Raw genomic sequence first — 53,593 nt, 5'->3', positions numbered from 1 at the left:
CCGTCGGTGGATCAAGGCTAAGAGGCTCTCAGGCGTCTGAGGGGCTGTTGACCATGGACAGCGCAGCGCGCTCCATGTAATCCCACAGCGTGCCTTCGTAGAGCGGCGCCAGTTCCAGGGCGTCCACTGCCGTCCGCATGTGGTGCAGCCACCGGTCCTTGGCCTCGGGGGTGACCCGGAACGGCATGTGCCGCATCCGCAACCGGGGATGGCCGCGTTCTTCTCCGTACGTGGTGGGACCGCCCCAGTACTGCTCGAGGAACATCAGGAAACGCCTCTTGGCCGGTCCGAGGTCCTCTTCCGGGTACATCGGCCGGAGCAGCGGGTCTGTGGCCACGCCGTCGTAAAAGACATCGATTAGCTTCACGAAAGTCTCGTGGCCGCCCACGGCGTCGTAGAAGTTGTCCGTGTAGCCGGGCTGGGTGAAGGGATCGTTCTGCATCAGCATCTTCGGTTGGCTCTGGTCAGGGGTTGGCGTGCTCATGGTTACTCTCCGGCCTTCTGCTGGGGTGCTGAATCGGGGTCGGGGACGTCCGCGGACTCGTCCACGGGGGCCACGTAGTTGCCCTGGGAACGGTTGCCCACCCGCAGGATCTCGCCGTTTCGCAGGTACCAGATGGCACCGTCCTCCGACCGGACGCGGGTGATGCGGAGGCCCATGGACTCCACTGTTCCCACCACCTCGCTGGTCTCAATGACATCGCCGATGCCGTACTGGTCCTCGATCGTGATGAAGATGCCGGCAAGGAAGTCGCGGATGAGCTGCTGGGCGCCGAAGCCGATGGCGACACCCAGGATACCGACGCTGGTCAGCAGAGGTGCGATGTCCACATCCAGGTTCTTCAGGACGTACATGATGGTGATGACGGCGATGAGGACGCTGGCCACGCTGTTCAGCAGTGAGCCGATGGTCTTCGCCCGCTGGACGCGGCGCTCGTGGTCCAGGGCGCGGAGGGCCGGGGCAACCCACCGGAAGTGGGGCTTTTTGAAGAATGTGGTGCCGGCGGCAACGCTCTTGGTGATTCCGACAATCACGAAGGTGGCCGCGAGCCACACTCCAACGCCTACCCCGATGCTGATCACGATTCCGGCTGCGTTTATTCCGGAAATGTCCGGAGTGGCTGGTGGGGTGATCGACAACATGCTGTACATCGGCAGGGGTGCTCCTTACTGCTGACCGGCGTCTGCCGGAGGTGGCCCGGCGTTCGCCGGGCGCATAACACTCTGTTCACCTTCAACACTAGCGCCGTAGCGTGGCCACATGCGCATCCTGATCCTTGGCGGTACCGCCTTCCTGTCCGCTGAAATTGCCCGGCAGGCGGTTTCCGCCGGGCACGCCGTGACCTGCCTTGCGCGCGGTCTGGCGGCCGCTCCGCCGGCGGGAACGGCCTGGCTGCAGGCCGACCGTACCCAAGGGAAGCAGGCGTATGGAGAGGCGGCCGGGGACTGGGACGCCGTCATTGACGTGACCCGTGATCCGGAACAGGCCAGGGACGCGCTCGAATTCCTGGCCCCGGCCGCCGCGCACTGGACGACGGTCTCCAGTTGCTCCGTGTACGCCGACCACTCACTGCCGGGCGCGGACGAGAGTGCGGGGCTGCTGCCGCCGCTTGCACCGGGCACCGCCTTTGCGCCGGAGAACTACGGCGAGGCAAAGTCGGCCATCGAGCAACACGCCACAGCCCTGGCCGGCGCGAAGGCCCACCTCTGCCGGGCCGGACTGATCGGCGGTCCCGGCGACGGTACGGACCGTTACGGCTACTGGCCGGCCCGGTTTGCCCGCGACGCGGGACCTGTCCTCGTTCCGGATATCGGCGGCAACGCCACCCAGATCATTGACGTCCGCGACCTCGCGGCCTGGATCCTGGAAGCGGCAGGACTGGGGATTACCGGCGCCCTGAACGCGGTGGGAGGTGTTGTACCGTTCGGCGCCTACGTTGACGAAGCAAAACGCCTCGCAGGCTATGGAAGCCGGACGCTCACGGTGCCGGCAGACTGGCTGGTTGCCCGGGGGATTGCCCATTGGGCAGGCAAAGACTCCCTCCCCCTCTGGCTACCGCCGGGACATGACGGCTTTATGACACGCTCCAACGATGCTGCCGTCGCAGCCGGCCTCACCCTGCGGCCATGGCAGGAGACACTGCGGGACACGCTCGACGACGAACGCCGCCGCGGCCTGGACAGGGAACGGAAGGCCGGGATCAGCGCCGAAACGGAGGAGCGGCTCCTGGCCGAATTCCAGGCGTCCGGTACGTCCTGAGACACGGGACTACCGCCGGCCAATAGCAGCGGTCAGGCTCCCGGGCCAACCGTCCTCGGTGCGTGGAGCACGGGGAAGTTGACGCTGCGGGCAATGAAGCAGACCTTGTTTGCCTCTTCATGGAGCTGTTCCATCAGGGCGTTGTCCACGGCGGCCGCAAGAGTCACCTGCGGCCGGAGCGTGACGGACTCGAACTGGCCGCTGCCGTCGCGGTTAGTCCGCATCAGGCCTTCGGCGCGGTCCTCGTAGGCCGTCACTACCACGCCATGCTTCACGGCCACGTGGAGGAACGACAGCATGTGGCACTGCGACAGCGCGGTCAGCAGCAGCTGTTCGGGGTTGTACCGGGTCTTGTCCCCGTGGAACGTGGGATCCGCGGATCCCCTGAGCGTGGGTAGCCCGGGGAGGTCGATGTCGTGGGCCCGGGAGTACCCGCGGTACGTCGACGTTCCGTCTCCACGGTTCCCGGTCCATCGGACAGTCACGGCGTAGCGGTGCTCATCAAGGGTCATGCCGCAAGTCTAGTAACGGCAAACGCCGGTGACTACCCGACGTCGGCCCGGCGGGCCCGCAGCGCGCGGGCCACGCCGTCGCGGTTCTCCAGCATCATGCGCCGCAGGGCGGCGCTGTCTTCAGGCAGGGTGGCCAGGAACTCGTCCGTCCGGTCCACAGTGGCCTGGGTGGTCTGCTGCGACGGGTAGAGCCCGACGACGATCTGCTGGGCGAGCGCGTGGGTGCGGTTGGCAACGATCCCGGGGACGGCGTCGAAGTACTTCTCCGTGTACGGCGCCAGCAGCGCCGGATCCAGCACGCGCGTGAAGCCTGCCACCGCGGAGGCCTGCAGGGCATTGGAGAATTCGCCCTTGACCACGATGGACTCCCAGGCTGCAGCCTTTGCCTCGGCCGTGGGAATGGCCGCCGTGGCCAGGGCTGCCGCATTCTGGCCGTTGGCCGTGTTGTCCCGCTCGAGTTCGGCGTCGATCCGGTCCTGGCCGTGCCGTCCGCCGGCCACCAGCGAGGCGAGCAGTTCCCACCGCAGGTCCTGGTCGACAGTGAGTCCGTCCAGGGCGGCGGAGCCCTCCAGCAGTGCCGATACCGTATCCAGCTGGCTGTCACTGCGGGCCAGCAGGGCGTACGACTTCACGAACTGGAGCTGCGCATCCGAGCCCGCCGGAACCGCCCCTGCCAGGTCCCAGAGCGTGTCCGCTGCGGCCACGGACGTCTTTTCCCGGTGCTCCTCGGCCACGTAATAGGTGAGGGTGGTGGCCAACTGGCGGAGCTGGACCAGGATCACGGAGGAATCGGATTCAGAGGCGATGTTGGCCAGGATCAGTTCGACGTAGCCGCGTGCCGGTGATTCCCCGTCACGGGCGGCATCCCAGGCCGAGCCCCAGACGAGCGTTCGCGGCAGGCTCTCCCGGAAGTCCTTCAGGTGGGCAGTGGCAGTGGCCAGGGACTTCGCGTCGAGGCGGACCTTGGCGTAGGCGAGGTCGTCATCGTTGAGCAGGACCAGGTCCGGCTGCTGCAGGCCGGCCAGTGCGGGCACCTCGGTGCGTTCGCCGTCGACGTCCAGTTCTTCGCGGTGCACCCGGACCAGCTGCCCGTCGGTGACGTTGTAGAAGCCGACGGCGAGGCGGTGCGGCCGGATGGTGGGCTGCTCGGCGACCGCTGACTGCACGATGGCGAAGGAGGTGATCGCGCCGGTGGAATCTACCGCGACGTCAGGCGTCAGGGTGTTGACCCCGGCAGTTTCCAGCCACAGCCGCCCCCACTGGTCAAGGTCGCGGCCGCTGGCCTTTTCCAGTTCGACCATGAGGTCGCTGAGCTCGGTGTTCTTCCAGGCGTGCTTGATGAAGTACTCGCGGACCCCGGACATGAACTGCTCCGGCCCGACCCACGCAACCAGCTGGCGCAGCACCGAGGCGCCCTTGGCGTACGTGATGCCGTCGAAGTTCACTTCGACGTCCTGCAGGTCGTTGATCTCGGCGAAGATGGGGTGCGTGGTGGGCAGCTGGTCCTGGCGGTACGCCCACGACTTCTCCACCGAAGCGAACGTGGTCCAGGCGTGGTCAAACTCGGTGTTCTCCACCGCAGCCAGGTGGGACATGTACTCGGCGAACGATTCGTTGAGCCACAGGTCATTCCACCAGCGCATCGTCACGAGGTCGCCGAACCACATGTGCGCGAGTTCGTGCAGTACGGTGATGGCGCGGCGTTCGATCTGCGCGCCGGTGACCTTGCCGCGGAACACATAGCCTTCCAGGATGGTGACGGCGCCCGCGTTCTCCATCGCCCCGGCATTGAACTCCGGGACAAAGAGCTGGTCGTACTTCTCGAACGGGTACGGGCACCCGAACTGTGCCTCGAAGAACTCGAACCCCTGGCGGGTGAGTTCGAAGATGTTGTCCGCATCCAGGTACTGCATGAGCGACTTCCGCGCGAACACTCCCAGCGGAACAACCCGTCCGTCGGCGCACTTCACCTCGCTGCGCACGGACTGGTACGGGCCGGCGACCAACGCTGTCACGTACGAGGACAGCGGGGGAGTGGGGGCAAACTCCCAGACGGAACGGGCGCCGCCGCCCTCGCCGGGAATGGTCTCGATGGGCACAGGCGTGGGGGAGTTGGACACCACGTCCCAGTGCGACGGCGCAGTGACGGTGAACGTAAAGCTCGCCTTGAGGTCGGGCTGCTCGAACACGGCGAACATCCGGCGTGAGTCGGGGACCTCGAACTGCGTGTACAGGTAGACCTCGTTGTCCACCGGATCCACGAACCGGTGCAGTCCTTCGCCGGTGTTCATGTACGGCGCCTCGGCCACCACCAGCAGGTTGTTCTCCGCGGCGAGGTCCGGAAGCTGGATGCGGATGCCGTCGGACACCTCGGCGGGATCCAGTTCGATGCCGTTGAGCATAACGCTGTGGACCTTGTGGGTTACCGCATCGATAAAGGTGGAGGAGCCGGGGCGGGCGCTGAACGTCACGGCGGTGGTGGATCCGAAGACTTTGTCGCCCCGGGTCAGGTCCAGGCTGACGTCGTAGGACTCAACGGAGATGAGGTCAGCGCGCTCACGGGCTTCGGCGCGCGTCAGGTTCATACCTGGCAATGTGGGGCCTCCAGAAAGGGTTTGCGGTTGCGTACCGGCAACAGTCATCGCCGGCACTGTGAAGTTATTCTTTCACTTCATTGCCCGTTGGCAAGTTAGGTGAATCACACGGTGCCGGCGCGGAGTAGCGTTGGGGTATGGGAAAGATCAGGGATTCGGTGGACGCCAAGGCACTGCGGTTCGCGGTGGGGTTCCCTGTGCTGCTGGCCGCCGCATTCGTCGTGTGTGCACTGTTGCTCGGGCCGGACGTGCCGGACCCCATGGCAGTGCGTTGGTCCGAGGCCGGGCCGGCCGGTTTTGCGCCGTTCTCTTCCTTTGTGACGTTCGGCGGCCTGATCATCGCGGCGGTGGGCTGGCTGGCCCTGGGGCAGGCGGTGCCTTTGAGTCGGCCCGCTGTCATGCGGCGCATCATGATGGGCGCCGGCCTGGGCATCAGCCTCTTTGTCACCACGGCACTGGCTGCTGTGCTGGTGGGGCAGGCGGGCATCGCCGACGTCCGCGAGGCACGGGTCGACATGTCGGTGCTCGCCCTCGGGAGCGGGGCCGCCTTGGCGCTCGGCGTCATCATCGGGTTTGTGTTCAAAGCCGACGAACAGTGGTCGGTGGACGATGACCGGGCCCTGCAGGAGGCACTGGAACGCGAACTCGACCCGGAACTGGCGACGGATTCCGTACGGCTGTGGGTTCATGCACGCAGTTCGGTGTTCGTGATGCTCGGCGTCGCGTCGCTCTTCCCGGCGGCCCTGGTCTCCATCGCCGTCCCCTGGCTGGGCGCCCTGCTGGTGGTGCTGGCGGTGCTGGCGGCGGCCTTCCTCTTCGCCCGGGTCATCGTCGACCGGAGCGGGCTGCGGGTCTTCGTCGCAGGATTCGTCCGCGTGATGGAGGTTCCGGCCGCGGCCATTGCCTCGGCTGCACCCGCGGACGTCCGTGCCGCGGACTACGGCGGGTGGGGCTACCGGCACCACGGCGGAACCACAGCCATGCTGGTCAGCAGCGGCCCCGCCGTCGTCGTCAACCGTGCGGACGGCAAGAAGGTGGCCGTCAGCGGCGGCAGCACCGACTCCGCCGAAAGGGTGGCCGCCGTCCTGTCCCGGGTGGCTGCCCGGGCCCGCGGGGAGAAGAGCCCGCCCCAGCCTTGACGTCCGCAGAGTGTGTATGGCGGGCACCTACCGTCTGCGTCCTAGTACGCTTGGACCCGACCCCCGAAGCAGCCCGGAAGCCTACCGGTGCTAACGACTGAACGGACACTGCCGTGACCACCTCTTCCGACTTTCCGCGCGTCCACATCGCCACCGACCACGCCGGGATGGAGCTCAGCGCCCACCTGGTAGCCCACCTCACAGCGAAGGGCTACGACGTGGTGGACCACGGGCCCAAGGCTTACGACGCCCTGGACGACTACCCGTCCTTCTGCATCAACGCAGCCCTCGCCGTCGTGGCCGACCAGGCTGCCGGAGTGCATGCCCTGGGCATCGTGCTCGGCGGCTCCGGGAACGGCGAGCAGATCGCCGCCAACAAGGTCAAGGGCGTCCGTGCGGCGCTCGGCTGGAACCTGTCCACGGCAACACTTGCCCGCGAGCACAATGACGCCAACGTCGTTGCAGTCGGCGGCCGCCAGCACAGCGTGGACGAGGCAACGGAAATCATCGAGGCATTCCTGCAGGAACCGTTCAGCAACGATGAACGCCATGTCCGCCGCATCGGCAAGATCGCTGCCTACGAGAACACCGGCGAGGTTATCGCCTAGTGCCGGAAGGGCATTCGGTCCACCGGCTGGCCCGCCAGTTTTCGGACATATTTTCCGGGCAGCGCCTCGCCGTCTCCAGTCCGCAGGGGCGGTTCACTGACGGCGCGGCGCTGCTGAACGACCGCACCCTGGTTGCCTCCGTGGCCCACGGTAAGCACCTGTTCCTGCATTTCGACCACGGGCTCGTTCTGCACGTGCACCTCGGCCTCTACGGCGCCTGGGACTTTGGCGGTGACGCCACGTTCCGCGGCGCTTCCAGCATCGGCGCGCCCCGGAAGGTGGGGGAGCAGGAAGTGTTCGACGACGGCGCGGCAGCCGACGCTGCTTTTGAATCCGCCGGCGGCAGTTCCGGGTACGAGGGCCCTCCCGCGCCGGTCGGTGCCGTCCGTGTCCGGCTGGCCGGCGCGCACGGCTGGGCGGACCTCAGGGGCGCCACTACGTGCCACGCCATCACCGAGGCCGAAGCCGACGCCGTCCTGGCCCGGCTGGGTCCGGACCCGCTGCGGAACCTTGCCGGTGGCAAGGAAGGCTTCGTCGCGGGCGTACGGGCACGCAGGACGCCCCTCGCTGCGCTCCTGATGGACCAGAAGGTGATCGCCGGCGTCGGGAACGTCTACCGGGCCGAAATCCTCTTCCGCCAGGGCCTTGATCCCTGGCTGCCCGGCCGCTCGCTGGACGCGGAGGCGGCGGGGGGACTGTGGGAGGACACAGTCGCAATGATGTCCGACGGCGTCCGCGACGGCAGGATCATCACCACGCCGCCGACCTACTGGACGGATCCCGCCGCCGGACTGCCGGCGCCGGACGAGTCGCATTTCGTATACCGGCGGCACGGCCTCGAGTGCCGCAACTGCGGGACCGCTGTGGCGATGACGGACCTTGCTGCGCGCAAGCTCTATTGGTGCCCCGTGTGCCAGCAGGGGACGTAAGGCCCGGAACCCGGGCAAAGGTGCCGGGAAAACAGGAAAGCCCCTCCGGAGAGGGGCTTTCCTGTTGTCCTGCTTGTGTCCTTGCGGGACTGTCCTGGAGGGGACGACGGGAATCGAACCCGCGTAATCAGTTTGGAAGACTGAGGCTTTACCATTAAGCTACGTCCCCGTGGGAATGCTTCCGGCCGCTGCTGGTGATCGCAGCTGCTGATGCATTACTTCCGGTCGGCTGCTCGAGCCGGATATAACTAAACCTAATTCAGGGCCCCAGTGTCAAATGTGCATATCCGGCCGTTATCACCGTAGACTGTTCTGTGCACTTACGGGGTGTAGCTCAGCTTGGCTAGAGCGCCTGCTTTGGGAGCAGGAAGTCGCAGGTTCAAATCCTGTCACCCCGACTCTGCAGCTTGTCAGATCATTGCGTTTGCAGAAACCCATCCCACAAAAACCAGGAGTACTTAGACTGTGAAGAGCGCTGTCGAGAACCTCACCCCCACGCGGGTCAAGCTCAATGTTGAGGTCCCCTTTGAGGAATTGAAGCCCAGCATCGAAGAGGCATACAAGACTGTTGCTTCGCAGATCCAGGTACCTGGCTTCCGCAAGGGCAAGGTCCCCGCAAAGCTGATCGACCAGCGCGTTGGCCGCGGCTACGTGCTGGAGACGGCCATCAACGAAGGCCTCAACGGCTGGTACCAGGAGGCTGTCCAGGAGACTGGAATCCGCCCGCTGAGCCGTCCCGAGGTCGAAATCACCGAAGTTCCGGACCCCTCCGCGACCGACGGCGAACTCAAGTTCCACGCTGAAGTCGACATCCGTCCCGAGATCGAACTGCCGGACTACGCCGGCATCAAGGTTGAGGTTGCCGCTGCCGAGTCCTCCGAAGCAGACGTTGACAAGGCACTCGACGAACTCCGCGGCCGCTTCGGCACGCTGAAGTCCGTGGAGCGTCCGGCCGCCGACGGCGACTTCCTGACGATCGACATCACCGCCTCGATCGACGCCGCCGAAGTTGACTCCGCCTCCGGCCTGTCCTACCAGGTTGGCGCCGGCACCATGCTCGAAGGCCTCGACGAGGCCGTCACCGGCCTCAGCGCCGACGAGGACGCCATCTTCGAAACCACCCTCGTAGGCGGCGACCACGCCGGCGAAGGTGCCCAGGTCAAGGTAGTGGTCAAGTCCGTCAAGGAGCGCGAGCTTCCCGAAGCTGACGACGACTTCGCCCAGCTGGCATCCGAGTTCGACACGCTGACCGAACTCCGTGCGGACCTCGCCAAGCAGGCTGCCGAATCCAAGGTTGTCGAACAGGGTGTCGAGGCACGCGACAAGGTCCTGGACAAGCTCGTTGAGCTCGTTGAGGTTCCCGTTCCCGCCTCGGTCGTCGAAGAGCAGCTGGAGCAGCACTTCAAGGCTGAGAACTCCCACGGTGAAGGCGAGCACGACACTGAGGAGCACCGCGCCGAGGTCCAGGCCAACACCGAGCGTGCCTTCCAGAACGAGATCATCCTTGACGCCATCGCGGACAAGGAAGAGGTCGGCGTCAGCCAGAACGAGCTGATTGACTACATCGTGACCACGGCCAGCCAGTACGGCATGGACCCGAACCAGTTCGCCCAGATCATCGATCAGTCCGGCCAGGTTCCCATGATGGTTTCCGAGGTCCGCCGCCGCAAGGCCCTGGCCGTTGTGCTGGGCCAGGCCGAGGTTACCGACACCGAGGGCAACAAGGTTGACCTGAGCGACTTCGTCCGCCCCGGCGGCGAAGAAGCTCCTGCCGCTGAGGCTGAAGAGGCTCCCGCCGTTGACGGCGAAGCCGCCCCCAGCGACGACCCCGCAGCAGTGAAGTTCTAACACGCGTTGCACGGAAGCCCCCGGATCCCTGATCCGGGGGCTTCCCCGTTTAACCCCGGAACGGCGGCTTAACTCCGGAACGGCGGCGGGGCTGCGGCAATCGTGCGCCGTCAGCGAACAGCGCGATCCGCGAGAACAAAACGGCCGCGAAACCGGTTAGTGTCCAAGTAGTGATTTTCAGTGACGTCGTACCGTGACGTCACCGTCGCCAGCGAGAGGTAAGTACATATGTCACAGCAAGCAGGGGCGCCCCGGATGGCAACTGTCGATCCGGCAGCCCAGGACAACTACATCTACAACCGCCTGCTGAAAGAGCGCATCATCTGGCTTGGATCCGAGGTTCGCGATGAGAACGCCAACGCGATCTGCTCGCAGTTGCTTCTGCTGTCAGCGGAGAACCCCGATAAGGACATCTACCTTTACATCAACTCGCCCGGCGGCTCCGTAACCGCCGGCATGGCCATCTACGACACCATGCAGTTCATCCCGAACGACGTCGTAACGGTCGCCACCGGTCTTGCGGCGTCGATGGGGCAGTTCCTGCTTTCCTCGGGCACCAAGGGCAAGCGCTACGCCACCCCGAACGCCCGCATCCTGATGCACCAGCCGTCCGGCGGCATCGGCGGCACGGCCTCGGACATCAAGATCCAGGCCGAACTCATCCTGCACATGAAGAAGGTCATGGCGGAACTCACCGCCGGCCAGACCGGGCAGACGGTCGAGACCATCCTCAAGGACAACGACCGTGACAAGTGGTTTACGGCTCCCGAAGCCCTCGAGTACGGCTTCTTCGACAAGATCGCCGCGCACGCGGGATCTGTAGCCGGCGGCGGCGGAACACAAAACGCCAGCGGCTCGGAATAGTAACCGGCACAAAGACAGAAATGATTCCAGGAGAAATGAACATGAACTACAATTTCGGATCGTCTGCCGGGAACCTGCCCACCAGCCGTTATGTGCTGCCGCAGTTCGAGGAGCGCACCCCCTACGGCTTCAAGCGCCAGGACCCGTACACCAAGCTCTTCGAGGACCGGATCATCTTCCTCGGCGTGCAGGTGGACGACGCCTCCGCTGACGACGTCATGGCCCAGTTGCTGGTGCTTGAGTCCACGGACCCGGACCGCGACATCACGCTGTACATCAACTCCCCGGGCGGCTCCTTCACCGCTATGACGGCCATCTACGACACCATGCAGTACATCCGTCCCGAGATCCAGACCGTGTGCCTGGGCCAGGCGGCAAGTGCCGCAGCCGTCCTGCTCGCAGCCGGTACGCCGGGCAAGCGGCTGGCACTGCCCAACGCGCGCGTGCTCATCCACCAGCCGGCCTTGTCCGGCGGCCAGGGCGGCCAGGCGTCGGACCTCGAGATCCAGGCAGCGGAAGTCATGCGCATGCGCGCCTGGCTCGAAGACACGCTGGCCAAGCACTCGGGCAGGACGTCCGAGCAGGTCAACAACGACATCGAGCGCGACAAGATCCTGACCGCCGCCGAGGCCCAGTCCTACGGCCTGATCGACCAGGTCCTTGATTCCCGCAAGATCAAGCCGCAGGCGATCAGCAGGTAGCAGCACGACACGCGGAGCCGGTGCGGTTCATGGAAAATGGACCGCACCGGCTTTCGTTTTCAACGCGTAAGGTTCCACCCCTCAGGCCGAATGTGACCTAGAGTGGAACATGTCACGGCCGGACCTTCCGGACCCACCGTGATTCCAGCAACCGGTGCAGTGCTGCGGTAGCAGCAAGATACTAAGGGGTTCACATATGGCTCGGATTGGCGAGAGCACGGATCTGCTGAAGTGCTCTTTCTGCGGAAAGAGCCAAAAGCAGGTGCGAAAGCTCATTGCCGGGCCCGGCGTCTACATCTGCGACGAGTGCATTGAGCTCTGCAACGAGATCATCGAAGAGGAGCTCGCGGAAGTCGCGGACCTCGGCAGCTTCGAACTTCCCAAGCCGCGGGAGATCTTCGACTTCCTGCAGGAATACGTCATCGGCCAGGAGCCGGCCAAGCGCTCCCTCGCCGTCGCGGTGTACAACCACTACAAGCGGATCCAGGCCGGCCACGCCCCCAAGAGCGGCAGCCTCGCCGAAGGCGTCCATCACGACGACGTCGAGATCGCCAAGTCGAACATCCTCCTGATCGGCCCCACCGGTTGCGGCAAGACCTATCTCGCCCAGACCCTGGCAAGGCGCCTCAACGTCCCGTTCGCCGTCGCGGACGCCACGGCACTGACCGAGGCCGGGTACGTTGGCGAGGACGTCGAAAACATTCTCCTGAAGCTCATCCAGGCCGCTGACTACGACGTCAAGAAGGCCGAACAGGGCATCATCTACATTGACGAGATCGACAAGATTTCCCGGAAGAGCGAGAACCCGTCCATCACCCGGGATGTCTCCGGTGAAGGCGTCCAGCAGGCATTGCTGAAGATCCTGGAAGGCACGGTGGCCTCGGTTCCCCCGCAGGGCGGCCGGAAGCATCCGCACCAGGAGTTCATCCAGATCGACACCACCAACGTGCTGTTCATCGTTGCAGGAGCCTTCGCCGGGCTCGAGGACATCATTGGCTCCCGGTCCGGCCGCAAGGGCATCGGCTTCGGCGCCCCGCTCAACGAGGTCAAGAACAACTCCGACTCGTACGGCGAGGTCATGCCGGAGGATCTGCTGAAGTTCGGGCTTATCCCGGAATTCATCGGCAGGCTTCCCGTCATCACCACGGTCTCGAACCTGGACCGCCCTGCGTTGATCCAGATTCTGTCCACACCGAAGAACGCCCTGGTGAAGCAATACCAGAAGATGTTCCAGCTCGATGGCGTTGAGTTGCTGTTCGACGAGGCAGCGCTGGACATGATCGCCGACCAGGCACTGGAGCGCGGCACCGGTGCCCGCGGACTCCGGGCCATCATGGAGGAAGTGCTTCTTCCGGTGATGTTCGACCTCCCCAGCCGGGACGACATCGCGAGTGTCGTCATCACCGCCGACGTGGTGGCGAAGAAGGCCCAGCCCACCATGATCGCCCACGATGTAGTGGCGAAGCGTCGGAATAAATCCGCTTAGTTCTTCGCTCTTGGTAGATGTGCGCCTGATGTGCGCCATGCCCTGATGACTTTACGAGGAGATTTCCGTGCCTGAAACCACCGCGAGCAAAGCCGACTTCTGGTTCGACCCCCTGTGCCCTTTCGCCTGGATCACGTCCCGCTGGGTGGGCGAAGTGGAGGAAGTCCGCGACATCGACACCGAATGGCACGTGATGAGCCTTGCCGTCCTGAATGAGGGACGCGAGCTGGACCCGGGCTACCGCGAAGCGATGGACAAGGCCTGGGGGCCCGTCCACGTCATCATCGCCGCCCGCGAGCAGCACGGTGACCACGTCATCAAGCCCCTGTATGACGCCATGGGCAGCCTGATCCACGACGCTGGCGAAAAGGACTTCGGCGTCGTGATCAGCAAAGCCCTGGCGGAGTGCGGGCTTCCGGCCGGGCTCGCGGCCGAGGCGTCCTCTGACGCCTTCGACGAGCAGCTTCGCGCCAGCCACGAAGAGGGCATCTCCCTCGTGGGGCAGGACGTGGGAACCCCGGTGGTGGCCTTCAACGGCACGGCGTTCTTTGGTCCGGTGCTGACCCGCATTCCCCTGGGTGAGGAAGCCGGCCGCCTGTGGGACGCCGCGGTGACCCTGGCCGCGTACCCGCACTTCTTCGAGATCAAGCGCAGCCGCACCGAGCGGCCCGAATTCAACTGACGGCATCCTCTGGACGGATCCTCGGGCCCGGGAGAATTACTGCCGTGTAGTTCTTCCGGGACTATTGCGGTTCGCCGTAGGTGGGACAACAATGGTTCTTACCCACTTCGAAAGAAGAGGGACACGGAAACCAAAGATTCAGTGACACGCATCTGACGCAGCCTTCGGCAAAGTCAGAAGCTGGCTACCAGTGACGAGGTAGGAAGACCTGAACTTCCGAGGATTCCGCCAGGTTGTCATAGACGTCACGAGACAATCGAAAGTCGAAGCCCCACCAACGGCAATACGCTGATGGGGCTTCCCCTTTGGCCAAAAACAGGCGGAGCTCCAAAGCCGGGGCGCAGCCAAAACAGAAGCCCCACCAGCTGAACGCTGATGGGGCTTCATGTTTGGCGGGACAGGTTCTGCCAGCCAGGCCGGGGGGCTAGGCGCTTGGCGCTTCCTCCGGCTGCGCCAGCAAAACATCGCTGACGGTGAGTTCGCCTTCGCCTGCCACGAGGGTCAGTTCGCGAGCATTGGAGGCTGCCTTCAGGTCTGCAAGACCGGCCTTCAGCTGCGTGGTGAGGGACTCCGTGGCGGTGATCGTGGCGGACAGGACCTCAGTGCGCTGCTTGACCTTCGCCTCGGACTTGGCCTTGCGGATGCCGCTCAGCGCGACCCCGACAGTCGCGAGCATGGTGGTGTCGCCGTCCGACACGTCCAGGGGCGCCGGCCACTCGGCGCGGTGCACTGACCCGGTGCGCCACCAGCTCCAGACCTCTTCGGTGGCGAAGGGCAGGAACGGTGCGAACAGCCTCAGCAAGGTGTCCAGGGAGGTGGCCAGGGCCGCCAGCACGGACGCCTGTTCGGCCTCGCCGGCGGCACCGTAGGCGCGGTCCTTGATGAGCTCCACATAGTCGTCGGTGAACTGCCAGAAGAAGCTTTCGCTGATCTGCAGGGCACGGGCGTAATCGTAGTTTTCGAACGCCTTGGTGGCCTGCGACACGACGTCCGAGAGCTGCGCCAGTACCGCGCGGTCCAAGGGGTTGGTCAGCACGGACAGATCCGTGGAAACCACCGAGTTTTCCGTGGCACCGAGGTTCAGGACGAACTTCGAGGCGTTGAGGAGCTTGATGGCCAGGCGGCGGCCGATCTTCATCTGGGCGATCTCGTAGGCGGTGTCCGCGCCCAGTTTGGCCGATGCCGCCCAGTAGCGGACCGCGTCCGAGCCGTACTCGTTGAGGACATCGGTCGGGACGATCACGTTGCCCTTGGACTTGGACATCTTTTTGCGGTCCGGATCCAGGATCCAGCCCGAGATGGCCGCGTGCTTCCACGGTGCGGTGTCCTGCAGCGCGTCGGCGCGGACGGCGGAGGAGAAGAGCCACGTCCGGATGATGTCGTGCCCCTGCGGGCGTACGTCGAAGGGGTAGACCTTGGCAAAGAGTGCCTCGTCCGTGCTCCATCCGCCCACGATCTGCGGCGTCAGCGAGGACGTGGCCCAGGTGTCCAGGACGTCAGCGTCGCCGGTGAAACCGCCCGGCACATCGCGCTGGGCTTCTTCGTAGCCGGGCGCGGCGTCGGCGGCCGGGTCCACGGGGAGCTGCACGTCGGACGGGACGATCGGCGCATCGTATTCGGGGTTGCCGTCGGCATCCAGGGGGTACCAGACCGGCACCGGCACGCCGAAGAAGCGCTGGCGGGACACGAGCCAGTCGCCGTTAAGTCCGGAGATCCAGTTCTCGTAGCGTGAGCGCATGAAGGCCGGGTGGAATTCGATTTCTTTGCCCCGGCGGATCAGGCGTTCGCGGCGGTCCTCGTCGCGGCCGCCGTTGCGGATGTACCACTGGCGCGACGTCACGACCTCGAGGGGCTTGTCGCCCTTCTCGAAGAAGTTGACCGGGTGCATGATCTTCTTGGGCTCGCCGTCGAGGAGCCCGGCGGCGGACAGCTGCTCGACAACGGCCTCCTTGGCGCTGAAGACCGTCTTGCCGGCGATTGACTCGAAGGCGGAGCGGCCTTCCCCGGTGGTGATCCAGTCCGGGGTGTCACCGATGATCCGGCCGTCGCGGCCCACGATGGCGCGGGTGGGCAGCTGCAGTTCGCGCCACCAGGTGACGTCGGTGAGGTCGCCGAAGGTGCAGACCATGGCGATGCCGGAGCCCTTGTCCGCTTTGGCGAGGTGGTGCGCCTTGACCTCCACCTCAACGCCGAACAGGGGAGAGGTGACCTTCTTGCCGAACAGCGGCTGGTACCGCTCGTCGTCGGGGTTCGCCACGAGGGCGGCACAGGCGGCCAGCAGCTCCGGGCGGGTCGTCTCGACGTAGATCTTGTCGCCGTCCTCGGTGAAGAACGGGTAGCGGTAGTACGCGCCGGCGACTTCGCGGTCCTCGAGTTCGGCCTGGGCCACGGCGGTGCGGAACGTGACATCCCACAGGGTGGGTGCCTCGGCCATGTACGCGTCGCCGGCGGCCAGGTTGGCCAGGAAGGCGCGCTGGGAGATGGCGCGGGACTTGTCGTCGATGGTGCGGTAGGTCAGGTCCCAGTCAACGGAGAGGCCCAGGGTCTGGAAGAGGTTCTCGAAGACCTTCTCGTCCTCGACGGCGAGCTCCTCGCACAGTTCGATGAAGTTCCGGCGCGAGACGACGTCGAAGTCGCGCTGGTTCTTGGCCGGCTCTGTCGGCGGGCGGTAGGCGGCATCGTAGGAAATTGCCGGATCGCAACGAACACCGTAATAGTTCTGGACGCGGCGCTCGGTGGGCAGGCCGTTGTCGTCCCAGCCCATCGGGTAGAAGACGTTTTTGCCGGTCATGCGCTGGTAACGCGCCAGGACATCGGTCTGGGTGTAGGAGAACATGTGCCCCACGTGAAGGGACCCTGACGCCGTGGGCGGGGGAGTGTCGATCGAGTAGACCTGCTCCCTGGTGGTCTCCCGCTTGAACTTGTAGGTCCCTTCGTCAAGCCAGCGCTGCGTCAGGGCAGCTTCCAACCCCTCAAGGGCGGGCTTGTCCGGAACGTTGATAGGGGCAGTGGTGGGCGTGTCTGTACCCTGTTTGTCTTCAGCCATGGAGCAATTGTTTCATGATCTCTTCCATCGCCTGCGCGTCTCCCTGCGCTAGCATCCCGGTATGGACAACGAAGCCCGCCAGTTGGTGACCAAACGCATCTACGATGAACCCGCCGACGACGACGGTTTCCGCGTTCTGGTGGACAGGCTCTGGCCGCGCGGGGTCAGCAAGGAACGGGCCCGGCTGGATCTTTGGCTCAAGGACATTGCCCCGTCAGCGCCGCTGCGGACCGAGTTCGCCCACATGGAGGAACGTTTCGCGGATTTCCGTGTCCAGTATGAGGCCGAACTCGAAGACAACCCGGCCGTGGCCGCCCTGCAGGAACTGGCGGAGAAGCACCGTCGCATCACTCTGCTGTACGGCGCCAGGGACCTGGAGGTCAACCACGCCCGTGTGCTGCTGGAGTTCCTCCAGCGCTAGGGTGGTGCCATGACTGAGGAAAAGCGCACGAAGGCAGCAGTAGTTACGGGAGCAAGCACAGGAATCGGCGAAGCCACGGTCCGTGCGTTGACGGCTGAGGGGTGGACGGTCTTTGCAGTCGCCCGCCGCGCGGACCGGCTCGCCGCACTGGCAGCGGAAACGGGAGCCACGGCCGTCCCTGCGGACATCACCGAAGACTCTGACGTGGAGCGGCTCCTGGCCGAAGTGACGACGGAAGGCGGCATTGACACCCTCATCAACATCGCCGGCGGTGCGCGCGGAGCGGACAGGATCGCGGATGCCAAGACGGAAGACTGGGAGTGGATGTTCGAGGTGAACGTCCTGGGCACCATGAAACTGACGCGTGCCTTCCTGCCGATGCTGCGGGCCGGCGGTGAGGGAACAGTCCTGAACCTGACGTCGACGGCGGGACTGACCGCCTATGAGGGCGGCGGCGGTTACAACGCGGCCAAGTTCGCCCAGCACGCCATGAACGATGCGCTGCGGCTCGAAGAGGTGGAACACAACCTCCGGGTCATCGAGGTTGCCCCGGGGCTGGTGCACACCGAGGAGTTCGCACTCAACAGGCTGGGCGACCAGGAGGCTGCCGGCAAGGTTTACCAGGGCGTCGAGAAGCCGCTCACGGCCGCAGACGTCGCCGATGTGGTCCGCTACGCTGTCACGGCGCCGCACCACGTCAACCTGGACCAGATCGTGATCCGGCCCGTGGCGCAGGCCGCGACCCACAAGCTCATCCGCAAGCTGGCCTGAGCGGGGTTTTAACCGGCTGCCGGGACGCTCAGCGTCGCCACGACCGCTGCATGGTCCGTTCCGGGCACGCGATGGACCTCGTACCCGGAACCGGTGATGCCGGGGCTGGTGATGAGATGGTCAATGGCAATACCGGGCAGCCGGGGTCCCTCCATCGGCCAGGTGGGGATGAGGCGCATTCCGGCGGCCGTCCCAACATCCACCATTTTCCGGCCATCGGGGCCGCCGTCGAGGAGTGCGCGGAACTCTGCGTGGTCGTACGTGGCGTTGAAGTCGCCGATGAGCAGCCGGTTGCCGGGCCGTGCGGCCAGGCGGGCCACGGCTGCGAGGTCGCTGCGCCACTGGCCAATGCGGACGTCAACCGGCGGAAGCGCATGGACGTTCGCGACTTCGAGGACTGCCGGCGCTCCCGTGCCCTCAACGGTGACCCGGACGATCGGCATCTGGAACGGAGTGTCCGGCACGACGCCAACCGCTTCGATGCGGTGCGCCGAGTAGGTGGCGCTGCCGGCGGCGTCGTCCGTTGGGTCGCTGATCCTGTTCGGCAGCAAACCGGACAGCCCCGCGGCCGCGAGCCTGTCCTCAAGGGCCTGCGAATGTTCCTGGACCGTCAGCAGGGCAACCCCGTTCTCCCGGACCAGCCGCACAATTTCCGCCGCGTCCGCCTGGCCGTATTCCGAATTGATGTTCATGGCCGTCACCTGCACCGTCGGCGCACCGGGCTCGGGAATGCTCCGGCCGTGGTCCAGCGGGAACAGCCAAAGGAGCTGGATCGCCATCAGGACGGCAGTCACCCAGGCCAGCCACCGACGTCGGCCAACAACGGCCAGGAGCAACCCGGCGCCGGCCGGGATCACCAGCCACGGTGTGAAGGACAACAGCTGGACGACGGGAGTAGGCCATTCCGCCGGAATGGCACGGAAGACGGACAGGACCGCCACCGGCACAGAAGCCAGCACGGCGAGCACCGGCCATGCGACGGATAGGCGGCGTCGTGGCCGGCTGGTTGCGGCGGGGGCGGAGGCGGAGATGGTCATGTGCCCGAGTCTATGCATTCCGAATACCGGGGCATGCCCGGGTTCCCCTGCCCGATACCGAAACTTGGGGTATCTCTGGGTAGAATCGAGTATCAGCTTTGACCCGGCCATCACCGGTGAGCTTCCGGAAGAACCTTCGGGCCCTGCGGCGCAGGACCCGAAGCAGTAGAACCGGACGGGTAAGCCCGTCACAGCAGCAATGAGCGGCCGACGCCGGTGTTCTCCATTACGGGGGTCCGGCGACGGTAAGTGAGGTGGTACCGCGGTGCCGGTGCTGTTGGAAGACAGCGTACGGGCCGTCCTCGCATCCTGAATGATCCACTTGTTCACTAGCTCAACCCAGGATGTCGAGATGACCTATTACCCCAAGGCCTCAGCCGCACCGTCAGGCTCCGGTTCCACCGCCACACCTTCCAACACCTCCGGCGTGTCGGCCTCCGTGAAGTTTCCGGAGATCGAAGAACGGATCCTCAAGTACTGGGACCAGGACGGCACCTTCCAGGCAAGCATCGACCAGCGCGAGTCTGACCTCCCTGGCGGCGAACGCGGCAGCAACGAGTTTGTCTTCTACGACGGCCCTCCCTTCGCCAACGGCCTGCCGCACTACGGCCACCTGCTGACCGGCTACGCCAAGGACCTGGTGGGCCGCTACCAGACGCAGCGCGGCCGCCGGGTCGAGCGCCGCTTCGGCTGGGACACCCACGGCCTTCCCGCCGAGCTGGAAGCCATGAAGCAGCTGGGCATGACGGACAAAACCCAGATCGAAGCCATGGGCATCGACAAGTTCAACGACGCCTGCCGCGCGTCCGTGATGAAGTACGCGGACGAGTGGAAGAGCTACGTCACCCGCCAGGCCCGCTGGGTGGACTTCGACAACGACTACAAGACGCTCAACGTCGAATACATGGAGTCCGTGCTCTGGGCCTTCAAGCAGCTGCATGAAAAGGGCCTGACCTACAACGGCTACCGGGTCCTGCCGTACTGCTGGAAGGACGAAACGCCGCTGTCCAACCACGAACTGCGCATGGACGACGACGTCTACAAGAACCGCCAGGACCAGACCGTCACCGTCACGTTCCCCATCACGGCAGGGGAGTCGGAACTGTCCAGGCAGCTCGCCGGAGTGCAGGCGCTCGCCTGGACCACCACGCCCTGGACGCTGCCCACCAACCTGGCGCTCGCCGTCGGGCCCGCCATCACCTATGCCGTGCTGCCTGCCGGTCCCAACGGCATCAAGGCGGCGTCCCCCGAGGCCCCGGTCTCGGGGAGCTTCCTGCTCGCCGCCGACCTGCTGGGCGCCTATGCCAAGGACCTGGGCTACGGCGACGGCACCGCAGGCGTTGAGGCCGCCGAGGCCGCGGTCACCGCCACGTACACCGGCGCCGAGCTGGCAGGCCTGCAGTACCAGCCGCTCTGGACCGACTTCAGCGACGCTGAGAAGTTCGGCACGGAGAACGCCTGGCGCTTCCTTGTGGCCGACTACGTCACCACCACTGACGGCACCGGCATCGTCCACCAGGCACCCGCCTATGGTGAAGACGACCAGAAGGTCTGCGAAGAGGCCGGCATCCCCGTGGTCCTGTCCGTGGACGAGGGCGCGAAGTTCCTGCCGCTGTTCTCGCACGGCGACCTGCACGACATCGTCGGACTGCAGGTGTTCGAGGCCAACAAGCCCATCACGCAGGTGCTGCGAGCCCAGGGCCGCCTGGTCCGGCAGGCCAGCTACGAGCACAGCTACCCGCACTGCTGGCGCTGCCGCAACCCGCTGATCTACCGCGCGGTGTCCTCCTGGTACGTGGAAGTCACCAAGTTCAAGGACCGCATGTCCGAGCTGAACCAGGAGATCAACTGGATCCCCGGCAACGTCAAGGACGGACAGTTCGGCAAGTGGCTGGCCAACGCCCGCGACTGGTCCATCAGCCGCAACCGCTACTGGGGCAGCCCCATCCCGGTGTGGCAGTCCAGCGACCCAGAATTCCCGCGCACCGACGTCTACGGTTCGCTCGCCGAGATCGAGGCCGACTTCGGCCGCCTCCCGCTGAACAAAGCCGGGCAGGTTGACCTGCACCGGCCGTTCATCGACGAACTGACCCGCCCGAACCCTGACGACCCGCGCACCCCCGAAGAGGGCCAGTCCGTGATGCGCCGCGTCGAGGATGTCCTGGACGTGTGGTTCGACTCCGGCTCCATGCCCTACGGCCAGGTCCACTACCCGTTCCAGAACGAGGAGTGGTTCGACACCCACAACCCGGCGGACTTTATCGTCGAGTACATCGGGCAGACCCGCGGCTGGTTCTACATGCTGCACATCCTGTCCACGGCGCTGTTCGACCGGCCGGCCTTCCGCAACGTCATCAGCCACGGCATCGTGCTCGGTTCGGACGGGCAGAAGATGTCCAAGAGCCTGCGCAACTACCCGGACGTCTCCGAGGTCCTGGACCGCGACGGCTCCGACGCCATGCGCTGGTTCCTGATGTCCAGCCCCATCCTGCGCGGCGGCAACCTTGTGGTCACCGAGCAGGGAATCCGCGACGGCGTCCGCCAGGTCATCCTGCCGCTGTGGAACGTGTACAGCTTCTTCACGCTGTACACGAACGCTGCGAACGCTGCTGCAGGACAAGCGAACGGCTACGACGCGAAGCTGCGCTACGACGGCTACGCGGACACGCTGGACCAGTACCTCATGGCCAACACCGGGGACTTGGTCCGCAACATGACCGCCCAGCTGGACGGCTACGACATCTCCGGCGCCTGCGACGAACTGCGCAGCTACCTGGACATGCTCACCAACTGGTACGTGCGGCGCAGTCGCCAGCGCTTCTTCGACGAGAGCGTCGACGCCTTCGACGCGCTCTACACCGCGCTGGAGACCGTCTCCCGGGTGGCGGCGTCCCTGCTGCCGCTGGTCTCCGAAGAGATCTGGCGCGGCCTCACCGGCGGGCGCTCCGTGCACCTGGCCGACTGGCCGGACGCCGGGCTCTTCCCGGCCAACCCGGGACTCGTCGAGGCGATGGACCGGGTCCAGCAGATCTGTTCCACCGGATCCTCACTGCGCAAGGCTGCAAACCTCCGGGTCCGCCTGCCGCTGCAGGAGCTCACCGTCGTGGCACCCGGCGCGGATGCGCTGGGAGGCTTCGCCGCCGTCGTCGCCGATGAACTGAACCTGCGTTCCGTCCGACTGCTGGACGCCGACAGCGCCTCCCCGGAGGAGTTCGGCATCGAGCAGAAGCTCGTCGTGAATGCACGGGCCGCCGGGCCGCGCCTGGGCAAGAACGTCCAGCAGGCCATCAAGGGCTCCAAGTCCGGTGACTGGTCAGTGGACGACGCCGGAGTGGTCACCGCGGGCGGACTCGTCCTCGAACCGCAGGAATACACGCTGGAAACGGTGGTGGCGGAGGCCGCCGAGGGAGCCGGTTCGCGTGCCGCTGCGGTGCTGCCTGGCGGCGGCTTCGTGGTCCTCAACACCGAGGTCACGCCGGAACTCGAAGCCGAAGGCCTGGCCCGGGACATGGTCCGTGCCATCCAGCAGGCCCGCAAGGATGCCGGACTCAACGTGAGCGACCGCATCCGCACCACCGTGACCGCCGCGCAGAACGTCATCGACGCGCTGGAGGCCAATGCCGGACTCATCAGGACCGAAACCCTGACTGTGGACCTGGGCACCGTTGCGGCAGACTCCGCAGAACCGCAGATCAGCGTTGAAAAAGTAGAGGCCTAAGCAATGACAGACGAATTTTCCGTAGAGAGCGTCTACGCCGAACTGCTGGGCCGCGCACCCGAAAACAAGATGGAACCGCGCCTCGCGCCGCTGTTCCGGGCCATGGATGTGCTGGGGGAGCCCAACAAGGCCTTCCCGATCATCCACATCACCGGCACCAACGGCAAGACGTCCACGGCCCGCATGATCGAGGCCGGGCTCCGGGCCCACGGACTGAGTACCGGGCGGTACACGAGCCCGCACCTGTCCAAGGTGACCGAGCGAATCAGCATCGACGGTGCACCGGTATCGGATGAGACCTTCGTCCGGATCTGGGACGAGATCCGGCCGTACCTGCAGATTGTGGACGGCGAGCTCGAGGCCGAGGGACAGCCCCGGCTGACGTACTTCGAGTGCCTCACCATCCTGGCCTTCGCCGTTTTTGCCGACCAGCCGGTCAACGTGGCTGTCATGGAGGTGGGCCTGGGCGGCATTACCGATGCCACGAACGTCGGTGACGGCCAGGTGGCAGTGGTGACTCCCATCTCGCTGGACCACACGGATCTGCTCGGTGACACCACCGAAGACATTGCCCGCGAAAAAGCGGGCATCATCAAGCCGGGAGGCTTCCTGGTCAGCGCCGCGCAGCCCGTCGGCGCCGCCCAGGTACTGCTCGAAAAGGCCCGGGAAGTCCAGGCCCCGTACCGCTTCGAAGGCGTGGAGTTCGGCGTCGAGTCACGGACCGTTGCCGTCGGCGGCCAGATGGTCACCATCCAGGGCCTGGCCGGACGGTACGAGGAACTGCTCGTTCCGCTGCACGGAGCGCATCAGGCGGAGAACGCCGCCGTCGCCATTGCCGCGCTTGAGGCGTTCTTCGGCGGCGAAAAGGCCCTTGACGCCGAAATCCTCCAGGAGGCGTTTGCTTCGGTCACCTCTCCGGGCCGCTTGGAAGTCCTCCGCACTGCGCCGACCATTATCGTGGATGCCGCCCACAACCCCGAGGGCATCCGGGTTTCGGCCGAAACCATCCACGAAGCCTTCAGCTTCACCAAACTGGTGCTGGTTGTGGGGGTCCTGAAGGAGAAGGACGCCGAGGAGATCCTCCGCCAGCTCAAAGAGTCACTGGGCGACCTTTCCGCGGAATACTGCTTCACCCAGTCCAACTCGCCCCGGGCAGTACCGGCCGAGGACCTGGCGGAACTGGCGCTGGACCTGGGCTTCGGCGAAGACAACATCCATGTGGCCGAAAAGCTCGACGACGCCCTGGAATGGGCCGTGGAGCACGCCGAAGCCAACGAGGACCTCGCCGGCGGCGTCCTGGTGACGGGTTCCATCACGCTCGTGGCGGAAGCCCGGATCCTGCTCGGAAAGGCGGACGCCTGACAATGGCTCGACTCACAAAGGCGCAGCGGGAGTGGCGGCCGGGCATGCCCAAGAAGCGGCGCTCCACCAAAGTCATGTTCGCCTCCACGGTCCTGGTGCTCGAGGGGTTTGTCGCGTTCTTCGCCACACTGGCGGTCTTCGGCCTCCGGCGCGACGAGTTCCCGCCGGCAGTGATTCTCTCGGTGGGCATCGTCCTGAGCCTGGTGCTCGTGCTCACCTGCGCCGTGCTGTCCAAGCCGTGGGGTGTGGCCCTGGGCTGGATCCTGCAGCTGGTCCTGATCTTCACCGGATTCCTTGAGCCCATGATGTTCGTCGTGGGCATCCTGTTTGCCGTGGCCTGGTGGTACGGCATCCGGACCGGCATACGGATCGACCGCGAGGCCGCGCAGCGCGAACGTGAACAGGCCGAATGGGACGCCGCCCACCCCGACGGCGAAACCAACTAGACTATTTTCAAACCCCACCAACCACATTGGAGCAGCTGTGAGCATTGAGCGCACCCTCGTCCTGATCAAGCCCGACGGCGTGACCCGTAACCTGACCGGCGCCATCCTTGGCCGGATTGAAGCCAAGGGCTACAGCCTGTCCGAGCTCAAGAAGGTCGACGCCAGCCGCGAACTGCTGGAGCAGCACTACGAGGAACACGTAGGCAAGCCGTTCTACGAGCCGCTGGTTGAGTTCATGCTCAGCGGCCCCGTTGTCGCCGCGATCTTCGAAGGCCACCGCGTCATCGAGGGCTTCCGTTCCCTCGCCGGCACCACGGACCCGACGACGGCGGCGCCCGGCACCATCCGCGGCGACTTCGGCCGCGACTGGGGCCTGAAGGTCCAGCAGAACCTGGTCCACGGTTCGGACTCGGTGGAGTCCGCCGAACGCGAGATCAAGATCTGGTTCCAGGACTAACAGCCACCAGCGCGAACTGGCAGCAGATGACCTCAAAAGGTGATTTTGAGGGCAATAGCTGCCAGTTCGCGCTTTTTCTTTGGCTTAGTAGCCGGACGTTCCGATGAACACCTGGATGAAGGCGAAGAAGATGGTTGCGATGACGGCCACGTAAAGCAGGGCCGTCAGGATCCAGCCGGAGTCACCCACGATCTTCGCAGGTCCGGCCGGAACCTTGATCACCCCGTGCATGATGTTCCGGACCGTGACCCATACAAAGAGCGGGATCATCGCGGCCCAGACCACCATGCAGAACGGGCAGAGGATGTGGATGGAATACAGAGCCTGCGACCACAGCCACACCACGAAGGCAAAGCCGAGCGTCACACCGGCCTGGAGGCCAAGCCAGTACCAGCGGGCAAACTTTGCGCCGGAGAGAACAGCCATGCCCGTGGTGATAATGACGGCGAACGCCACGATGCCAATGAACATGTTGGGGAAACCGAAGACGGAACTCTGCCAGGTCTGCATGACAGCGCCGCATGACACCCAGGGATTTATGTCGCAGGCCGTTACATGGTTCGGATCCTTGAGGACCTCGAGCTTTTCCAGGACGAGGGCGCCCGAGGCGAGCCAGCCGACGACGCCGGTGATCACCAGGAGCCATCCGAACCCCTTGTCCCTGGTCATGGGAGGCAGGCCTTCCTGGGCCGCTGCACGCTCGCGGAGGCCACCGTCCACCCTGTTGTCCTGCGTGGAATTGGAGATGCTGGGCATGGGATGTCGCGTCCTTTTTCTCGAGGGCTCCTCGCCCTGATTGTAACGCCGGAGGCTGGAAGGGACGCACAGACTGCAGCCGGGCCGCGCCCTGATTGTAAGTTGCCCGGCACTGCATCCGCCGCGAGGGACTGAGCGTATGAGAGAATGAAGCTGGCTGGAATACGATCCACATTCGGATTCCGGTCCGGTGGCTCGTTTGTAAGACCGCCAATGATGAGCAGGGCACGGTCCGGATCCACGATAGATCCCGGCCTTCCCGCAATGCCATTGGACGGCACCTGGTTGTGGCTTGAGGAACAACGGGTTTCAGGACGACGTCGCCGGCCCTCCAGGGCTGCCGCACCCCACTGCCGGTGCGAACCTGAGGGTATCCAATTGACTTCTGTCAACGCCTGCGGGTTTTGACAAATATGTGCCCCAATGGGTGCCGGATGTGGCGGTACGTCAGGGGCAGGAGTGTCGCCACATATGGATAATGACCAGGTTCTAGCCGTTAATGAAGAAACCGCTGCCAGCGAAGAAGCAGTAGCTCTGGAGGCGCCGAAGAAGGCGACCCGGACAAGGCGCAAGGCCGCCCCCAAGGTGGAGGCCGTCGAAGCCGGCGAATCGGAGGCAGTTCCGGCGGAGGCCCCGGAGGCGGACACCGCCGCAGAGGAGAAGCCCCCGGCGCGCCGCAGCCGCTCCCGCAGGAAAGTCGAGCCTGCCGAGCCGCTCCCGGTCTTCGCCGAGGACGCCGCAGCTGCTCCGGTAGACGCAGCCCCGGCTGATGCTGCACCCGTGGAAGACGTCGCGGTTGAAGCCGCCGTCGTTGAAAAGCCCGTCCGCCGCCGCGCCTCGCGCGCCAAGGCCCCCGCAAAAGCGGCCGCCACCGAACCCGCTGCTGAGCCGGCCCCTGCCGAGGAACCTGCGCCGGTCGTCGAGCCTGCGCCGGTCGCGGAGACCGCACCCGCTGCTGAAGCAGCAGCACCGGAGGAAGCAGCAGCTGCCGAGCCTGAAGAGCCCGCCACCGCGGAGGCCAACCCGGTGGGCGCGCTCTTCCTTGAGCCCGGCTCGGTCACTTCCATGATTTTCCAGGCACCCGACCTGAGCAGCGTGGTCCGCCCGGCCACGCCCCCCGCGGTCACCCCCGCTGCGGCCGAGGAATCTGACGAGGAAGAAACCGGCGACGACGGCGATGCTGACGCCGGCGGCGCCCGTCGCCGGCGCAGCCGCGGACGCCGCGGCCGCAGCCGCGTGACCGAACGCGAAGCGACCGGCGAGGCCGAAGACGCCGAGGGCGCCGAGGGCGCCGCTGACGAGGACGCCGATGAGGAGTCCACCCGGACTGCGGAGGACGGCGTGACATCCCGCCGCCGTCGCCGCCGCCGCCGCGGCGACCAGGATCTTGAGCTCACCGGAGGGGAAGGCGACGACCCGCCCAACACCGTGACCCGTGTCCGTGCCCCGCGCGCCGCCAGCGAGGCGCCCGTCAACAACCGCGTAACATCCGTCAAGGGCTCCACCCGGCTGGAGGCCAAGAAGCAGCGCCGCCGCGAATCCCGCGACACCGGCCGCCGCCGCACGATCATCACCGAGGCCGAGTTCCTGGCCCGCCGCGAATCCGTGGACCGCCAGATGATCGTCCGCCAGCGCGACGACAGAATCCAGATCGGCGTCCTCGAAGACGGCGTCCTGGCAGAGCACTTCGTGTCCAAGACCCAGCAGGACTCCCTGATCGGCAACGTCTACCTGGGCAAGGTACAGAACGTGCTGCCGTCGATGGAAGCCGCCTTCGTGGACATCGGACGCGGCCGGAACGCCGTGCTGTACGCCGGTGAAGTCAACTGGGACGTGGTCAACCTCGAAGGCAAGCAGCGCCGGATCGAGAACGCACTGAAGTCCGGCGACTCCGTGCTGGTCCAGGTCACCAAGGACCCGGTCGGCCACAAGGGCGCCCGCCTGACGAGCCAGATTTCGCTGCCCGGCCGCTACCTCGTCTACGTTCCCGGCGGTTCCATGACCGGAATCTCCCGCAAGCTGCCCGACGTCGAACGCAACCGCCTCAAGCGGATCCTCAAGGACCGCCTGCCGGAAGATGCCGGCGTCATCGTCCGCACTGCAGCCGAGGGCGCGTCCGAGGAAGAGCTCACACACGACATCAACCGCCTGCGCGCCCAGTGGGAAGGGATCGAAGGCCAGGCAACGTCCACCAAAATCCTCGCTCCGGAACTGCTCTACGGCGAACCTGACCTGACCATCAAGGTGGTCCGTGACGTCTTCAACGAGGACTTCTCCAAGCTGATCGTCTCCGGCGAGGAAGCCTGGGACACCATCGAGGCCTATGTCACCTACGTGGCTCCGGACCTCGTGGGCCGGCTCGAGAAGTGGACCAAGGACACGGACATCTTCGCGGCCTGGCGGATCGACGAGCAGATCCACAAGGCACTCGACCGGAAGGTCTTCCTGCCGTCCGGCGGTTCCCTGGTCATCGACCGCACCGAAGCCATGACCGTGGTGGATGTCAACACCGGCAAGTTCACCGGCAGCGGCGGCAACCTCGAGGAAACCGTCACCAAGAACAACCTGGAAGCGGCCGAGGAAGTCGTCCGGCAGCTCCGGCTCCGCGACATCGGCGGCATCATCGTCATCGACTTCATCGACATGGTGCTCGAATCCAACCGCGACCTCGTGCTTCGCCGCATGGTGGAGTGCCTCGGCCGCGACCGGACCAAGCACCAGGTGGCCGAAGTGACCTCGCTGGGACTCGTGCAGATGACCCGCAAGCGGATGGGCACCGGGCTGCTGGAAGTCTTCGGCGAGCAGTGTGAAGCCTGCGCCGGCCGCGGCATCGTCACCCACGACGAGCCCGTGGAACACCGCCGCGCCAACGTTGTGGCCGCCGAGCATCACGTACCGCGGACGGAGAGCCAGCCGGCCCCGCGGACGGAGCGCAAGAGCCGCCGCCGCGGCAAGGGCGGTCAGGCTCCCGAGGCCGCTCCGCTGACGCCGGCCGCGGTACATTACGAGCCCACCGATGCCGAGCGCCACGCCAAGGCCGAAGCTACCCGCGCGGCGCTGGCCAACATAGCCGCCGCGGCGCACGCCGCCCACCTGCACGACGCCGAGACCGGCCATGCCGCCCCGGCGGCTGCTGCTGCCAAAGCGGCAGGGCAGGCCCACGCTGCCCAGTCAACGCCGGCGCAGTCCGCTCCCGCCACGGCGCGGCCGGCCAAGGTGTCCGACGCCGAGGCGGCTGCCGCAGGGCGGCCGGCTGCGGTCCTGACCTTCGGCGGCGAAAAGGTTGCGCTGCCGTTCGTTGAGCACGCAGGGGAATCGCCGGCCACGGGCGCGGCGCTGACCCTCGACCGCCTGGCCGAGGCGTTCGCGCACCTTGGCGGGCCTGCAGCGGCTGAGCGCCCGGCGGCACCGGCTGAGCAGCCGGTTCAGGCGGTCCAGGCCCCGGCAGCCCGGGTTCCGGCTACGCGGGCCCCGGCAGTCCAGGCTGCTGAAGCCGACTACACCGACCACACTGCGGTGCAGGGCCGGGCGCGCCGTCCGCGCCGCAACCGGAGTGCGAGCCGTGCCCAGGGCGCAGCGAACGAAACGTCCGTGGAACACCACGAGACGGCTCCGGTGGCCGCGGCAGGGCATACCCACGAGGCCAAGGCACCGGAACCGGCAAAGAAGGATGCGCAGGCAAAGGCTCCGGCCAGCGCACCGATCATCCTCGGCGTGGGAGTGCCGGCCTCCGAGCTCTGATCCACCAGCCGACTGACACCGCGGGTGCGGTCCGAACCGGGCGTAGTAATACGCCGGATTCGGGCCGTACCTGCGAGTCCGTTAAAGGAAAACAGCTAGGCTGGGGGACTGACACGGGGTGCCGCGCACAGGGCCGGCTGAGATCCACACCCGTTGAACCTGTCCGGCTAGCACCGGCGAAGGGATGTCTCCTTTGTCTTCATCATTCCTGCCCACCCCCGCCTCCACAACGGGGGCCGGATCCACCCTGGACGCCGCCCTGCGCGCAACCCCGCGGGTGCTGGCCATCGCCGGATCGGACCCGTCCGGAGGGGCGGGGATCCAGGCGGACCTCAAGAGCATTGCCGCCAACGGCGGTTACGGCATGGCTGCCATTACCGCCCTGACGGCACAGAACACCCACGGCGTCCGGGCCGTCCACGTTCCCCCGGCGGACTTCCTGACCGCCCAGCTTGAGGCCATCAGCGAAGACATCAGCATCGACGCCGTCAAGATCGGCATGCTGGGTGACTCCGCGGTGATTGCCGCCGTCCGCAGCTGGCTGGTAAAGGCCCGTCCCGCCGTCGTGGTCCTGGACCCTGTTATGGTGGCCACCAGCGGGGACCGGCTCCTGCAGGAGGCCGCCGAAGCGGAACTCCGTGAACTCCTGCCACTGGCCGACCTGATTACGCCGAACCTCGCAGAACTTGCGATACTCCTCAACGAGCCCCTCGCGGGCGACCGGGAGGCGGCACTGGCCCAGGGCAAACGGCTTGCCGCCCAGGCCGGCACCACCGTGCTGGTTAAGGGCGGACATCTCGACGGCGGGGAATGCCCCGACGCGCTCGTCAACACCGAAGGGCTGCTGGCCCACGATGTTGTGGTGGTCGACGGCGGCCGGATCGCCACCCGGAACAGCCACGGGACCGGTTGCTCCCTGTCGTCGGCCATGGCCACCGTGCAGGCAAGGCTGGGGGACTGGGAGTCGTCCTTGCGGGCAGTGAAGCCGTGGCTGCAGGGGGCGCTCCGGGAGTCCGGAGTGCTGGACGTGGGAACGGGCAACGGCCCGGTCCACCACTTCCACCATCTGGTGCCCAGGGGCCAGGACGTTCCGGCGGAAGGCCAGTTCGCTGCAGTACTCCGGCAGGACGCAGGACCGGACCTGGATGCCATCTACGGGCTGGACTTCATCCGCGCACTGGCCGACGGTTCCCTCACGGAACGCCACTTTGCCTATTACCTTGCCCAGGACGCCATCTACCTGAACGGCTACTCCAGGGTGCTGTCCCGTGCTGCCGCGATCGCCCCCACCGAGGCCGAGCAACTGTTCTGGGCACGGTCGGCACAGCAATGCCTCGAAGTCGAGTCCGAACTGCACCGGACGTGGCTGAGTACCCGGACTGTGGACTCCGGACTGGGGCCGGTGACCAAGTCCTACGTGGACCACCTGCTGGCCTCGTCTGTTTCCGGTAGCTACGGAGTGCTCGTGGCAGCGGTACTCCCGTGCTTCTGGCTGTATGCCGAAGTGGGGGCCACGCTGCACGGGCAGTTCCTGGCCGCCGGATCGCCGTCCGGCCACCCGTATGCCGAATGGCTGCGGACGTACGCGGACGAGGAGTTCGCCGCCGCCACCCGGCAGGCGGTGCGGATCACCGACGACGCCGCCCGGGCCGCCTCGGAAACGGAACGGGAGGCCATGCGGCTGGCTTTCCGGCAGTCCTGCCGGTACGAGGTGGAGTTCTTCGACGCGCCGCGCCTGCACGCTGAACCGGAAAGCCTTCCAAAGCCGGTAGGATAGTGGGGCACGGTTCCGGAAGTCGTTGCAGTGGCAGGCCGTAAAACACGGAGTGTCGCCTATCACGTACTACCACCGGAGCCAGCCTCATTTGCGGCCGAAGGCAAAATTAGCGTATTCTAGATCTTCGGTGCTTACGCCAACACTTGGGTTATGACCCCGGATAAGACTGTTTGGAATTACAAGCGGAATTGTTCGTGGGATAACTCATGGGTTCCCCCGGGGAATCCACCGGCGTTGAGGCACAGCGTGAGCCAGGCCAAACAATTGGACCCAGGTTCCGCACGCAAATCTAGTAATAAACGTCGAGAGAAGTGAGTTCCCCAGTGGTGTACGCGATTGTCCGCGCAGGCGGCCGCCAAGAGAAGGTTTCCGTTGGAGACTTCGTTACCCTGAACCGCGTCCCCGGTGGAGCCGGCAGCACCATTGAGTTGCCCGCACTGCTCCTGGTAGATGGTGACAAAGTCACGTCTGCCGCTGCGGACCTGGCCAAGGTAACGGTTACGGCTGAGATCCTTCAGGACCTTCGTGGTCCGAAGATCGTCATCCAGAAGTTCAAGAACAAGACCGGGTACAAGAAGCGCCAGGGTCACCGTCAGGAACTGACCAAGGTCAAGATCACCGGTATCAAGTAACCTTCCGTTACTTTTCAGGTTTTCAGCAGATTCCCCAGAATTTTTAAGGCAGGCATTTCAAATGGCACATAAAAAAGGCGCGAGTTCCACTCGCAACGGTCGTGACTCCAACGCCCAGTACCTCGGCGTCAAGCGCTTCGGCGGCCAGGTAGTTTCCGCAGGCGAGATCATCGTCCGCCAGCGTGGCACCCACTTCCACCCGGGTGCAGGCGTTGGCCGTGGCGGCGACGACACCCTGTTCGCACTGACCCCGGGCGCTGTCGAATTCGGCACCCGCCGCGGACGTCGAGTCGTGAACATCGTTGCTGCTGCAGCTGCAGAGTAACAACAAGATCTGAACCGGTGGAGCGGGCCATGATGGCCCGCTCCACTGTTCTTTTAACCGCATTACAATCAATTTGGGCGTCCAAGAGACGGTCAGGTTATGCACAGAGGAGATTCACGTGGCGAGCTTTGTAGACCGGGTAGTACTGCACGTATCCGGCGGTACCGGCGGTCACGGCTGTGTCTCCGTCCACCGCGAAAAGTTCAAGCCCCTGGGCGGTCCCGACGGCGGTAACGGCGGCGACGGCGGCGACGTCATCCTGCGCGTTGACGCCCAGACCACCACACTGCTGGACTACCACCACGCACCCCACCGCCACGCCACCAACGGCGGACCCGGCATGGGCGACTGGCGCGGCGGCAAAAACGGCGAAACGCTGATCCTTCCCGTTCCGGAAGGAACCGTAGTCAAGACCAAGGACGGCCGTGTGCTGGCCGACCTCGTCGGCGAAGGCACCGAGTTCATCGCGGCCGCCGGCGGCCCGGGCGGTTTGGGCAACGCCGCGCTTTCCTCGCAGAAGCGCCGCGCCCCGGGCTTCGCCCTGCTCGGCATCGAAGGCGAATCCAGCGACATAGTCCTGGAACTGAAGTCCATTGCGGACATCGCCCTCGTGGGCTTCCCGTCCGCGGGCAAGTCGAGCCTCATCGCCGCCATGTCCGCGGCACGCCCCAAAATTGCCGATTACCCCTTCACCACCCTGATCCCCAACCTGGGCGTGGTGCAGGCCGGGGAGATCCGCTTCACCATCGCCGACGTCCCCGGACTTATCGAAGGGGCCAGCGAAGGCAAGGGCCTGGGCCACCACTTCCTGCGCCACGTAGAGCGCTGCGCAGCTTTGGTCCACGTTTTGGACTGCGGTACGTTGGAATCCGAGCGCGATCCGCTTTCGGACCTCGCCATCATCGAAGCCGAACTCGAGAAGTACGCGGTTGACATGAGCTTCGCCGGCTCCGACGGCGAGGTTGTCCCGCTGAACCACCGTCCCCGGCTGGTGGCGCTGAACAAGGTCGACCTGCCTGACGGCAAGGACATGGCCGAATTCGTCCGGCCCGAGCTTGAATCCCGCGGCTACCGTGTGTTCGAGATTTCCGCGACGAGCCACGAAGGCCTGCGGCAGTTGGGCTTCGCCATGGCAGAGATCGTCAAGGCCGCCCGGGACGCCGTGGCTGCCACGCCGCCCAAGGTGCACGCACCCGTCCTGCGCCCCAGGGCAGTCAACGAAGCCGGCTTCAAGATCCGCCGCGAAGAGAAGAACCTCGAGCCGCTGTTCCGCGTGTTGGGCGACAAGCCCGTCCGCTGGGTCAAGCAGACCGACTTCACCAACGAGGAAGCCATTGGCTACCTCGCGGACCGCCTGGCCAAACTGGGCGTCGAAAACGAGCTGTTCAAGCAGGGCGCCGTACCCGGCGACACCGTAGTGATCGGTGAAGACGACGGCGTGGTGTTCGACTGGGAGCCCACCATGATGGCCGGCGCCGAGCTGCTCGCCGCTCCGCGTGGCACCGACGTCCGCTTTGCCGACATCGGCGACCGCCCCACCCGCGGACAAAAGCGCGACGAACAGCAGGAGCGCCGCGACGCCAAGGCTGCGGCCCGGGCCGAGCTTGAAGCCGAGCGCAAAGCCGGCATCTGGACTGAATCAGTCAGCGGGCGCCGTGCCGCACGGCCGCTCAAAGAAAGCGGACTGACCACCGAGAATGAGGAGTGAACCCCCACACGTGACCGATAATTCCGCAATTGTCATCGAGGAACCCAGGACCGACGACCGCCGTGTGCTCGCGAGGGCCCGCCGCATCGTAGTTAAGGTCGGATCATCGTCGCTCACCAGCATCAAGGGTGGGATCTCAGAAGAGGCGCTGATCGAGCTGTCGGATGCGCTGGCCGCGAAGAGCAACGCAGGCACGGAGATCATCCTTGTTTCCTCCGGCGCCATCTCTGCCGGCCTGGCACCGCTGGGCCTCGTGAAGCGCCCGCGGGACCTTGCCACCCAGCAGGCCGCCGCAAGCGTCGGGCAGGGGCTGCTGATGGCCCGCTACACCCATGCCTTCGCAGCGCACGGCGTGACGGTGAGCCAGGTGCTGCTGACCGCGGATGACCTCATGCGGCGCAGTCACCACATGAACGCCTTCCGCGCGCTGAACCGGCTCCTGAACCTGGGCGTTGTGCCCGTGGTCAACGAGAACGACACCGTGGCCACGCACAAGATCCGCTTCGGCGACAACGACCGGCTCTCCGCCCTGGTGGCGCACCTGGTCCGCGCGGATGCCCTGCTGCTGCTCTCCGACGTCGACTCCCTCTACGACGGCCCGCCGTCGAAGGGGGCCAAGCGGATTCCGCAGGTGGATGGCCCGCAGGACCTTGAAGGCGTCAACATCGGCAAGCCCGGCAAAGCGGGAGTCGGAACCGGCGGAATGCAGACCAAGGTCGAGGCCGCCACCATGGCCGCCGATTCGGGAATCCCCGCCCTGGTCACTTCCACCGCCAATGCCGCGGCGGCCCTAAACGGCGAGGACGTCGGAACCTGGTTCTCGGTCAACAGCGGACGCAAGTCGGTGCGCATGATGTGGCTCGCCCACCTTGCCCATGTGCAGGGCCGGCTGATCCTCGACGACGGTGCTGTCACGGCCGTACAGGACAATCACACGTCGCTGCTGCCTGCTGGTATTACGGCTGTTGAAGGGACCTTTGAATCCGGTGACGCCGTGGAAATGCTGTCACCCGACGGTACCGTCATCGCCCGGGGCCTGGTCAACTACTCCTCCGACGAACTGCCGCAAATGCTGGGCCGTTCCACGGTGGAGCTGGGGGAGTCCCTGGGCCGGGGCTTCGACCGTGAAGTTGTTCACGTTGATGACCTGGTTCTGGTCTAACGGGCTGACTCCCTTAGACTTGAATGATGACTGAGGCACTGATTCACCAAGCCGCTGAGAAATCCAACGACTCCACGGAGGTATCTCCCACGCCGGAAAATGCCCAGCTGTCGCCGGCTGACGTCGAGGCCGCCGTACATTCCATCGCCGACCGGTCCCGCCACGCTGCCCGCAGCATGGCGCGCGCAAACCGTGCCTGGAAGGATAAGGGCCTCCGCGCCATCGGCAAGGCCCTGCTCGACAGCAGGACCCAAATCCTCGCCGCCAACGCCAAGGATGTAGAGGCCGGCCGTGCCAACGGAACCACCGCCGCGCTGCTTGACCGCCTGACCCTGAATGACACGCGGATCGAGGCCCTGTCCGCCGCACTGGAGAACCTTGCCGGCCTGCCGGACCCGGTAGGAAACGTGGTCCGCGGCCAGACGCTGCCCAACGGCCTGCGCCTGCGCCAGGTCAACGTTCCCATGGGCGTGGTTGCCGCAATTTACGAGGCACGTCCCAACGTGACAGTGGACATCGCCGGGCTGGCGCTGAAGAGCGGCAACGCGGTGATCCTGCGGGGCGGCACCGCCGCGGCAGCCACCAACGAGGCCCTCATCAGGGTCCTCCGCGACGCACTCGCTTCGGTTGGCCTGCCGGCAGACGCCGTCCAGACCGTTGACCAGTTCGGCCGTGAAGGAGCCAACGTCCTGATGCGGGCACGTGGCAGGGTGGACGTCCTGATTCCCCGCGGCGGCAGGGACCTGATCCAGACTGTCGTCAACAATTCGTCCGTACCGGTCATCGAGACCGGCGAGGGCAACGTCCATATCTTCATAGACGAATCTGCCAGTGAAGAAATGGCGGTGGACATCCTCCTCAACGCCAAGACCCAGCGGCCCAGCGTCTGCAACACGGTGGAGACCCTCCTGGTGCACTCCGGGTCAACCGTCCTTCCCGCCGTCGCCGCGGCACTTCGGAAGGCCGGAGTCACCCTGCATGCCGACGCCCGCGTACGCGCCGCGTTGCCCGCGTCCGTGGAAACCGTTCCCGCCACCGATGAGGACTGGGCCACCGAGTACATGGACCTGGACCTTGCCGTTGCCATGGTGGACAACCTCGACGAGGCAGTGAAGCACATCCGCAGCTGGTCGACCGGCCACACTGAGGCCATCATCACCAACGACCTGGCAAACGCGGAACGCTTCATTTCCGAAATCGACTCAGCGGCGGTCATCGTCAACGCCTCCACCAGGTTCACGGACGGCGGCGAACTGGGGTTGGGCGCCGAGGTGGGCATTTCCACCCAGAAGCTCCACGCGCGCGGCCCCATGGGGCTGACCGAACTGACTACCACCAAGTGGATAGTCCAGGGCGAGGGCCAGATCCGCAGCTAGCAACGCTGTAACATGGAACAGAACTCCGGAACGGCGGGAAGTACCGCCGTCGTCATTGTGTGAACTCTTTAGGGGAGAAAATGCTGCTGCAGCAGGTTGGCGCGTCCGTCGCCGAACATGAAGAACTGGCTCCGCTGTGGGCCGAACCGTGGGTCTTCGGTGTATCGATCTTTACGATCATGCTCATCCTGATGTTCGTGACGCTGTCCTACAGCAACCTGGGTAACCGGCACGAAGCCGTCGAGGAGCACTCGGACCCGCACCGCCAGCACCCGAACAAGCACGATCACGGCCAAGGCCACTAACATCACTACCGTCCTGAAGCGGCGCGGCGCCAAGCGCCGCCTGCGTTTGGGTGTGATGGGTGGCACATTTGATCCCATTCATCACGGCCACCTTGTCGCGGCCAGCGAAGTTGCGGCGAAGTTCGGCCTCGACGAGGTGGTATTTGTCCCCACCGGCCAGCCGTGGCAAAAAACGCACAAGCAGGTCAGCGAGCCCGAGCACCGTTATCTCATGACGGTGATCGCCACAGCCTCCAATCCGCGTTTTACGGTCAGCCGTGTGGATGTGGACCGTCCCGGTCCGACGTACACCATCGACACCCTGAGGGACCTGCGTACACAACGGCCGGATGCGGACCTTTTCTTCATCACGGGCGCGGATGCCATGGCGCAGATCCTGTCCTGGAAGAACATCGACGAACTGTGGTCGCTGGCGCATTTTGTCGGTGTGACCCGTCCGGGGCATGTCCTTGACGGGATGGGCCGGAAGGACGTCAGCCTGCTGGAAGTGCCCGCCATGGCGATCTCTTCCACGGATTGCAGGGCCCGGGTCGCGGCGGGCAACCCTGTCTGGTACCTCGTGCCCGACGGGGTGGTCCAGTATATTGCGAAATACGGCCTGTACGCCGGGCATCCCGACCCGGACAGCAGCGCTGCACTTACCGAGTTACACGAACCAGCCAGTACCGAGTGAGTTTTAGATGAGCCAGGAACAGCCTCCCCTCCGCAGCCGTCGTGAATTGCGACAGGCCAGAGATGAGCGCGCGGAATCACGCCAGGATGCGGGGCCTTCGGCTCCGCGTCCGGTTCCCCCTGCCTCAAAAGTGCCCGGCAACGTGACACCGGCTTCCGCTCGTGGCGATGCCCCGAACAAACCCGGTCCGGCGACGCCCCCCGCGCCGCCGACGCAGTCCGCGCCAGGGGCACGGCGCGGCGAAAACGGTTCGGATGCCGGAACCGGCCGAATCCGGCGCGTGGCACCCGGCCCGGTGGATTCGGTCCGGCCGTCGACCGGATCCGAGCGCTCCTCACAGAGCAGGGCACGGGACCGTGCAGCCCTGCGCACCATCAAGGAACTGGCAGAGAAGGAAGAACGGCTGTCCGGCGGCGGTCCGCCGACGCGCCGCCAGCTCCGCCTCCAGCAGCTTCAAGCCGAGGCGGCACCGGCCACGGCTGCCAACCCCATCGTTCCGCCTGCCCGCACGTCCGCCCAGCGGACCGTTCAGCCGGCCCGGCCGGCGCAGGCATCGCCGCAAGCCGAAACCCCTCCGGCCGGACAGCAACAGTCCGGGCCGCCGCAGGTCAACGCGCCGCAGGCCAAAGCTCCGCTGGCCAACCCGGACAGCCAGCTTCCTGATGGAATGACCGTTGAGCAGGCTCTCGCGGCACGTTCCCTCCTCGCCGAACAGGCCAGGAACCAGATCGCCAAGATGGAGCACATCGCGGCGAACGATCCTGAAGCTGTGGACCCGGGAATCCTCGCCGAACAGATCGCCCTGGCCGAGCGCGCCGCTGTCCTGAACAAGCGGGCCATGGCCAAGCAGAAGCTGGCCGAGCAGGCCAGCCAGCCCGCGCATCCGAAGACCGAGCCGTCAGCCGTCAGCAACCTTGCGATGGTGACGCCACTGGAGTTCGAGAAGGTCCCGGGGATTGACCGTCCGGTGATGAAGAAGCCCGCCACCTCCTATGTGCCGGTAGTCACCAACCCCGGCCCCAGGTTGCAGCCGCCAACTACCAAGGGATCGCGCAAATCCGGGCCGTCGAGGCAGCGGAATGCCAGGCCGGTAACGGGCCGGGCCGGCGTGCTTGCGCGCGCCGAAGCAGCAGCGCAGGCAGCAACTGATCCTGCGGCAGCGCAGATTGCAGCGTCGGCGTCCGGCGAGCCCTGGGCCGCCGAATCCGGCGAGAATTTCGTAGACAGGCCACGTGTGCCCGCCAACGCTGCCTACGGCCTTGAACCCCTGGACGCGGTCACTGCCGGCCTGGGCAGGGCGCACCGTGTCCGTCTGCTGCAGTTGGGCGTCCTCGCTTTGGGGATCGTTGCGCTGATTGCCGGCGTCACCATGATCATCAGCGGCCTGGCGCCCTGATCCAAACGTCCCGGCGCGTCGCCAACGCTGCTGTTCTCCCTCATACGAGGTAGACACCACTGGCGTCGGAACATATATAGCTTTTAAACCACTACAAGGAGTCCCGTGACTGCAACCCAAACATCCATCGCCACAGCCCGCGTAGCAGCGCGCGCTGCCGCGGACAAGATAGCCCAGGACATAGTTGCCCTGGACGTCAGTGAGCGGCTTGCCCTTGCCGATGTTTTCCTGATCGCCTCGGCGCCCAGTGAGCGCCAGGTCAACGCCATCGTTGACGGCATCGAAGAGGAACTGGGCAAGCAGGACCTGCGTCCTGTTCGCCGCGAGGGCCGCTCCGGCGGACGCTGGGTCCTGCTGGACTACTCCGACGTCGTCATTCACGTCCAGCACGAGGAAGACCGCGTTTTTTACGCCCTTGAGCGCCTGTGGAAGGACTGCCCCGTCGTGGACCTCCAGCTCGGCGACGACACGTCGGCCAAGGCGGCTGTCTCCTCAGACAGCGAATAAGCGGAACCTGCCGCCCGAATATGCCCGATTTGGAATTTTCGGAACGGCTGTTCTAAGATATTTGAGTTGCTTCGGAGAGATCCGGACGAAGAGCCGGGCCCGGCAGTGAAAGCTGAAGGCGCCGGAGCAATGAAAATTCGGGGCTGTGGCGCAGCTGGTAGCGCACCTGCATGGCATGCAGGGGGTCAGGGGTTCGAGTCCCCTCAGCTCCACCGAACGGTCCGCCGGAATCGAAAGATTCCGGCGGACTTTTTTGTTTTCAATTGCCACCCGTGCCGGTACGGAGGGTGAGTCGGGGCGCCGGTCGCCAAAGGCCTCCGCCGAATTGGCGTCTTACACGATTGTGGTTTAAGATAATCAAGTTGCTTACGGAGATCGATCCGAAAGAAACAAGAGTTTGGGGCTGTGGCGCAGCTGGTAGCGCACCTGCATGGCATGCAGGGGGTCAGGGGTTCGAGTCCCCTCAGCTCCACCAGATTCACACAGCGGAAGCCGCCCGATCGGGCGGCTTCCGCTGTTTAAGCAGCGCGGCCTTTGGCCGAAGTACGGTCGACTAAAATGAGACCGTGAACGACCCCCTTCCCCCTTGCCCTGTATGCTCCAGCGAGTACACATATGAGATGGGTGCGCTGCTGGTCTGCCCGGAGTGCGCCCACGAGTGGTCCGCCGTGGCCGCGGAACCTGTAGCTCTCGCGGAAGCGGTGATCAAGGACGCGGTAGGCAATGTGCTCGCCGACGGTGACACGGTGACCGTGATCAAAGACCTCAAGATCAAGGGAAGCTCCACCGTTATCAAAGTGGGGACGAAAGTGCGCGGCATCCGGCTGATGGACGGCGTCGGAGACCACGACATCGACTGCAAAGTGGACGGGGTCGGACCCATGCAGCTCAAGTCAAGTGTGGTCAAGAAGGTCTAGGGCGGGGATCGGAAATCGCTGACGCCCAGGAGACGGAACTGCAGACCGCGGATGTAGTGGTGATCGGTGCCGGCCAGGCCGGCCTATCAGCTGCCTATCACCTGCAGCGGCGTGGCTTTCTGCCAGCTCCCGCCCCGGAGGAAGCACCCCGTTCGTATGTTGTGCTGGACGCCGAAGCCGGGCCAGGCGGCGCATGGCGCCACCGCTGGCAGAGCCTCCGGATGGCCACCGTGAACGGGATCAGCGACCTGCCAGGCATTCCCAAGCCGGAGGTTGACCCGGCCGAACCCAGTTCAGGCTTTCTCTCACGCTATTTCGGGGACTACGAGGACGGACTCGGCCTGAATATCGTGCGGCCGGTGAAAGTCCGCTCCGTATCCCGCGAGGACAACCACCCTTCGGGGCGGCTAAGGATCGAAACTTCGGCCGGAAGTTGGTCGGCGCGGGCAGTCATCAACGCCACCGGCACCTGGACCAGGCCGTTTTGGCCCATTTACCCGGGGCAGTCCACGTTCCGGGGGAGGCAGCTACACGTGGCCGACTACGTGGCTGCCGAGGAGTTCCGCGGGCAGCACGTGATTGTGGTGGGCGGCGGTATTTCCGCCGTCGGCCTGCTTGACGAAATATCCCAGGTGACTGCCACAAGCTGGTTCACCCGCCGGGAGCCGGTATGGCGCGACGCCGAATTTGACCAGAAAGCGGGACACGACGCCGTCGCCCTCGTTGAAGAGCGTGTACGGCAGGGACTGCCTCCACAGAGCGTGGTTTCCGTAACCGGACTGATCTGGACCCCCTCCCTGCGGGCCGCCGAAGCGCGGGGCGCCCTGGACCGGCGCCCGATGTTTACGGAAATCGAACCCCGTGGAGTCCGGCTGGCTGACGGGGGCTTCCTGGCGGCGGATGTCATACTTTGGGCCACCGGATTCCGGGCCGAGCTGGAACACTTGGCCCCGCTGCACCTCCGCGGTTCCGGCGGCGGAATCGCCATGAACGGAACCCAGGTGGCAGCAGAGAAACGCGTTCACCTTGTCGGCTACGGGCCGTCGTCGTCCACCATCGGCGCCAACCGCGCCGGCCGGGCGGCTGTGGCCGGCATCCTGGGGATGCTTGGCAGCAGCGACGGGGCAGGGGTGCCGCCGGCCGCGGACGGGGCCGTTTCACGGTAGGTTTACTGGGTAGCTTTTCGCCCGGTGAATCTTCCCGGTGAGCGGATCGACGATGGACAGAGAAGGCGGCAGTTTGCACGTGGCGGAAAACAGCTTGGACTCAGTCCTCTCGGGCCTGCGCCGGTACCCCGATGTTGAAGCCCCGAACCTGCAGGCCTGGGACGCAACCGACAGGCTCCTGCTCGAAACAGCGTCGGAACTGCTGACCCCGGAAAGTCGCGTAGCGGTGGTCGGAGACCGCTATGGAGCCCTCACCTTGGGGGCGCTGGCCACCTGCGGCGTCAGGAACGTCCGGGCCCACCAGGACCTCATCACGGGGGAGCGGGCCCTCCGGAATAATGCCGCGGCCCTCAACATCGACGCCGGTGTTGACCAGCGACCGCTCGATGCGGCCCTGTTCGACGGCGCCGACGTCGTGTTGCTGCAGCTGCCCAAAACGCTCGCGGAGCTGGAGGAAGTGGCCGACGCCGTAGCCCGCTACGCGGCACCGCACACGGTCTTGCTGGCGGGCGGCCGGATCAAGCACATGAGCCTGGGCATGAACACCGTCCTGCTACGCCACTTCAACGACGTCCAGCCGCAGCTGGCCCGGCAGAAATCAAGGGTCCTCATCGCCCGGGACCCCAGGCCTGTGACCGGTCCGCCGCCGTTTCCGGTCGCTGACACCAACAGCGAGCTGGGCCTCACGGTCTGTGCGCGCGGTGCGGTGTTCGCCGGCACCAAGCTCGATATCGGGACACGGTTCCTGCTGAGGTTCCTGCCCGACTTGCCGTCGGCCGAGTGCGTGGTGGATTTGGGGTGCGGGACCGGCATATTGGCCGCCATGTATGCCAAGAGCCATCCGGGCTCCAAGGTCACTGCCACGGACCAGTCGGCGGCCGCCGTCGACTCCGCCCGGGCAACTTCGGAGGCCAACGGACTGGAGGGCCGGATCACTGTCCTCCAGGACGACGCCATGGATTCGCTGCCGGACGGAAGTGCCGGGCTCATTCTGTTGAATCCGCCCTTTCACCTGGGCGCCAGCGTCCATGCCGGAGCGGGGCTCAAGATGTTCCGTGCCGCCGGAAGGGTACTGGCACCGGGCGGGGAACTCTGGACCGTGTACAACAGCCACCTGCAGTATTTGCCGGCCCTGGAACGGTTCGTCGGCCCCACCCGCGTCGCGGGCCGGAACGCCAAGTTCACGGTTGCGGTCAGCACCGCGCGCACGCCGCTCCCATAACGCTGCCGGCGCGCGGATGCGGGCCGGCAGAAGGTCCGCCACAGCGTGGAAACCGCCGTGCCAGAAGTCAGCGTGTGAGCGTACCGCCACGACCGCAGGTAACGTACGATTCAAGCATCAGTAGTGCATAACCGAAGAAGTTTAGGGGAATCCGTGACTGAGATCCGCACGCCATCGCCGAGGCGCGGAACAAATTTGCCCCGCATGGGGGACTTCAATCTCACGGTGATTCTGGACGCCATCCGGCGGTCCTCCGGCGGCCTCAGCCGGGTGGAACTCGCCCAGATCGTTGGCCTTTCCCCGCAGACGATTTCCAATATTTCCCGGCGCCTGCTCGACCAGAACCTGATCGTCGAAGCCGGCAAGGAAGGGAGCGGACCCGGCAAGCCGCGCACCATCCTCAGGCTGAACCCTGCGGGAATGTACGCCGTTGGCGTGCACCTCGATCCTGCCGTCACCACCTTCGTGGTGCTCGACCTTGTGGGGGCCGTCGTCAGGCATTCACGGATCAATACCCCCGGCGCCAGCGACCCCGACGGGATCATCGCCACCATTGCCGCCGAGATCAAGGACCTTGTGGCCGCTTCCGGCGTCGACCCGGACAAGATTGCCGGTCTCGGCGTGGCAGCTCCGGGCCCTATCAACCTGGAAGAGGGCACAGTTGTGGATCCGCCGCTGTTGCTCGGCTGGGACCGCGTGCCGTTGCGCGACGCCCTGGCGGAGGCCACCGGCCTGTCCACCCTGGTGGACAAGGACGTCACCAGCGCCGCGGTCGCCGAAACCTGGGCGGGCGGTCCCAGCGGCTCGGGCAGTTTCGTTTTTATGTACATGGGCACAGGCATCGGTTGCGGTATCGTCCTGAACGACGAAGTGGTGCGCGGCACCTCGGGGAATGCCGGCGAAATAGGGCACATCATTGTGGACCCGGACGGCGCGCCCTGCGACTGCGGACTGAGGGGATGCGTGAAGTCGTCGTGCATTCCGCAGGTCCTGGTGGCGCAGGCCGAAGCGGCCGGCGTCCTGGAAGTTGAGCGCCACCCCTCCGGCGCCCCGGCGGTCCAGGAGAGCTTCGCGAAACTGTGTGAGGCAGCCGACGCCGGCAACAGCAAGGCCGGGGAGATTATTGACCGGTCCGCCGTCCTCGTGGCCCGGGCCGTCGCCGTCGTCACCAACACCCTTGACGTCGAGCGGGTGGTGTTCGGAGGCCCGTTCTGGACTCTTCTCTCGCAGAGGTACCTGGACCGCGTTCCGCAGCTGCTGGCGGAGAACAGCGCGGCCCGCCAGATCCATGGGGTCGAAGTTGTCGGCACTGGCGTGGGAGAGGACGTAGGAGCCGTCGGCGCGGCCTGCCTGGTGCTCGAGCATACGCTGGCCCCGCGGGCACAGCGGCTTCTGCTGGAAGGCTGAGCCTGGCCCGAGCTGCGGTGTCAGTGGGCAGCACTAACCTGAAATTGCATATCGGTTAAAGGCTGGGGCCAGCTGGAGGTTATTGGGGGCTGCAGCCGCTCGAAGATTGGAGCGTCATGCACCGCCCTGCCAAAATAGATCCTGCCAAAAAAGGCCCCGCCAAAGTGGGTGCTGCCAAATTAGTGGTCGCGCTGTTGTCAGCGGCCGCCCTGCTGGCAACGGCGGCGTGTTCCGCGCAACAGCCGGCCGCCGAAAACCGGACCCTGAAAATCGTCTACCAAAAAACCGATTCGTTTTCCGCCCTCGACACCTTGTTCAAGGACGCCAAGAAGGACTTCGAAGCCGCCAACCAGGGGACCACCGTTGAGCTGCAGCCCATCGAGGCCAATGACGACGACTACGGCACCAAGCTTGCGCTGGCCCTGAGGTCGGCAGAGACCGCCCCGGACGTCTTTTACGAGGACACGTTCAAAGTGAGGTCCGACGTCGACGCCGGATACCTCCTGAAACTGGACAGCTACCTCGAGAAGTGGGACGACTGGAAGACATTCAACGAAGCCGCCAAAGCTGCCGGCACCGGAGACGACGGCGGCATCTACGCCGTGCCCCTCGGAACCGACACCCGGGCCATCTGGTACAACAAGAAGGTCCTGCAGAAGGCCGGCATTGCCGTTCCATGGCAGCCCCGGTCTTGGGACGACATCCTCGATGCTGCACGCAAAATGAAAGCTGCGGACCCGGAACTCGTCCCGTTCAACATGTACGCCGGCAAAGCAACCGGTGAAGGCACTGTGATGCAGAGCTTCTACGAGCTGCTCTACGGTACGGACGCCGAACTGTACGACCAGCAGGAGAAGAAATGGGTGGTCGGTTCGCAGGGATTCACGGATTCGCTGGCGTTCCTGAAAACCCTCTACGACGAGAAACTGGCTGTCGCGCCGGCGGAGGCGCTTGATGCCAACGTCTGGAAGAAGGTCTTCGGCGAATGGCTGCCGCAGGGCAAGATGGGGGCCACGGTGGAAGGGTCCTACACGCCGTCGTTCTGGCAAAAGGGCGGCAGCTACGAGTGGGCCGGCTACACGGAGGACATGGGCGTTGCCAGGTTCCCCACGCAGCGGGGCCAGGAACCGGGCGGCGTCAGCATGTCCGGCGGCTGGACCCTGGCCGTCGGGGCGGACTCCAAGAATCCGGACCTGGCGTTCAAGTTCCTCACCGAGGCCATGAACAAGAAGAACTCGTTGTCGTTTACCGTGGCCAGTTCCCAGATCGCTGTCCGCACGGACGTGGCCTCCGAACCCGACTACCTGGCGGCCAACCCGTTCGTGAAGGACGTGTCAGAGCTGGTCTCCGTCACCCACTACCGGCCCGCCACCGCCGACTATCCGCGGATCTCGGCCGCGGTGCAGGTAGCGACCGAAGCCGTGATCACCGGCACCCTCTCGCCGCAGGAGGCGGCCGAGCAGTACGACAAGACAGTCAGGGACCAGGTGGGTGAAGCCAAGGTCCTGCAGAAGTAGCGCATGCCTGCACGAAAATCCGTCCGGCGGCAGCTCCGGCTGCTGCCGGTTGTGCCGTCCGTCCTGCTGATCCTCCTTTTCCTGGCGGCGCCCGTCCTGTGGTCCTTCCACGCGTCCTTCACCAACGCGGCCCTGACCGGGCGCAACGCCAGGAATCCGGCCTGGACCGGCCTCGAGAATTACACGCGCCTGCTCAGCGACGCCGCGTTCCCCGCCTCGGTGGTCCTGACGATGGTTTTCGTCGTAGCGTCCGCGATTGTGGGCCAGAACCTGCTGGGACTCCTCATTGCCGGACTGATGGCGCGCGCCCGGAAAACTGTGTCCGCCGTGGTGGGAACAGCCGTGGTGGCGGCCTGGGTGCTTCCCGAGATTGTTGCGGCCTTCGCCGCCTACGCCTATTTCAGCAGGGACGGGACCCTGAACCAGCTGCTGGGCGGTGCGGGCCTGGCCGGTGCCGACTGGCTGTATGCCTTCCCCATGGTGGCCGTGGTGCTGGCCAACATCTGGCGGGGCACCGCGTTCTCCATGCTGGTGTACCGGGCGGCCCTTGCCGACGTGCCGCGTGACATCTCGGAGGCCGCCCTTATGGACGGGGCGGCGGGCTGGCAGCGCCTGCTGTTCATCACGCTGCCGCTGATCAGGTCGAGCATCGCCACCAACCTGATGCTCGTCACGCTGCAGACCCTGGCCGTCTTCACCCTGATCTGGGTGATGACGGCCGGCGGACCGTCCAACGCCAGCACCACCCTGCCGGTCCTCGCCTACCAGGAAGCGTTCAAGTTCGGCGACATCGGCTACGGCACAGCCATCGCCTCGGTGCTCATTGTCCTCGGCCTGGTGTTCGGGATCGCCTACGTCCGGCTGCTCAAGGGGGACAGGAGATGACGACGGCGGAACGGGCCGCCCGGCGGGCAACGCCCGGGGGCGTGACCTCGCCGGGGCGGCGCTCCGCCCGCACCCCGGCAGACGCTGCCCTGCTGCTGATCGGTGCCTGCTTCGTGTTGCCGTTGCTGTGGCTGGTTTTCGCCTCGCTGGACACCAAGGCCGGGTACCAGACACAGCTGCCGGCCAGTGCCTCGCTCACCAACTTCGCGGCCGTGCTCACTCCGGAGCTTCTGATCAGGCCCCTCTGGAACAGCCTGCTGCTCTCCGGCGGGACGGCAACGGTTACCCTGGTGGCGGCTGTGCTGGCGGCGTACCCGCTTTCCCGATTCGAGTCCAGGTTCAACCGGCCGTTCCTGTATTCAATCCTGTGCGGCACCTGCCTGCCGGTGACGGCCATCATGGTGCCGGTCTATGGCCTGTTCGTCCAGCTGCGGCTGCTGGATTCCATGCCGGCCACGGTTTTCTTCATGGCGGCAACCGCCCTGCCCATGGCCATCTGGATGACCAAGAATTTCATGGATACGGTGCCTGTTTCGCTGGAGGAAGCCGCCTGGGTGGACGGCGCGTCCGGGCTCACGGCGCTGCGCACAGTGGTGCTGCCGCTCATGCGCCAGGGCCTGGGGGTGGTGTTCATCTTCGTTTTCATCCAGACCTGGGGCAACTTCTTTGTGCCCTTCGTGCTGCTGCTGTCCCCGTCCAAGCAACCCGCGTCCGTTTCGATCTTCAGCTTCTTCGGACAGCACGGCGCCATCGCCTACGGCCAACTGGCCGCATTTTCCATCCTCTATTCGGTACCCGTCCTGGTCCTCTACGTACTGGTGGCGCGCGGGGCCAGCGGATCGTTTGCGCTGTCCGGGGCGATGAAGGGCTGAGCCTCCCCGTCAGTCGATGTCTTCGATGACAGTTCCGAACGGAATCGTGTCGTCAAGGTGCGCCTGGTGGCCGTGGGGCAGGTTGAGGACCCGGACACCGTGCGACTTTTCCGCTGCGGATTGCATGAGGATCGGCCGGACGGTGTTGATGAAACTCTCGCTCTTGCCGGCGAGATACTCCTGGTAACTGGCTGGAAGCTGAATCATCCCATCAGGATAGTACCGCCGGGCCCGCATGGGGAGGGCTCCCCATTGTGGAAACTGCCGGCCACGGCTTGGATAGTATGGCCGGTGGCGGACGCTTGCGACCGCCGGCAACCTGGCAGCAGCAGCGGCAGGTCATGAACAGCAACCAGGGGGACTCTTCAGTGCTTCAGACTACGGCCGCCGTCCGGATCGAAGCGGCGGAACTGGCCCGGGCACAACAGGTCATGGCCAACATCTCGCGCAGCTTCGACGCGAAGGTCGTGGGGCAGGCCAGGCTCCGTGAATCACTGCTGGTGGGGCTCATGACGGGCGGCCACATCCTGCTGGAAAGCGTCCCCGGGCTGGCGAAGACCACCGCAGCGCAGACCGTGGCGGACGCCGTCAGCGCAGAGTTCCGCAGGATCCAGTGCACGCCGGACCTGTTGCCCAGCGACATCGTCGGCACGCAGATCTACGACGCGGCCAAGGGGACATTCGTCACCCAACTGGGTCCGGTCCACGCCAACATCGTGCTGCTGGATGAGATCAACCGCTCCAGCGCCAAAACGCAGAGCGCCATGCTCGAAGCGATGCAGGAGCGGCAGACGTCCATCGGGGGAGTGGTGCACCGCCTGCCGACGCCGTTCCTGGTGCTGGCCACCCAGAACCCCATCGAGCAGGAGGGAACGTACCTCCTGCCCGAGGCCCAGATGGACCGCTTTATGCTCAAAGACGTCCTGGACTACCCCACACCGGCCGAAGAGGCCGAAATCATCCGCAGGATCGATTCCGGCGTCTTCACCGACGAACAGCGCCCTGCCGCCGCCGCGTCGCTTGACGCGGTCTCGGAAGTGCAGGAACTGGTCAAGCGCGTCTACATCGACCCGGCGATTGTCAGGTACATCGTGGGGCTGGTGTTCGTCACCCGCAACGCCGCCCAGTACATCGACGCCCGCCTGGCTGGTTTCATCGAATTCGGTGCCAGCCCCCGCGCCAGTATTGCCTTCAGCCAGGCCGCCCGCGCAGTCGCCCTCCTGAACGGCCGCGACCACGTGATCCCCGAGGACGTGAAGTCACTGGCCCACCGCGTGCTCCGGCACAGGATCATCCTTGGTTTCGAGGCGGTGGCGGAGCAGGTTCCCGTCGAGATCGTCATCGATGCCATCGTGGCGTCCGTCCAGACCCCCTGAGCGCGCCCCTATGTCCAGCCTCCTGACCCGGGTGAAATCGAAGATGTCGATCTTCGCCCACCGCAAGGCCCGAGGAATGCTCGACGGCGAATACGGTTCCGTCTTCAAAGGCCGCAGCCTGGACTTTGACGACCTCCGGGCCTACATCCCCGGAGACGAAGTCCGCGACATCGACTGGAAAGCGTCCGCCCGGCACGGCTCCCCGCTCATCAAGCGTTATGTTGCCGTGCGGCGGCAGACCTTGCTGCTGATCACGGATACCGGCCGCAACATGGCTGCCTCCGCGCTCGGCGGCGAGGAGAAGAAGGACATTGCCGTAATGGCCCTGGGCGTGGTGGGCTACCTTGCCCAGCGCCACGGCGACGTCGTGGGCCTGGTCTGCGGTGACGCTGAGGGCTCCCGGTCCTTGCCCGCAAAGGCCGGCGAAGCCCACCTTGAAAGGCTACTGCGCGCCGTCGACGGCGACACGGGGCTGACGTCGCCCCGCAGCAGCATCGGCGAACAGCTGTCCTATGTGGCACGCAACTACGGGCAGCGCATGCTGCTCTTTGTTGTGGCCGACGAAATGGTTCCCGATGCCGCCATGGAGCGGCTGCTTCGCCGGCTCCGGGCCCAACACGAGGTCCTTTGGCTGACGGTGCGGGACGCGCAGCTGGCCGCAGCCGGCCCGGGCAGGTTACAGGCCGGCGGGATACAGGCGGCCGCCACCCAACCCGCCGACCGCTACGACGTGGCGGACTCCCGCCTCCTCCCCGGCCGGCTGGCGGCATCGGAGGCTGTCATCCGTGCGTACACGGCGGCGCAGGAACAGCGCGATGCAGCCCGGGAGGCCGTGCTGCGCCGGCTGGGCATTGCCCACGTCCACGCGGGCAGCAGCCACGATGTGATGCCAGCCGTGTTCACCTTGCTGGAACGGCACCGCCGTGGAAAATGATTCCGGTTTCTATGCCCCGCTGACGTACAGCGCGTGGTTGACGTGGGCCGGCCTGGGCCTGCTGTTCATCGTGGCCGCCTGGCTTGCCTTCGTCTTCCTGAGCACCCGGCAACGGACGGGTACGGTGCCCGCTGCACCCTCCGGGCCGCCGTCGGAACCGTCCGGCCTCAAGCGCGACTACCTGCGCCGCATCGATGCCGTGGCCGTCGACGCGGCGGCCGGCCGGGTGTCGGCGCGCGACTCCCACCAGGAGCTGAGCCTGCTGATCAGGAGCTTTGTCCGCGACATTGCCGGGATCGACGCTCCGCGGATGACCCTGGCGGAACTCCACCGGCAGGGCATTCCGGCGGCCGCGTTGGCCATCAGCAGCCTCTATCCGGCGGAATTCGGCCCTGAGCCCCGGGATACTGAACCCCGCGACTCTGTCGCGGCCGCGGCGGAAACGGCCCGGGAGGTTGTCCGGACATGGAACTGATTTTCTGGTGGATGATTCCGGCGGCACTCCTGATGGCCGTGGGAACGTACTGGGTGGCCCGGAAGCGGGACCGGAGCAACGGTTCCCTCCGGCGGCCTGTGGCCCACAGCCACCGGCTCACCGAACTGCCGGAGTACCAGGCCGCTTTGAGGCGTCACCGCCGCTGGCTCACTGTTGCCGCGGTCGCCGGGGGAGTGCTGATGGCAGCGGCAGTGGTTTCGGCGGCACGGCCGGCCGAGCGAAGCACGGTCAGCCCCGAGCAGCGTAACCGCGACATCATCCTCTGCCTGGACGCGTCGGGATCCATGAGCAGCGCCGACGCGGCAGTGGTGGAAGTCTTCGCCCGGCTGGCACAGGGATTCGACGGCGAACGGCTGGGCCTGACCGTCTTCGACAGCAGCGCGGTGCAGGTGTTCCCACTGACTGATGACTATGACTTCGTGCAGGAACAGCTTCAGGTTGCCAAGGAAGCGTTCGACGGGGCACCCGGAAGCGCCGGTTTCCTGGACGGCACCTGGAACGGCGCCGGGTCCTCGCTGATCGGTGACGGGCTGGCTTCGTGCGTGCAGGGCTTCCCGGCGGCCGATGAGGGTGGGCAGGCCGGAGCCGGCGGCACACAGGAACGGTCGCGATCCGTCATCTTGGCCACCGACAACTTCGTCTCGGGTGATCCCATCTTCACCCTCGAGGAAGCGGCGGCGCTGGCCAAGAAGAAGGACGTCCGCATGTACGCCCTCAACCCCGGAGACTTCGACTATGGGACGGACCCGGCCCAGCCCGGCGCCCAACTGCGCACGGCAGCGGAAGGGACGGGCGGGGCGTACTATCCGCTGGACAGCCCGGAAGCGGTCCAGGACATCATCCGCAAGGTCCAGGCGACGGAGGCCACCGCGTTCAAGGGCGCCCCGCAGGCCGCCGTGGCGGACCGCGCCGAGATCCCGCTGGGAATCGCCTTGGTGTCCGGCCTGGTGCTGGCTGGCGCGTCCTGGAGGCTGAGGCCATGACCTTTCAGCCGATCTGGCCCTGGTGGGTCATGGTTCCGGTGATTCTCGCCGCCGTCGTTGTCCTGGCATGGACGGCCGTCCGAAGCCGGCCCGACCGCGCGGGACTCCGCGGCGCGTTGCTGCCGGCGGGACTCGTGGTTCTGCTTTTGTTGGCGGCCCTCCGGCCTGGTGTACCCGGCGGGAGCGTCCGGGCTGCCGCAACCGACTTGAATGTCTTTTTTTTCGTGGACACCACCAGCAGCATCGCAGCCGAGGACTACGGAAACGGCCGCCCCAGGCTCGACGGCGTCCGGAAGGACATCATGGCCATAGCCGGTGAGCTCGCCGGAGCCAGGTTCTCCATGATCACGTTCGACTCCCAGGCCGTGGTCCGGATGCCGCTGACCACGGACGCCTCCGCCCTCGACACCCTGACCGGTGTCCTGGAGCCCCAGGTCACCGTGTATTCCACGGGCAGCAGCGTGACGGTTGCCCGGACTCTGCTTAACGAACGGCTGAAGGCAGCACGGGACAGCCACCCTGAGCGGGCCCGGATTGTGTACTACCTTGGCGATGGCGAGCAGACCAGCGGCAAGGCACCGGAGCCGATGCGCGTGGATGCCTCGCTGGTGAACGGCGGCGCGGTACTCGGTTACGGTACCGCGCAGGGCGGCCGGATGAAGGAGAAGACCAACTATTCATCCGCCGCGGGCACCGACTACATCCAGGACCGCAGCGGCGGAAGCGCCGGGGACGCCGTGTCCCGAATCGACGAGGACATGCTGAGGGGGATCGCAGCGCAGCTCGGTGTGCCGTACGTGCACCGCGCGGCAGGGGATGCAGTGGCCCCGATGATGCAGGCGGCCAAGCCCGGGGCACTGAAGGAAGCGTCGGAGTCCCTCGAGGGCCGGGTGGAACTCTACTGGGCGCCGGCGCTGGCCGCGTTCGTCCTTGCCCTGTGGGAGAGCCTTAGGGTTCTTCGCCAGCTGAGGCAGCTCAAGCCGGCGGAAAAGGGGGCCCGCGCATGAACAGCGATCAGTTCCCGCCAACTCCGTCGCAAGAGGGAAAGCCGAACCAGGGAAAGCCAGTTCAGGGAAGACACTTGCGGCGCCGCCTGCTGCTTGTATCCGTTGTGCCCGTGCTGCTTGCACTGGCGCTCGCCGTCAAGCTGCTGAGCGTCGGCCACCTGGGCGGCCAGGCTGCGGGGGCATTCGGCAGCGGCGACCAGGCTACCGTCGCGTCCGCGGCCTCCGGGCTGGGAATCGCGAATTTCGTGGAACGGCACAAGGCGCCCTTTGCCGCCGGCGATGCCCTGGTGCTGAGCGGGGACTATGCCGGCGCCCGCACCTTTTTCGAGGCATCCCTGGCCGACGCCACGCCGGCCGACGAGTGCAAGGTGCGCGTCAACCTGGTCCTGAGCATCGAACGGCTGGCCGACCAGACTGCGGAGCCCGGCAACGCCGGCACTGAAGCCGCGAAACTTTATGACGATGGCCTGGCCGTGGTCAAGGCAGCCCCGCCCGGGTGCTTTAGCCCGGAAGGAAGCCAGGGCAACGCCAACGGAGCTGACGGGGAAGGCGACCGCCTGCGGGAAGCCGAAGAGCGGCTGCAGGCCAAAGCGGACAAGCTCGGAAGCCCGGCGGCGGAACCCGGGGACGGTGCGGATGAGCAGCCGCAACCCGACTCCGAGCCGCAGCAGAGCCAGCTCGACAAGCTCGGGGAGTCCGCCAAGTCCGCGCAGCGGGAGCGGAACGACGGCAGGCAAAGGGACGAATACCTGAACGGCGCCGACTCCGAAACCGGGGCCGAGAAGCCCTGGTAGCGGGGAACGCGGCGGGCCCGGAACCGTGGGCAGTCCGCCGATGGATTCCGGGCGCTGGTCGATTCGGTGCTTTTGGGCGAACAATGTTCTGTGCCGTGACGCAACAGGGCGTAAAGGTGCGTCTTAATTCGGCGGCCAGCTTGAACGCTCCGGAGGCGGGCCCTAGAGTCATATACAAGTTACCGACGTAACGTGTCAGCGATCCTCCGCATTGGATGTGCCGCCCAGCGGCCGCCAGGAGGGTGTGGGTGCCCCCATGTGGGCCTGACATTTGCTCACGGAGAACTTCTTGTCAGGCGTAACAGTCGCGGCTGCGCCCTGCCGAAGTTCACTCCGTGTTCCCCAAACTCAAATTCATTGACGGTTCGGCAGTTCCGAGGTCCCATGGACTGAGGCGCAGCTGCCGCCAATGGCTCAAAGCCAAGGACGCAAATGTCTCCACCTAGCCTTATTGACACACACCCGAATCTCTCCGACACTGCTCCGGTGGCGCTCTCCTATGAGCTGTTCCCGCCGCGTTCCCCGGCTGCCGCCGAATCGCTCTGGACCACCATCCGCGAGCTGGAATCCACGGACCCGGACTACGTGTCCGTGACCTACGGCGCCAGCGGTTCCAACCGGGACACCGCCGTCGAACTCATCAACCGGCTCCTGCTGGAGACGACGCTCCGCCCGCTGGCACACCTGACCTGCGTGGGCAACACGCCCCAGGAGCTGTCCGAAATCATCGGTGAACTGCTCGACGTCGGCGTCCGCGGCATCCTGGCGCTTCGCGGTG

At 65.7% G+C, this 53,593-nt stretch carries 48 protein-coding genes, 4 tRNA genes and 1 riboswitch (1 of these 53 only partly in view); of the genes, 43 read left to right on the top strand and 9 right to left on the bottom strand.

The window, feature by feature from the left end:
* Positions 1 to 28: 28 nt before the first annotated feature.
* A complete protein-coding gene (locus J7I79_RS17885; protein WP_285291474.1) occupies positions 29 to 484 on the bottom strand; it encodes a globin in 456 nt (151 codons plus the stop codon).
* A gap of 2 nt (positions 485 to 486) precedes the next feature.
* Complete coding sequence (locus tag J7I79_RS17880; RefSeq protein ID WP_104173129.1) at positions 487 to 1,152, bottom strand: mechanosensitive ion channel family protein; 666 nt, start codon at positions 1,150 to 1,152, stop codon at positions 487 to 489.
* A 109-nt stretch (positions 1,153 to 1,261) separates the two neighbouring features.
* Here J7I79_RS17880 and J7I79_RS17875 point away from each other — a divergent pair, with 109 nt between their 5' ends.
* Positions 1,262 to 2,260, top strand: a complete 999-nt coding sequence (locus J7I79_RS17875; protein WP_214955448.1) for an epimerase — start codon at positions 1,262 to 1,264, stop codon at positions 2,258 to 2,260.
* Positions 2,261 to 2,292: 32 nt separating this feature from the next.
* Here the strand turns inward: J7I79_RS17875 and J7I79_RS17870 are convergent, their stop codons facing one another.
* Both J7I79_RS17870 and pepN read right to left on the bottom strand, forming a co-directional pair.
* Complete coding sequence (locus tag J7I79_RS17870; protein WP_214955446.1) at positions 2,293 to 2,772, bottom strand: OsmC family protein; 480 nt, start codon at positions 2,770 to 2,772, stop codon at positions 2,293 to 2,295.
* 32 nt (positions 2,773 to 2,804) lie between these two features.
* Positions 2,805 to 5,357, bottom strand: a complete 2,553-nt coding sequence (pepN, locus tag J7I79_RS17865; RefSeq protein WP_214955444.1) for an aminopeptidase N — start codon at positions 5,355 to 5,357, stop codon at positions 2,805 to 2,807.
* Between the two features lie 146 nt (positions 5,358 to 5,503).
* Between pepN and J7I79_RS17860 the strand changes: the two genes are divergently transcribed.
* The 3 genes from J7I79_RS17860 to J7I79_RS17850 all read left to right on the top strand — a co-directional run bounded on the left by J7I79_RS17860 (position 5,504) and on the right by J7I79_RS17850 (position 8,042).
* Positions 5,504 to 6,505, top strand: coding sequence for a hypothetical protein (locus J7I79_RS17860; RefSeq protein ID WP_214955442.1), 1,002 nt, complete (start codon positions 5,504 to 5,506; stop codon positions 6,503 to 6,505).
* 113 nt (positions 6,506 to 6,618) lie between these two features.
* Complete coding sequence (locus J7I79_RS17855) at positions 6,619 to 7,113, top strand: ribose-5-phosphate isomerase (RefSeq protein WP_214955440.1); 495 nt, start codon at positions 6,619 to 6,621, stop codon at positions 7,111 to 7,113.
* Positions 7,113 to 8,042 (top strand): DNA-formamidopyrimidine glycosylase family protein, encoded by a 930-nt coding sequence (locus tag J7I79_RS17850; protein ID WP_214955438.1) that lies wholly within the window; start codon positions 7,113 to 7,115, stop codon positions 8,040 to 8,042. The genes J7I79_RS17855 and J7I79_RS17850 overlap by 1 nt, the downstream gene beginning before the upstream one ends.
* Before the next feature lie 95 nt (positions 8,043 to 8,137).
* Here the strand turns inward: J7I79_RS17850 and J7I79_RS17845 are convergent.
* Positions 8,138 to 8,211: transfer RNA gene (locus tag J7I79_RS17845), tRNA-Gly, on the bottom strand.
* Between the two features lie 154 nt (positions 8,212 to 8,365).
* Here J7I79_RS17845 and J7I79_RS17840 point away from each other — a divergent pair.
* The 6 genes from J7I79_RS17840 to J7I79_RS17815 all read left to right on the top strand — a co-directional run bounded on the left by J7I79_RS17840 (position 8,366) and on the right by J7I79_RS17815 (position 13,623).
* A tRNA-Pro gene (locus J7I79_RS17840) sits at positions 8,366 to 8,440 on the top strand.
* Positions 8,441 to 8,507: 67 nt separating this feature from the next.
* Complete coding sequence (tig, locus tag J7I79_RS17835; protein WP_214955436.1) at positions 8,508 to 9,890, top strand: trigger factor; 1,383 nt, start codon at positions 8,508 to 8,510, stop codon at positions 9,888 to 9,890.
* Between the two features lie 255 nt (positions 9,891 to 10,145).
* Positions 10,146 to 10,754, top strand: coding sequence for an ATP-dependent Clp protease proteolytic subunit (locus J7I79_RS17830; RefSeq protein WP_214955468.1), 609 nt, complete (start codon positions 10,146 to 10,148; stop codon positions 10,752 to 10,754).
* Between the two features lie 41 nt (positions 10,755 to 10,795).
* The gene (locus J7I79_RS17825; protein ID WP_214955434.1) at positions 10,796 to 11,455 is read left to right on the top strand and encodes an ATP-dependent Clp protease proteolytic subunit; all 660 of its coding nucleotides are present in this window, start codon (positions 10,796 to 10,798) and stop codon (positions 11,453 to 11,455) included.
* Between the two features lie 196 nt (positions 11,456 to 11,651).
* Positions 11,652 to 12,941: an ATP-dependent Clp protease ATP-binding subunit ClpX gene (gene clpX, locus J7I79_RS17820; protein ID WP_104173120.1), complete on the top strand. Its 1,290-nt coding sequence runs from the start codon at positions 11,652 to 11,654 to the stop codon at positions 12,939 to 12,941.
* Positions 12,942 to 13,008: 67 nt separating this feature from the next.
* On the top strand, positions 13,009 to 13,623 hold the full coding sequence (locus tag J7I79_RS17815; RefSeq protein WP_214955432.1) for a DsbA family protein: 615 nt from the start codon (positions 13,009 to 13,011) through the stop codon (positions 13,621 to 13,623).
* Between the two features lie 424 nt (positions 13,624 to 14,047).
* Here J7I79_RS17815 and valS read toward each other — a convergent pair whose 3' ends face one another.
* Positions 14,048 to 16,669, bottom strand: coding sequence for a valine--tRNA ligase (gene valS / locus J7I79_RS17810; protein WP_214955430.1), 2,622 nt, complete (start codon positions 16,667 to 16,669; stop codon positions 14,048 to 14,050).
* Positions 16,670 to 16,730: 61 nt separating this feature from the next.
* Between valS and J7I79_RS17805 the strand changes: the two genes are divergently transcribed.
* Together J7I79_RS17805 and J7I79_RS17800 are read left to right on the top strand one after the other, a co-directional pair.
* Complete coding sequence (locus J7I79_RS17805) at positions 16,731 to 17,090, top strand: DUF488 domain-containing protein (RefSeq protein WP_214955429.1); 360 nt, start codon at positions 16,731 to 16,733, stop codon at positions 17,088 to 17,090.
* A 9-nt stretch (positions 17,091 to 17,099) separates the two neighbouring features.
* Entirely contained in the window at positions 17,100 to 17,861 is a 762-nt protein-coding gene (locus tag J7I79_RS17800) for an SDR family oxidoreductase (protein ID WP_214955427.1), read from the top strand.
* Between the two features lie 8 nt (positions 17,862 to 17,869).
* On the opposite strand, the gene J7I79_RS17795 is transcribed toward J7I79_RS17800, so the two are convergent.
* Complete coding sequence (locus J7I79_RS17795) at positions 17,870 to 18,898, bottom strand: endonuclease/exonuclease/phosphatase family protein (protein WP_214955425.1); 1,029 nt, start codon at positions 18,896 to 18,898, stop codon at positions 17,870 to 17,872.
* 352 nt (positions 18,899 to 19,250) lie between these two features.
* On the opposite strand from J7I79_RS17795, the gene ileS reads away from it, so the two are divergent.
* The 4 genes from ileS to ndk are packed head-to-tail and all read left to right on the top strand — an operon-like array spanning position 19,251 to position 24,881.
* Positions 19,251 to 22,616, top strand: a complete 3,366-nt coding sequence (ileS, locus tag J7I79_RS17790; protein WP_214955423.1) for an isoleucine--tRNA ligase — start codon at positions 19,251 to 19,253, stop codon at positions 22,614 to 22,616.
* Between the two features lie 3 nt (positions 22,617 to 22,619).
* Positions 22,620 to 23,978, top strand: a complete 1,359-nt coding sequence (locus J7I79_RS17785; protein ID WP_214955422.1) for a folylpolyglutamate synthase/dihydrofolate synthase family protein — start codon at positions 22,620 to 22,622, stop codon at positions 23,976 to 23,978.
* Between the two features lie 2 nt (positions 23,979 to 23,980).
* Entirely contained in the window at positions 23,981 to 24,424 is a 444-nt protein-coding gene (locus J7I79_RS17780; protein ID WP_104173112.1) for a DUF4233 domain-containing protein, read from the top strand.
* Between the two features lie 37 nt (positions 24,425 to 24,461).
* Positions 24,462 to 24,881, top strand: coding sequence for a nucleoside-diphosphate kinase (ndk, locus tag J7I79_RS17775; protein ID WP_214955420.1), 420 nt, complete (start codon positions 24,462 to 24,464; stop codon positions 24,879 to 24,881).
* Positions 24,882 to 24,965: 84 nt separating this feature from the next.
* On the opposite strand, the gene J7I79_RS17770 is transcribed toward ndk, so the two are convergent.
* Positions 24,966 to 25,637, bottom strand: coding sequence for a vitamin K epoxide reductase family protein (locus tag J7I79_RS17770; RefSeq protein WP_214955418.1), 672 nt, complete (start codon positions 25,635 to 25,637; stop codon positions 24,966 to 24,968).
* Between the two features lie 471 nt (positions 25,638 to 26,108).
* Between J7I79_RS17770 and J7I79_RS17765 the strand changes: the two genes are divergently transcribed.
* The 20 genes from J7I79_RS17765 (at position 26,109) to J7I79_RS17670 (ending at position 47,225) form a co-directional block, all read left to right on the top strand.
* The gene (locus J7I79_RS17765; protein WP_214955416.1) at positions 26,109 to 29,378 is read left to right on the top strand and encodes an Rne/Rng family ribonuclease; all 3,270 of its coding nucleotides are present in this window, start codon (positions 26,109 to 26,111) and stop codon (positions 29,376 to 29,378) included.
* 104 nt (positions 29,379 to 29,482) lie between these two features.
* A riboswitch (TPP riboswitch) is annotated at positions 29,483 to 29,580 on the top strand.
* The gene (gene thiD, locus J7I79_RS17760; RefSeq protein ID WP_214955414.1) at positions 29,563 to 31,155 is read left to right on the top strand and encodes a bifunctional hydroxymethylpyrimidine kinase/phosphomethylpyrimidine kinase; all 1,593 of its coding nucleotides are present in this window, start codon (positions 29,563 to 29,565) and stop codon (positions 31,153 to 31,155) included. Its footprint overlaps the riboswitch before it by 18 nt.
* 323 nt (positions 31,156 to 31,478) lie before the next feature.
* Positions 31,479 to 31,787: a 50S ribosomal protein L21 gene (gene rplU / locus J7I79_RS17755; protein WP_011692233.1), complete on the top strand. Its 309-nt coding sequence runs from the start codon at positions 31,479 to 31,481 to the stop codon at positions 31,785 to 31,787.
* Between the two features lie 61 nt (positions 31,788 to 31,848).
* Positions 31,849 to 32,112 carry a 50S ribosomal protein L27 gene (gene rpmA / locus J7I79_RS17750; protein ID WP_009372867.1) on the top strand — a complete coding sequence of 88 codons (264 nt, stop codon included), beginning with the start codon at positions 31,849 to 31,851 and terminating at the stop codon, positions 32,110 to 32,112.
* Between the two features lie 118 nt (positions 32,113 to 32,230).
* The gene (gene obgE / locus J7I79_RS17745; protein WP_214955413.1) at positions 32,231 to 33,820 is read left to right on the top strand and encodes a GTPase ObgE; all 1,590 of its coding nucleotides are present in this window, start codon (positions 32,231 to 32,233) and stop codon (positions 33,818 to 33,820) included.
* Positions 33,810 to 34,982: a glutamate 5-kinase gene (proB, locus tag J7I79_RS17740; RefSeq protein WP_251042954.1), complete on the top strand. Its 1,173-nt coding sequence runs from the start codon at positions 33,810 to 33,812 to the stop codon at positions 34,980 to 34,982. The genes obgE and proB overlap by 11 nt, the downstream gene beginning before the upstream one ends.
* Positions 34,983 to 35,008: 26 nt before the next feature.
* Positions 35,009 to 36,358, top strand: a complete 1,350-nt coding sequence (locus J7I79_RS17735; RefSeq protein ID WP_214955411.1) for a glutamate-5-semialdehyde dehydrogenase — start codon at positions 35,009 to 35,011, stop codon at positions 36,356 to 36,358.
* Positions 36,359 to 36,438: 80 nt separating this feature from the next.
* A complete protein-coding gene (locus tag J7I79_RS17730; RefSeq protein ID WP_214955410.1) occupies positions 36,439 to 36,663 on the top strand; it encodes a hypothetical protein in 225 nt (74 codons plus the stop codon).
* A gap of 55 nt (positions 36,664 to 36,718) precedes the next feature.
* Positions 36,719 to 37,336, top strand: coding sequence for a nicotinate-nucleotide adenylyltransferase (gene nadD / locus J7I79_RS17725; protein ID WP_214955409.1), 618 nt, complete (start codon positions 36,719 to 36,721; stop codon positions 37,334 to 37,336).
* A 7-nt stretch (positions 37,337 to 37,343) separates the two neighbouring features.
* Entirely contained in the window at positions 37,344 to 38,732 is a 1,389-nt protein-coding gene (locus tag J7I79_RS17720) for a hypothetical protein (RefSeq protein ID WP_214955408.1), read from the top strand.
* A gap of 105 nt (positions 38,733 to 38,837) precedes the next feature.
* Entirely contained in the window at positions 38,838 to 39,239 is a 402-nt protein-coding gene (rsfS, locus tag J7I79_RS17715; protein ID WP_104173103.1) for a ribosome silencing factor, read from the top strand.
* Positions 39,240 to 39,378: 139 nt separating this feature from the next.
* A tRNA-Ala gene (locus J7I79_RS17710) sits at positions 39,379 to 39,451 on the top strand.
* Between the two features lie 187 nt (positions 39,452 to 39,638).
* Positions 39,639 to 39,714: transfer RNA gene (locus tag J7I79_RS17705), tRNA-Ala, on the top strand.
* A gap of 91 nt (positions 39,715 to 39,805) precedes the next feature.
* A complete protein-coding gene (locus tag J7I79_RS17700; RefSeq protein ID WP_214955407.1) occupies positions 39,806 to 40,156 on the top strand; it encodes a zinc ribbon domain-containing protein YjdM in 351 nt (116 codons plus the stop codon).
* A gap of 56 nt (positions 40,157 to 40,212) precedes the next feature.
* Positions 40,213 to 41,322: an NAD(P)-binding domain-containing protein gene (locus tag J7I79_RS17695; RefSeq protein WP_214955406.1), complete on the top strand. Its 1,110-nt coding sequence runs from the start codon at positions 40,213 to 40,215 to the stop codon at positions 41,320 to 41,322.
* 79 nt (positions 41,323 to 41,401) lie between these two features.
* Positions 41,402 to 42,544 carry a class I SAM-dependent methyltransferase gene (locus J7I79_RS17690; RefSeq protein WP_396020210.1) on the top strand — a complete coding sequence of 381 codons (1,143 nt, stop codon included), beginning with the start codon at positions 41,402 to 41,404 and terminating at the stop codon, positions 42,542 to 42,544.
* 204 nt (positions 42,545 to 42,748) lie between these two features.
* A complete protein-coding gene (locus J7I79_RS17685) occupies positions 42,749 to 43,951 on the top strand; it encodes an ROK family transcriptional regulator (protein WP_214955405.1) in 1,203 nt (400 codons plus the stop codon).
* Between the two features lie 116 nt (positions 43,952 to 44,067).
* Complete coding sequence (locus J7I79_RS17680; RefSeq protein WP_251042953.1) at positions 44,068 to 45,468, top strand: extracellular solute-binding protein; 1,401 nt, start codon at positions 44,068 to 44,070, stop codon at positions 45,466 to 45,468.
* A 3-nt stretch (positions 45,469 to 45,471) separates the two neighbouring features.
* A complete protein-coding gene (locus J7I79_RS17675; protein ID WP_214955404.1) occupies positions 45,472 to 46,353 on the top strand; it encodes a carbohydrate ABC transporter permease in 882 nt (293 codons plus the stop codon).
* Positions 46,350 to 47,225: a carbohydrate ABC transporter permease gene (locus J7I79_RS17670; RefSeq protein WP_214955403.1), complete on the top strand. Its 876-nt coding sequence runs from the start codon at positions 46,350 to 46,352 to the stop codon at positions 47,223 to 47,225. The genes J7I79_RS17675 and J7I79_RS17670 overlap by 4 nt, the downstream gene beginning before the upstream one ends.
* Before the next feature lie 9 nt (positions 47,226 to 47,234).
* On the opposite strand, the gene J7I79_RS17665 is transcribed toward J7I79_RS17670, so the two are convergent.
* Entirely contained in the window at positions 47,235 to 47,432 is a 198-nt protein-coding gene (locus J7I79_RS17665) for a hypothetical protein (protein WP_251042952.1), read from the bottom strand.
* Positions 47,433 to 47,566: 134 nt separating this feature from the next.
* On the opposite strand from J7I79_RS17665, the gene J7I79_RS17660 reads away from it, so the two are divergent.
* The 7 genes from J7I79_RS17660 to J7I79_RS17630 form a co-directional block, all read left to right on the top strand.
* The gene (locus tag J7I79_RS17660; protein ID WP_251042951.1) at positions 47,567 to 48,601 is read left to right on the top strand and encodes a MoxR family ATPase; all 1,035 of its coding nucleotides are present in this window, start codon (positions 47,567 to 47,569) and stop codon (positions 48,599 to 48,601) included.
* A 10-nt stretch (positions 48,602 to 48,611) separates the two neighbouring features.
* On the top strand, positions 48,612 to 49,535 hold the full coding sequence (locus tag J7I79_RS17655; RefSeq protein ID WP_214955401.1) for a DUF58 domain-containing protein: 924 nt from the start codon (positions 48,612 to 48,614) through the stop codon (positions 49,533 to 49,535).
* Positions 49,525 to 50,010, top strand: a complete 486-nt coding sequence (locus J7I79_RS17650; RefSeq protein WP_214955400.1) for a hypothetical protein — start codon at positions 49,525 to 49,527, stop codon at positions 50,008 to 50,010. Before J7I79_RS17655 ends, J7I79_RS17650 begins: the two co-directional genes overlap by 11 nt.
* Positions 50,001 to 51,014 (top strand): VWA domain-containing protein, encoded by a 1,014-nt coding sequence (locus J7I79_RS17645; RefSeq protein WP_214955399.1) that lies wholly within the window; start codon positions 50,001 to 50,003, stop codon positions 51,012 to 51,014. The genes J7I79_RS17650 and J7I79_RS17645 overlap by 10 nt, the downstream gene beginning before the upstream one ends.
* Entirely contained in the window at positions 51,011 to 52,021 is a 1,011-nt protein-coding gene (locus tag J7I79_RS17640; protein ID WP_214955398.1) for a VWA domain-containing protein, read from the top strand. Before J7I79_RS17645 ends, J7I79_RS17640 begins: the two co-directional genes overlap by 4 nt.
* A gap of 74 nt (positions 52,022 to 52,095) precedes the next feature.
* Complete coding sequence (locus J7I79_RS17635; RefSeq protein WP_214955396.1) at positions 52,096 to 52,815, top strand: hypothetical protein; 720 nt, start codon at positions 52,096 to 52,098, stop codon at positions 52,813 to 52,815.
* A gap of 432 nt (positions 52,816 to 53,247) precedes the next feature.
* Positions 53,248 to 53,593 carry the 5' end (the start) of a methylenetetrahydrofolate reductase gene (locus J7I79_RS17630; RefSeq protein WP_214955394.1) on the top strand. 626 nt of this gene lie beyond the right edge of the window, so 346 of the gene's 972 nt are visible here — the first part of the coding sequence; the start codon lies at positions 53,248 to 53,250; the stop codon falls past the right edge of the window.

Source organism: Arthrobacter sp. ISL-69, assembly GCF_018613775.1.
GTDB lineage: Bacteria > Actinomycetota > Actinomycetes > Actinomycetales > Micrococcaceae > Arthrobacter.
The sequence above is the reverse complement of the archived record's forward strand: the minus strand, read 5'-3'. Positions and strand labels throughout refer to the sequence as shown.

Coding starts and splice junctions, on each gene's coding strand:
- J7I79_RS17885 (WP_285291474.1), bottom strand. CDS start 484: ATGAGCACGCCAACCCCTGACCAGAGCCAACCGAAGATGCTGATGCAG.
- J7I79_RS17880 (WP_104173129.1), bottom strand. CDS start 1,152: ATGTACAGCATGTTGTCGATCACCCCACCAGCCACTCCGGACATTTCC.
- J7I79_RS17875 (WP_214955448.1), top strand. CDS start 1,262: ATGCGCATCCTGATCCTTGGCGGTACCGCCTTCCTGTCCGCTGAAATT.
- J7I79_RS17870 (WP_214955446.1), bottom strand. CDS start 2,772: ATGACCCTTGATGAGCACCGCTACGCCGTGACTGTCCGATGGACCGGG.
- pepN (WP_214955444.1), bottom strand. CDS start 5,357: ATGAACCTGACGCGCGCCGAAGCCCGTGAGCGCGCTGACCTCATCTCC.
- J7I79_RS17860 (WP_214955442.1), top strand. CDS start 5,504: ATGGGAAAGATCAGGGATTCGGTGGACGCCAAGGCACTGCGGTTCGCG.
- J7I79_RS17830 (WP_214955468.1), top strand. CDS start 10,146: ATGGCAACTGTCGATCCGGCAGCCCAGGACAACTACATCTACAACCGC.
- J7I79_RS17825 (WP_214955434.1), top strand. CDS start 10,796: ATGAACTACAATTTCGGATCGTCTGCCGGGAACCTGCCCACCAGCCGT.
- clpX (WP_104173120.1), top strand. CDS start 11,652: ATGGCTCGGATTGGCGAGAGCACGGATCTGCTGAAGTGCTCTTTCTGC.
- valS (WP_214955430.1), bottom strand. CDS start 16,669: ATGGCTGAAGACAAACAGGGTACAGACACGCCCACCACTGCCCCTATC.
- J7I79_RS17805 (WP_214955429.1), top strand. CDS start 16,731: ATGGACAACGAAGCCCGCCAGTTGGTGACCAAACGCATCTACGATGAA.
- J7I79_RS17800 (WP_214955427.1), top strand. CDS start 17,100: ATGACTGAGGAAAAGCGCACGAAGGCAGCAGTAGTTACGGGAGCAAGC.
- J7I79_RS17795 (WP_214955425.1), bottom strand. CDS start 18,898: ATGACCATCTCCGCCTCCGCCCCCGCCGCAACCAGCCGGCCACGACGC.
- ileS (WP_214955423.1), top strand. CDS start 19,251: ATGACCTATTACCCCAAGGCCTCAGCCGCACCGTCAGGCTCCGGTTCC.
- J7I79_RS17785 (WP_214955422.1), top strand. CDS start 22,620: ATGACAGACGAATTTTCCGTAGAGAGCGTCTACGCCGAACTGCTGGGC.
- J7I79_RS17780 (WP_104173112.1), top strand. CDS start 23,981: ATGGCTCGACTCACAAAGGCGCAGCGGGAGTGGCGGCCGGGCATGCCC.
- J7I79_RS17770 (WP_214955418.1), bottom strand. CDS start 25,637: ATGCCCAGCATCTCCAATTCCACGCAGGACAACAGGGTGGACGGTGGC.
- J7I79_RS17765 (WP_214955416.1), top strand. CDS start 26,109: ATGGATAATGACCAGGTTCTAGCCGTTAATGAAGAAACCGCTGCCAGC.
- thiD (WP_214955414.1), top strand. CDS start 29,563: ATGTCTCCTTTGTCTTCATCATTCCTGCCCACCCCCGCCTCCACAACG.
- rpmA (WP_009372867.1), top strand. CDS start 31,849: ATGGCACATAAAAAAGGCGCGAGTTCCACTCGCAACGGTCGTGACTCC.
- proB (WP_251042954.1), top strand. CDS start 33,810: ATGAGGAGTGAACCCCCACACGTGACCGATAATTCCGCAATTGTCATC.
- J7I79_RS17735 (WP_214955411.1), top strand. CDS start 35,009: ATGACTGAGGCACTGATTCACCAAGCCGCTGAGAAATCCAACGACTCC.
- J7I79_RS17730 (WP_214955410.1), top strand. CDS start 36,439: ATGCTGCTGCAGCAGGTTGGCGCGTCCGTCGCCGAACATGAAGAACTG.
- nadD (WP_214955409.1), top strand. CDS start 36,719: ATGGGTGGCACATTTGATCCCATTCATCACGGCCACCTTGTCGCGGCC.
- J7I79_RS17720 (WP_214955408.1), top strand. CDS start 37,344: ATGAGCCAGGAACAGCCTCCCCTCCGCAGCCGTCGTGAATTGCGACAG.
- J7I79_RS17685 (WP_214955405.1), top strand. CDS start 42,749: ATGGGGGACTTCAATCTCACGGTGATTCTGGACGCCATCCGGCGGTCC.
- J7I79_RS17680 (WP_251042953.1), top strand. CDS start 44,068: ATGCACCGCCCTGCCAAAATAGATCCTGCCAAAAAAGGCCCCGCCAAA.
- J7I79_RS17675 (WP_214955404.1), top strand. CDS start 45,472: ATGCCTGCACGAAAATCCGTCCGGCGGCAGCTCCGGCTGCTGCCGGTT.
- J7I79_RS17670 (WP_214955403.1), top strand. CDS start 46,350: ATGACGACGGCGGAACGGGCCGCCCGGCGGGCAACGCCCGGGGGCGTG.
- J7I79_RS17665 (WP_251042952.1), bottom strand. CDS start 47,432: ATGATTCAGCTTCCAGCCAGTTACCAGGAGTATCTCGCCGGCAAGAGC.
- J7I79_RS17660 (WP_251042951.1), top strand. CDS start 47,567: ATGAACAGCAACCAGGGGGACTCTTCAGTGCTTCAGACTACGGCCGCC.
- J7I79_RS17655 (WP_214955401.1), top strand. CDS start 48,612: ATGTCCAGCCTCCTGACCCGGGTGAAATCGAAGATGTCGATCTTCGCC.
- J7I79_RS17645 (WP_214955399.1), top strand. CDS start 50,001: ATGGAACTGATTTTCTGGTGGATGATTCCGGCGGCACTCCTGATGGCC.
- J7I79_RS17640 (WP_214955398.1), top strand. CDS start 51,011: ATGACCTTTCAGCCGATCTGGCCCTGGTGGGTCATGGTTCCGGTGATT.